Origin of the sequence: Asticcacaulis sp. AC466 (assembly GCF_000495815.1) — a bacterium.
GTDB lineage: Bacteria > Pseudomonadota > Alphaproteobacteria > Caulobacterales > Caulobacteraceae > Asticcacaulis.
The window spans coordinates 1-57671 of sequence record NZ_AWGE01000009.1; the positions used below are offsets into that span (position 1 = coordinate 1).

Below are 57671 nucleotides of genomic sequence, written 5' to 3' on the forward strand. Positions count from 1 at the left end.
TAGGCTGATTAGGTTTTAAGCCTAAAGCGCCGCCGACATCCGGAAGGATAAGTATGCCCCCGGCGTTGTCCGCATTGACGGATCCGCCGTAAAGAATACGGACGGCGTTCCCTTCTGTGCCCAAGTGCGTCACCAGTACCGTACGAATATGTATGTGCATTTCCATAATCTCATCGGAGGTCGCCGTATCCCCGGCGCCGATAGCCCAGGGTGGCTCGTAGGCGACGGCCATTGACGCGCCTGTAGTGCCGATGGGTACGCTGCCGATGATCTGATCGGCGCATACCGACATGGCACGACCCGACCGACGTTCCTCAATGGTTTCCCCGATGCAGGTGATAGCCATTAGCCGGCTGCGACGGGCGGCCATGGCTTTTTCATGTACAACGGTATTCGTCTCGCCGTGATGCTGACGGCGTTCGGAGTGGCCAATAATGACGGCGGTTGCGCCAGCATCCGTCAGCATCTCCGCGCTGATATCACCGGTGTAAGGGCCGGACACGGCACTATGGCAATCCTGACCGCCAATGGCAATCAGCTCGCCTGCCACCCGAACCGAGCGCTCGATTAGAGTGGCGGGCGGGCAAATGAGGATGTCCACCTTAGGTGAGTGCATTTTCACGTTCGCCGCGAGGTCCACAATTTCTGAAAGCTGCACGTTCAATCCGTGCATTTTCCAGTTGCCGGCGATCAAAAGCCGCATGACGTCCTCATTAGACAGGTCTGTCTGTAAGTGCCCTCAAAGCTAGCAGGGACATGCGTGTTGCACTTTAAGGTACGGTGCCTCATCGGCTAGGCTCGGAATATACTCATGCCTGGATTTGAACCAACCGTTCGAGGTTGTCGAGGTTGTCGAGGTTATCGAGGTTTGCGTAAAATTCGTTGAAAAAATGAAATAGGGTAGTAGTTATGTTGGTTGCGTCCCTCCCCGCAACCAAATTACACAAGGAAGACCATCAGTTAAAAGCCCGCGCAAGCGGGCTTTTCTGCGGTCCAACGCAAGGCCGTAAAGCCCAAGATAACCCCAAAACTCTCAAAATGCACAAGGACTAAAGCATGTGACCTGCCCCAAGGCCAGCGTCTCTGGCTTTAGAAATCCTGACAGCGCGAGGCGCCATTCATTTTTTGCCGGCCGTCGTGAGCAATGCATCGAGTATATCTGCATCCTTTATAGCGAGCGTCGTTCGATCAATCAGGCTGCCCGTGTCCCAAAGAAACGGCACCACGCCATTTGCCAATGCCTGTTGGGTGACATACTTGTTCCAGTAGGTTACTGAGGCATTGTGTTTTGGCAGGTCGAGCGGCGTGGTTTTGCGCCAAGCACCGTATTCCCCCATAATGACCGGTATGCCTTTGTCGATGAAATGTGTCTTCATCGCCTGCATCTGCTGATCTACATAGTCTTCCTCGCCCCAGGTCGCGTTGCGGTCTGGCTGGATAGTCGAGTGGTTGTCGCGGCCCCAGTAGTAGAACATCTTGCCCCAAGACTGGTCCTCGGTGATGATAGCGAACTGAGACGGCGCGTAATAGTGTATTTCAAACATCAGGCGGTCGGTCGCGGTATCCATTGGCATGTTCGTCCAGAGCGAAACGGCATATTCCGTGTTCGTGCTGGGTGATTGAACGACCACGGTCCGATAGGCATTCCGGCCTCCCGTGGCGCGGACCGCGTCGATACAGGCTTGGTGATATGCCATTAGCGCATCCATCTGGGCCGCCTTATCGGCGGCGGGTTCATTCGCGCTGGCAAAAATGAGGTGCTCGTCGAAGTCGCGCAGGTGAGTGGCAATTTGTTGCCAGAAGGCTTTTTGCTTGGCTGCGACGGCTACCTTGCTTGCCTCATCAATATGATTCTCCAGCCAACCACCGTCCCAGTGGATGTTCAGCACGATATAAAGATTGGCGTTTATACAGTATTGGACGACCGCCTTCACCCGGTCGAGCCAGGTGGAAGAAATCTTCGCCGTCGTTTTATCCGCATACTGATCCCATGAGCAGGGCAGGCGGATGGCGTCGAACCCGAGAGACTTATACCTATTCACCAGATCCTGCGTGATCAGCGGATTGCCCCAGGCGGTTTCCCCACCGCTGGCTTCCATCGTATTACCAATATTGATGGCCAGCTTGATTTTACTGGAAATCTGAGCCGCGGTGCTAGTCATTCCGGTGGAGTCCGCTGAGAGCGGGCTTGTATTGTAATTCGGGTAAAGACCAGCAGATGAAGAACTCGCAGAAGACGAAGATGACGATGAAGATGAAGATGAAGATGAAGATGACGAGGGACCACCGCCGGACGAACCGGACAATCCTGACCCGCCGCCGCACGCGCTGCAGGTACCTGCAATGGCCGCTGTCGACAACAGAAATACACGCCTGCCGAGTATCATGTTTTCCCTCAATATTTTTGTTATCCCCTAGTCGAGTTGGCTGAATAAGACTGCAACCAACGACCTTGATGCCAACCTAAGGCGGGGCATAATAATTTGCCAATAAAATAATTATTTGCAAATAAAATATTTGATCTCAGCTATTTCTTTTAAAGGCAATGTCGTTTTGCAATCCACCTTAAGTGGGCGGAAGGCGCCTCATTATTGGAGGAGGTCAACACCATACGGCCCCAGATGGACTTCCGTATCCCAGCTTGTATGTGTTATGAGCCCCGTTTTTCGACCGGAAATCGCCACTACCTTATTGGCTGCAGTGGTATTTACATAAAGGGTGCGGCCGTTGACGTCACGGGCATAGACCCCTTCCGGTGTTTTCGGACCGACGGCAATTTTCAGCTCGCCGTACAGGCTTTCGTACAATGGTGCCAAGACGGCCGCTTGAGCCGGCGTAGCCACATAGATCGCACGGCCCTTGCCATAGGTGTTCACGGTTATGGCTGGCGGCGATCCTTCGACGTTTGAAAACCTGGCCGTGACTTTTGCCGTCGAAGGTTCAAGCACTTCATAAAAATTGATTGTGGTGCTGAAATCGGTGCCGCCAATACGGCCGGTCAGCGGCATATCAGTGCGATAGAACGCGTTTGTTTTCAGGCCGAAAACATCCGATAATCTGCCCGGTAATGGCGTATCGTGCCATTGGCCGGTTCCATCGGCCTTATCGGACAAGGCCGTCATCACGACCGTGCCGCCATTGGCGACATAGGAACGGATCGCATCCGTCGCCTTTTTGTCCATTATGTATTCGCCCGCCACAACCACAAGCTTGTATCGGTTCAAATCCTCATGCGCGACGTTGATTACGGCTACATCGATGTTGTCGTTGTAGAGAGGCGCGAAAGCACTGTGCTTTTGCATTAGGTACGGCGTCGTATAGTAGGCGCGAACCGTGTTGCTGGGACCATTGGGATTGGAGGCGACGCGTGCATCAAACGAGTAGTCGACAGCGACCTCAGGCGAAACCGGCCGGGGAAAGCCTAGGGTCTGCATCTTACGGAATTCCTGGGCGATGACGCCAAATTCGTCCAGTTTCCAGGAGGGAGTGTCATCGTGATCGATCAGCCCAAACAGAGCCTGTTCTTCTCCACCGAGATGGCTGTTGAATGTCCAGGCGAGGACGGCCTGGCCGCCATTCAAAAGACCGAAATAGGCCCACATCCGTGATCGCCCCTTAGTGCCGTAAAAACCGCCGCCGCCGGCCTGAAATTCATTGAACCAGACGGGAGTCGTCAAGGCTCCCCGCATCATCGAGGTTTCAAACCCACCGCTGATGGGGTCGCCGTTATAATAGCCGTAGGCGCCGTAATTGACATATTGGCGGTAAGTCGAGAGATAGTCGAACCCCTTACGGTCGGAACTATCCCAGAGGTTTGAAATCGCTGGCTTGTTCGGGGCATTGCGCTTGCGAATGGCTTCTAAATCTTGGAGGGCGTCGATGGTTACGTCGGACCAGTAACGATGCAGGTCCAGATAGCGCTCCACCGGACCTGGACCGTCACCATAGGGCAACTGGACCTCATCCCATGAACCGATGCGTCTCGACCAGCGCTGGGTGGCCCAGGTCTTATTTAGACTGGCCAAGTCTCTGTAACGGGCTTTGAGCCAAACGATGAAGCGCTGTCGGTCCGCCTCCGAATACGACATGAAACCGTTGCCGATCTCGTTATCAAAACCGATGGCAATAACAGTGGGATCGGCACCGTATCTTTTCGTCAGCTTATCGGCGAAATCGACCACCAGGCGGCGGTAGTCTGGATCGCTGATATTATCCATGTAGCGTTCTGCCGGGTTCAGCCGCGTGCCGTTTTGCGCTGAGAGGTCGACACCCGGATATTTATGATGAAGCCACAACGGCGCGGGCAGGCCGGGGATGTCAAGGATAACGCGTATGCCATTGGCTTTCATCTCGGCCAGAACGGCATCAAACGCCTCGAAGGTGTAGACCCCTTCTTCGGGTTCAAAATAATCCCAGGACAGGTCGCCCATGCGCACAATATTGAATCCGGCCTTCTTCATGAGCGAAATATCACGGTGAATTTGCTCAGGCGTCCGGTCGACCGGCTGATAGCAAGTGCCGACAAATAACTGACCAGCGCCAGGCCAGCTGACATGCTCTGCCGACGCTTTTGCATGACCAGCGCCGGGAATGGCTGCGGCGATTAGCAAAGACGCTATCAGGCGGCTCATGAATTTCATTTTTCTTCCCGTTACCATCAATGATATATATCTCAGTCGCTGTATTGTATGTAAAATTTTTATTCAAATATAAATGAACTATTCCAAATTTCTTAACGGGCCGCTTGACCGCGCGGGTTGTGCCAGCGCCGTGTGAATCGCCAGGGTTCCGAAGGCAATGATAAATGTCGACACGCTTGCCAGTGCGACGGCAATCCAGCTCGGGTTTACGTGCAGGGCGAATGTGCGCAGCCAGGCGACGGCGATGAGCCAGGCGACCGGTGCCGCGATCAGGTTGGCTATCAGCAGTGGTCGTAGGTACGGTTTCAGCCGCAGCACTATCAGGTCGGCCTTGCTGGCGCCCAGCGCGTTGCGAATAGCGATTTCCTTGCGATCTGTCCGGTAAATGTGGATAGACAGACCGATCAGTCCAAAGATGGAAACGGCCACACCGATAACCGACAACAATCCGAAGACATACCATTGCTGATACATGTCGGCGTATTCGGCGTGGACATATTCCGAATAGAGCTGCCTTTTTAGAGGACCAGCTCTCGGATAAGCCTGTTTCCATATCTGGTCGATTTGGCGGAGCGTTTCTGCCTCCGAGCCGGGAGCTAGTTTCACGCTCAGGCGATTAAAGAAGGTGGATTGATTGTCAAAGATCATCGGCGGTGCGTCTTCGCGGATATCTGCCAAGCGGATGTTGTCGACCACACCGACGATGCGCGATACCGTATCCCCGTCGTCACGTGCCAGGCTTATGTTGCGGCCGATAGCGTCTTGTGGATGGCTAAAATTGAGTGCCAGCAGGGCGGCTTTATTAATCACCACATCGCGTGCAGGTGCCAAATCCGGATAGGTTGTTGAAAACGTGCGGCCTGCGAGACGTCGGACATCGTAAAAACCAAAGAAGTGTGCATCGACGGACTGACGCTGGGCCTGAATGATCCTTCCATCCGTTCTCCGGATCCAGTCCGGCCAGATATTGGTCTGTTCCGGAAGGCTGCGTGAGTAGGTGGCTTTTTCGACGCCCTTAAGCGCGGTTATCGGTTGCCTGAGACTCAGATCTGCCGGGATGTCTGACGAGGTATTTATCAGCAGGATGCGGCTGGCTTCGTGATTCAGCGTGTCGCTCGTTGCAAAACGCCACTGTTGATAAACTGTGCCGGAAGTGACTAACAATAAGATCAGCAGGGAAAATCGCGCCACCGTCCATAGTGAACGTGACAGAGAAGGGCCGCTTGACGACGGGGGACGGCTACGGCTGCGACGTGGGTGAGCGGAAGCCAGAGCCAGGGCGGGGTACAGGGCCCCCAGCATGGCGATTGTGAAGCCGAGTGACAAACTTCCCCAAAGAAACCAGACCTCTGACCAAGGAGACTTCCCGATTCGCATAATCGGATCGAGCACCGGCAGAAAACGCTCAACGGCGGCCGCGGCCAGGGTCAGCGAAAGGGAGATGAGGATGCCGGCCTCGATGAGGACCTGCAGACAGATTTCATATGTTTCTGCGCCGAGGGTCTTGCGGATAGCCATCTCGTGGTGTCGTTCATCGATCTGTATCGCCATTAATTCACTGAAGTTGACCACGGCCAGCACAACGATGAGAACGGCGACGGCAATCATGGCGGTGATCGTGTCGGGATGTCCGCGGGGCGCAATTGGAGCATCGGCCCTGGGTAGAAAGTGAACCTTGGGCAGCGCTACGATTTCAAATTTCATCGGATGTTCGCGTGATGAAATACCGTGATGGGCCGCCGTGGCTGTAAGAGACTCTATCGACACCGACGCGCCAGGCTTGAGTCGTACGAATGTGAGGCAAGACGTCCAGTTCCATTCCGGATGCGTGTCCAGAATGGAAAGCATACTGTACGCCGCTTCGCTGGATATAAATATCTGGCGTCCGAAGCTTGTATTGTCGGGGAAATCGGCAAGCACCGCCGTAACTGTGACGGTTAGCCAATTGCTTAATGTGACGGTCCGTCCGACGACATCCTCGCGTCCAAAAAAAAGACGCGCCATTCTCTGAGTCAGGACCATGCTGTCCGGCTTTTGCAGGGCGTGACGCAAATCTCCCGCCACAGCTTTGAGCGGAACGAGGTCAAAAAAATTTGAATCTGCCCAGTAGAATGGCTGGCGCGACGTATATCGTGGCGTTTGCATCGGCCATTCGGCCGGAACCAGTCGCGACGTGGCAGTTATGGATGCGTTGTCTTTTACCAACCATCGGGCCATGCCGGCGGGTGACTGGTCGCTGCTTACCCGCTCGGCACCATCGGGCGGGTAAAGCGTTCTGAGAAGATAAATGTTGTCCGCATCTGGCAGGAAGCGATCAAAGCCGAGTTCGCTTCTGACTTCCAGCGCGACGATGAATGCGGCGGCAAAGCCGATCGCCAGGCCCAAAACTTTTAGCAGGCTCATGCCCCAGTACCGGCTCAGAATGCGTCCCGGCTGCCCGAAACCATGCGCCAGGCGCATCATGATAGGCGCCGGCGTATGAACTGAATTTTACCGTCCAGCATTTCAACAATGCGTTCGGCGTGATCCGCCTGTGCCGGCGCATGTGTCACAATAACGAGTGCGCATCCTTCGGCGTTGACGGCTTTCAGGATATTGAAAATCTGCGCGGCATTTTCAGAATCCAGATTTCCGGTCGGTTCGTCGGCAAGGATAATGGATGGCCTGCCGACGATGGCGCGAGCAATGGCGCAGCGCTGCTGTTGCCCGCCGGAAAGCTGATTTGGCAGATGGCTGGCCCTGTGGGCGATGCCGACAAGGTCCATGACCTCCTGTACCCGTTCATCGATGTGGACGTCGGCACGGTGGCGATAAAGGAGGGCCAATTTGATATTTTCGTAAACACTGAGACTATCGATCAGGTTGAAACTCTGAAAAACGAAGCCGATGTCCACGGCGCGCAACCGGGCCAGTGCACCAGGGGCGGCGCCCGCGACGTTCTGGCCGTGGAATGACACGCTCCCTGTCTCCGGGCGATCCAGAGTGCCCATGATGTTCAAAAGGGTCGATTTACCGCAGCCGGACGGACCGCAAATGGAAACGAACTCACCGCGTTCGATATCGAGCGTAATATTACGTAGGGCTTCGACGCGCCGCCCAGCGGTTCGATAAGTAAAATTAACGCCCCGCAAACCTATTAGGGGGGCTGTCGAATGCGGTACTGAGTTTTGCGCTGGCAATTGAAAACCTTAGGATCGGCAAGGCGCGTCTGGTTAACGAGCTTAATACAGGTTTTGTGCGAAGTTAAGCCACCAACGCATGTGTAACCAAGGATGCACTCAAGCGATGCGCTGCCGCCGTGACCTGCGTCCGGCACTCTTCCAGAGAAGGCGCATTGCGGCGCCTGACGCAGGACGACACAAGCAGGGCGACTTGTTTGGGGCCGTGGAAGACAGGGGCATAGACATCTGTAACGTCAGGTAGGTTAGGGTTTGGCTGCTGGCCGGCCTGACATGACTGATCCGAGGCACCGTCTTCGTCTTCCCGAACCTGGTAAATCATCCCAATGGGCATATTGACGTAGAAAGCGGTCGACGGAATGCTTTGAAGCATAACGCGGAAGGTATTCTCCTGACATACCACAAGCTGACAGGACTGCCGCAAGGTCTCCGCAAGCTGATCCAGAACCGGTAAGGCATTTCCTGCCACGTCTTCGCAGGGGGCATTCAAAAAAAAGGCATTTCTTTGGACAATCGTCATGGATGCTTCTCCGCGCTGTACGTATCGTTGTTCTTTTTTACAGTTTAACGGATTTTGGAAAATAAGCTAAGGCGCCAATTTTATTTGACTTTTTTTGAATTTGAGTGAAGTTTGAGGCATTAAGTGTCCGAGCTGTCCGGAATCGTACATGTCCCAAACGCACAAAACCTTGCTGTTTATCGATGATGACGCCGACGTCCTCAAGACGGCCGAGCTCTTGCTCGGCAGGTCGGGTTATACCCTCCTTAAAGCCCTTTCGCCAGCGCAGGCTTATGCACTTTTATCCACCCAGACAGTTGATTTAATCCTGCTTGATCTCAATTTTTCCCATGCGCAGACCTCGGGTGAAGAAGGTCTGGCTTCCTTGCAGGAGTTGCGTCGGTCTGCACCAGGTGTGCCGGTGCTGGTGGTGACTGGTCATAGCGGCCTGACCGTTGCCATTCGCGCCTTGAGGGCCGGCGCCGCCAACTTCATTATGAAGCCCTGGAGCAACGATAAATTCATTGCGGCAATAGAAGAGGGAATTGACCAGGGACGTCGGAAGCCGAATGTGGATGACGGCCTTATATTGGAAGCACCTCAGAGTTCAGGTGCGGAATTCATTATCGGCCGCACTGAGGCCATGATGCGTATAAAGGCGCTGGTAGACCGCTATGCGCCTCTGACCGTTCCGGTTTTACTTTCGGGGCTGGCGGGAACGGGAAAATCGCATATCGCGCGCGCCTTGCATAACCGCTCGGGTCGGACACATCTCAAAGTCGTCGACGCGTCGTCGATATCCGCCGTTGATGCCGAAAAACTGCAGGACGCAACTCTGATTATCGAAGCGATCGAAAGGCTCGATACCGACTTTTACCAGGCGCTGCTGGATTGGCTGCCAGAGTTTGAGCGTCGTAACGTGCGTGTGGTGGTGACCTCAGTGCATGAGCGCGGCGAAATGCAGCTGCCGCGCGGTCTTGTTTACGCACTTAGTACTCTTGAGATCAATGTGCCTACGTTGGCGGAGCGTGTGGAGGATATCGGTATCCTGGCCCAACATTTTGCCAACCTGTGCGCATACAAGCAGAATCTGTCGCACCGCGACCTGATTCCGGAAACTATCGCGCATCTCAAGGCGGCTGTCTGGAACGACAATCTGCACGCGCTGCGCCAGGTCGTGGAGCGTGCGGTTATTGAGTCTGACGGGCCACTGCTGGCGCCCAACGACCTGCATATGCCCTCAATTCAGGATATCGACCCTCGCACCACCGCCTTAAGTCTGGAAAACACGGAAAAATTCGTCGTCGAGTCGGCCTTAAAGCGCAATAATTTTAATGTCTCCAAAGCCGCCGCCGAGCTGGGAGTAACACGGCAGACCCTCTACCGCCGAATGAGCCGCCATGGTCTTTAGGCGCGTGATTATCAGATTGCTGTGTGTGTCAGGCGTGGCGGTTACGGCGATTTTGGCATTCGCGTCAGCGCACGATCACATGTGGGCGAATTTGGCTTTGTGCCTGATCGGCCTGGCGGTGAGCGCAAGTGTGCTTTTGGTCGGTGAGAAGGATGGGCTTAAGGGGGGAAATGCTGTTGAGCCTCTCACCCGTTCTGAAACCCCACTGCAAACCCTTCCGGCCCTGCTGGACCAGGTTCCGGTGCCATTGTTGAAGTCTGTCGAGGGGGAAGGCTTCTACGCCCTAAACTTGGCAGCGCGGCGGCTTTTTCGAGTAGACGCCTTTATAAGTGATCCTCCGCCAGCGATGGTGGCCGCGGTGATGCGTGCAGAAAGAGGGGCGCGGGCCTCGATACGGCTTTTCGACAGCGTGTACGCCCTGGGGGTTAGCGAGCTGTCTTTTGAAGAACGTAAGGAGCGGTTTATCAGTCTGACGGATATTCAGGCCGAGATGCGCATCGCGGAGGCAACGGCCTTGGGGGATACCTTGAGGGTCATCAGTCACGAGATCATGAATTCGCTAACACCTGTCGCCTCTCTCGCCGAGACGGCGCAACACTACCTTGAAGGTGACGCGCCCGACGGTGTTCAGTATGCCAGGGAAGCGCTTGCCGTGCTGGAACGGCGCGCCAGGGGGCTTAAGCGGTTCGTTGAGGGATACCGCTCGCTGGCAAGATTGCCCCAGCCTGAGTTGCGTCGCGTTGATATCAAAAGTTTTGTCACCGATGTGGTACGTGTATTCCAGCAAAGCGCCGTGGCCGAGGGTGTAACCCTTGCCCTTGAGATGGAGGCAGGCGCGCTGTGGTTGGAAATGGATGAAGCCCTTATGGCACAGGCGCTGATAAACGTCTTGACCAATGCGGCCGAAGCGACGCGCGATAATACCGGGCCGCGCCATGTGAATTTAACGGTGCAGCGCCTGGACAAAGATATGGGTATGGAGATTGCGGACAATGGCGCCGGCATTGAGTTCACGATGCGGGACCGTATATTCCATGGCTTTATAACAACCAAGGCGGAAGGAGCGGGCATAGGCCTTTCACTCGCTCGACAGATCGCGCTGGCGCATGGTGGTGACCTGCGACTGCTTGACCAGACAGAGTCCTGGTCATCGGTGTTTCTGTTCAGGCTGCCTGGCGGGAAGGATATGCCAGAAAGCTAAAAGGCGTCGCGCGGCGCAGCGCCCAGCGCGTTTGACAGCGACGTGCAGGTGTCAACCAATGCGCTCGCGCAGGCTTCGACACTAATGCTCAGCTTGCTACGAATGTAGGGAATTGTGACGGCAGCAACCAAGCCACGGTCATTGAAAACCGGACAGGCGATATCGGTGATGCTTTCCGAATATGCGCTTTGTGCGATGAGAAAGCCGTTTTCCTTGGCGCGTATGGCTTGCTGCTCAAAACGCGTCCACTCACTTTCGGATACGGTGGGCTGCAGCGCTTTTCGCCAGGCCGCCTTGCTCGTCGGATTCTGGAAGGCGTACAATACGGTGCCTGCGGTCGCCTCGACAATTTCCTGACGATAGCCGACGCGGACATGAAAACTGGGGGCGGCCGGCGCATCCATCTGCCCGATGACCACGACCTGGTCATCGGAAGCGACGACGATGTGTGTCGCCTGTAGAATTTCATCACTGAGCGCGCGGATTGCGGGAATGGCGTAATCCAGGAGATTCTTGCTAATGCCACGGGACATGCCGAGCGAGAACAATTTGTTCGTTAATTCGTAACCGCTCTGGTTTTCGGCCATAGCAACGTAACCACGGTGTTCCAGCACCGCAATCATCCGGAACAACTCACTGACGGAGCGATTTAACTGCTCCGAAATTTGCTTGGGCGGCATAGGTTTGGGCGACGTCGCGAGAAGTTCGACGATATCCAGCCCTTTTTCGAGTGCTGGAGCGCGATATTTGAGTTCGCTATCATCCATGTCGTCCTGAACCGGTAAGTCTTGCTTCGCCATAATGTGCCTTAATGAGTCTGTGCGTTGTCGGCCATCCCATGAGATCAAGCACGCCGCTCTTCGCTATTGAAAGAGTCATATCAAATCGTCGTCACATATGAAAAGCAAAAATACGAAACGTCTTGTGTTTAAGCTTTAGGCGTTGTTTTAGACGTAAGTTGCTAACTTTATTCGAAAAAAAATCCGTATGATTGGTGACTAACATTCATTTCAATTACTCAACTTTTTTTGTTTATATTTGTATTTAAAATTATATTTTACCTTTGAAAAAGTTTATGACTGTGTCATTAGATTGCGGTCATAGGCAATAAAAAGATCGATTGCCAGCCTGAACCAGGAAAGGGAAGACTGTGCTGAAATTCATGACCGCCACTAACGCTCTGCTTTTTACTGCGTTTATTGCGGTGCAGCCTGCGGTGGCGAGGGGCGAGCATCTGAACCTGTCGCAGGGCTGGCGGGTCCATAAGGGCGAGGTCGTCGGCGCGGGTCAGGCCGGGTATGATGATCAGGACTGGGCGCAGGTCGTTGCGCCGCACGACACCTCGATCATGGATGGACCGGACGGGACGCCCTTCGATGCTCAAGCCGCAGCCGGGCAGGATTCCGGTTATCTGCCGGGCGGTGTGGTCTGGTATCGTAAGCATCTGAACCTGAGTGCCGCACAGGCTGGACAAGTCGCACGGCTCAACTTTGAAGCCGTTTACATGGATGCCGAAATCTGGGTCAACGGACAGTCGGTGGCCAGCCACCGCTATGGTTACACCGCCTTCTCCGTCGACTTGACGGGTAAGCTGCGCGCGGGTGCCAATTTGATTGCGGTGCGCGTCAATCATGAAGATCCGTCTTCGCGTTGGTACGCAGGAACGGGGCTTATCCGGCCGGTTTCGCTGGACCTGTCGAACTGTGTCCATATCGAACCGGACAATGTCGCGATCACAACTCCGGCAGCCACCGCGCAGAGTGGGGAGGTAGTGGTTGCGACGACGGTTACAAACTGTGCGGCAAGGCGGCAATCCGTGGAACTGGTCAGCGAAGTTGTGGCGGCGGATGGAAAGGTCATGGCACGTTCGGTCGTACCGCTCTCGGCCCCTGCAAAGGGCGGCGTCTCTCGAACGTATAGCCTGACCGTGCCGTCTCCTGCGCTGTGGTCGATAGAGTCGCCCAACCTTTACACCCTGGTCCAACAGGTGCGCGCCGACAACGCCGTCGTTGATGAACGCCGCACCCGCTTCGGTATCCGCACGATCAGCGTCGATGCGGTTCATGGCTTGCGCCTTAATGGCCAACCGGTCCTTTTGCGCGGCGGCAATATTCACCATGACAACTATATGCTGGGAGCAGCAGGTTTTCCCGACGCCGACAAGCGCAAGGTCGCGCTGATGAAAGCGGCAGGCTATAACGCCATACGCATCGCCCACAATCCCGCCAGCCAGGCCACACTCGACGCCGCCGACGAACTGGGTCTGCTGGTGATAGACGAGGCGTTTGACGCCTGGAACAGGGATAAACGGCCAAAGGATTACGCGCGCTTTTTCGCTGACAACTGGCGGCAGGACATTACCAGCCTGGTCGTCAGCGGCCGCAATCACCCGTGCGTGCTGTTCTGGAGCATTGGCAACGAAATCCCGGAAAGCGGCACGCCTTTGGGGGTTGATACCGGCCATAAACTGGCCAGCCTTGTTCGCAGCCTCGACCCGTCGCGACCTGTGACGCAAGGTGTGAACGCCGAACCGCCGCTGGACGATGCGCAGTTCGCCACCGGCGATGTGGCGGGCTATAATTACCACGTTCACCTCTTCGCCGGCGATCACGAAAAATTCCCGAACCGCGTCATGTTCACGTCGGAATCGACCTCGAAAGATGCGTTCGAATACTGGCATCCTGTGGAAACCATGCCGTGGGTGATTGGCGATTTTGTCTGGACGGCGGTCGACTATATCGGCGAAACAGGCATCGGCTGGATGGGCTATAGCCAAGACTGGCAAAAGTTGGGGCCTTATCCGTGGCACCTGGCCTATTGCGGCGAGATCGATGCCATCGGCCGCAAGCGTCCGGCGGCGTATTACCGCGAGGTGCTGTGGAAGACGGGCATAGATCCGATTTCCGCCTTTGTCCGCCAACCGGAAGGCACGGACGATCTCCCCGATCGCCGGCTTTTCCCGACCACGCCGCCACATCTCGATTGGTCGCTGGACGATGTCCACCCAAGCTGGACCTGGCCGGGCCAGGAGGGCAAGAGGCTGGAGGTCGATGTCTATTCCGAGTTTCCGCAGGTCGAGCTGTTCCACAACGGCAAGAGCCTTGGGCGGAAAAATGTTAGCGTCGACACCGAATATAAGGCGATCTATTCGGTCCCCTATGCACCGGGCAGGCTGACGGCGATCGGATACCGCGATGGGCGCGAAGCGGGCCGTTGGGAATTGCGGACCGCTGGCAATCCTGCAAGGGCGGAACTCAGCAGCGATAAGGCGCAGACTGTCGCCAATGGCGAGGATCTGGTCTACGTCACCCTCAAGCTGCTTGATGACAACGGGACGCCCATCTATGCGCGCAGCGGCGACCGGAAGGTGACGGTGCATGTCTCGGGTGCTGCCGCTTTGGCAGGGATGGGCAACGGCAATCCTATGGATGCCTCAAGCTTCCAGTCCGGCCAGCGCGCTACTTTTCACGGTCAGCTGGCCTTCGTTCTGCGCAGCCTGAACCAGGCGGGCGAGGTGCGTGTCGCGGTGGAGATTGAAGGTTTGGCGACGCAATATTTAACTTTGAACGCCGTCTCGGATAGGGTGGGACAAGGCGACGACTAGATGCATGTAAAAACCACAATGATCTTAGGGCTCGGCGTGGGCCTGCTACCCTTTTTCAGCCAAGCTCTGATAGTCACAAAATAGGGTGTGTCCGGGCGCGGCGGTCAACGCTGCGCCCGGTAGTTATTTACGCTTTCGGCGTCAAACGCACCAGCACGATGTCGTTGCTGTTCATAGCCAGCTCGACTCGCGCCTTGCCGTCGCGGCCCACCTTGAGACTGCGGCGCGATTCAGGGCGATCGAGCGTAAGGGCCTGAAAATCGCGGAGTTGGGCCGTGGTCAGGGCGGCGGGCGCGCCTATGGCAATATAGGCGCTGTAAGCGTCGTTACGGCGGTAGCCGGTACGTTGCACGCTCAGATCATAGACGCCGGGCTTCACGCCTTCGAACGCGAGACTAAGCGGCTGCGATGGCGTATTGGGCACGAGATGGCTGAAGAAGGTCCCGTTGCTGCGGCCTTGCTGGTCGGGTAACTGAAAATCCCAGGCGACGACAGAGACCGCGTTGCCATCACGCGCGGCCCAGACCTGGTTGTCCGTACAAGGGATTTCATTTCCTTGCAGGGCATGCAGATATTTGTAGGCGAACCATGACGGTTTGCGGACGCCGTCCTTTGTCATTAGACCGAAACCGCCCTCAAATGGCTTTGATGGCGGGCCGGGCTCTTCGAAGAGGTCAGAATAGACCCAGTAGCTCATGCCCTGGGCGATGCCTTGGACGGCCTTCAGCTTACTGAGGATATAGGGCGCGGCGATATAGGAATCGTGGCTGAGGTCGCGGGGGTTATAGCTGGTGCTCCATTCCGAGAAATAGAGTGGCAGGCCCGGAAAAGGGGAGGCGTCGATCTGCGCCCGGACCTTTTTGACGTCACCGATAATGGCGTCCGGTTTTTTGGACAGTTGCAGGTCCATCTTGCCTTCCTCGTCAAGATAGCCGTAATCCACGCCATAGGTGTGGGTCGTGATGAAATCGACGGGCGAATTTGTCGCCTTGGCGTAGGAGAGAAATTCCGGCACCCAGGCCGCACCGGCGGTGGCCGGGCCGCCGACGCGCAATTGCGGATCGATGGCCTTCAAGGTACGGGCCGTCAGGCCATAGAGGGCGAAATAGGCTTCCTGATCGGCATATTGCCAAAAACCGTCCAGATTTGGTTCGTTCCACACCTCGAAGAACCAGGAGCGTACTTCATCAAGGCCGTGGCGCTCGATCATATGCCGCGTGAAAGCCTCAATAAGTTGCTTCCACAGGTCGAGGCGAGGGTGGGAGGTATTTCCCTTCCAATAGAAGATCGTCTGGTCGGAGGTTTTGAGCGCACCAGGGGTGAAGCCGAGTTCGACGAACGGCTTGACGCCCAACTTCAGCATGGCGTCATAGAGGTAGTCAACGCGGGTCCAGTCATAGACCAGCTTGTCGTCCTGCCTTTTTACCGTCCCCAGATCGTCCGCGAAGATATTGTGGAAACGCATATAGCGGAAACCCAACTCATCCGAAGCGTCCTTCAGTTGCGCCAGATTGGCGTTGCGGATAGTCGTTCCGGGATAATCCGCGCCGACGGACAGGTCGAAGAAGCGGTCGAGCGGCTGGCTGGCCTGACGCAGATCGAGGACAGCGCGCCGCAATGTCGTTTGCGCAGCAAATGCGTGGCCCGATACGGCCGTTAGGATACTGGTCAAGGTGAGGCCGGAAAGCGCCGACCGGCGGTTCAGAGAGGGAAATGTCATGAAAACGCTCATTTTTAAGTCTTATAGTAGATAGGCCGATCAGAACGGTTAAGCCGCTCGCGGTCAAGAAAACTATAAGTGAATTTTAAATTTAAATCTAAAATATAAGTTTATTCGAGTTCAATATCGTAGCAGTGCCGGGAGCCAAATTGACATTAATGGCCCGGGCTTGCCTTTGTCGGGCCTCATGTGCCGGCTTTACGGCGCGGGGTCGCAACGCGCATGTCGCGGAAAAATTTGTCCATTTCCGTAATCGTCGTATAGAAGCACCAAGGTTTCGACGCCGGGACCAAAATTCGGCGCGTACAATTCACACATAAAAAGATATTTTATATTTGACGGTATTCGTGGGGTGAGATATGTAGCAAATATCCTTTTCGCGGGACTTCCCGGCCCTCCACGACATGTATGGGCTAGAATCGGCTTCGGTACATTGTTCTCCCTGGAATGGTACCACTTATGCACTGGCCTGCTCCCGCGTCGTGGCGCGGGGGACTTTTTGCCGCGGGCCTGAACAGATTTTTAGAACTGATAGTGATGTCCACTGTGGGAACCACACAATCGTCCAGGCACATGTGTTCAATAATCGGTTTCATCCGATTGGCGCGTTTTTTAGTGGTCTTAATGGCGGTCGCAGGCTGCCCCGCCTTTGCCTACGAGACGCGACAAACCCTGGAAATAGACGCTGACTGGACCTTTCAGCTTGGCAGTCGGTCGGCCGAAGTGTCGGCCATTGATCCAACGGGCTGGCGAAACGTCAATCTTCCCCACACCTATAACGCGGTCGATGGCGATGACGGCGGCAACTATCACCGCGGACCTGCATTTTATCGTAAAACCGTTTTCCAGCCTGCTCGTTCGGCGTTCACCCGTACCTTTATCGAATTCGACGGCGCGGCTGTAGTCACCGATCTTTGGGTCAATGGCACCTATGTTGGACAGCACAAGGGTGGATATGCGCGCTTTCGCTTCGATTTGACCCCCTATCTTAGACCCGGTGAGAACCAGTTGCTTGTGCGTACCGATAACAGCGCCTCGCTTCAGGTCGCGCCTCTTGGCGGCGACTTTACTGTGTACGGCGGAATCTATCGATCCGTCCGGCTTATCCGAACGCACGATGTCCATTTTGACATGCTGGACTACGGTTCTTCCGGTATCGAGATCCGCCAATCCGAAGTGACAGCAAAGCAAGCGAAACTGGCCTATCGGGTGAGAGTTGCCAACGATGGTCAGGTGGACCGTGCGGTCCGGGTGCGCGTGAATCTGAGGAATGGTAACGCGACGGTTCTCAGCCTGGAGACATCGCTGAGCGTGCAGGCCGGCGCCGTGGCGGTGGCCGATCTCGCGGGTGAACTTGCATCGCCGCATCTATGGAATGGTGTGGCTGATCCGCATCTTTACCAAAGCGAAATATCTGTGGAGAATTACGCACATGAGCGTCTGGATAGCGCCACCGTCGCCACCGGCCTCCGTTCAATTTTGATCCGCCCGGATCAGGGCGTTCTCCTGAATGGCCGGCCCTATAGCGTCCATGGCGTCAATATCCACCAGACCATGCTGCCGGAGCGGGGAACAGCTGTCACGGACGGCAATATAGACAGTGACTTTCGCCTGCTGAAGGATCTCGGTGTCACTGGATTGCGATTTGCGCACTATCAGCATCCGCAGCGGGGTTATGATCTGGCCGATGAAAGCGGCATCCTGGTATGGACGGAAGTCCCGTTTGTCGCCAAGGCGTCGCCGGATGAAGGTTTTGAGGCGAATCTACAGGATCAGTTGCGCGAACTCATACGGCAGAACAGAAACCACCCCAGCGTTTTTGTGTGGGGCCTCGGCAATGAAATCTATAGTGTCGATGCCGACAGCGCGCGCTTGCTCGATGGTCTTCAGGCGCTTGCGCATAAGGAAGATCCGGACCGGCCGACGACCTATGCCAATTGTTGCGCGCCCATCGACGGACCGCAGGCAAGCCACACGGATACGATTGGCTCCAATGTCTATTATGGCTGGTATGACGGGCAGTTTGATGATCTCGGCCCCTGGCTAGACGCCAACCATGTCAAGCGTCCCGCAACGCCCGAGGCCGTCAGTGAATATGGCGCCGGCGGCAGTCCCTACCACCAGGCAGACCCGCCGTCGCGGCCCCGACCGGGATCGCACTGGCATCCGGAGCAGTATCAGGCCCTTTACCACGAACGGGCGTGGTCTCAGATCGCACAAAGGCCGTGGTTATGGGCCAGCTTCATTTGGTGCGGCTTCGATTTCCCTTCGGATGGGCGTAACGAAGGCGACCGGTCGGGCATTAACGACAAGGGGCTGATTACCTATGACCGACGCATCCGAAAGGATGCCTACTTCTGGTATAAGGCGAACTGGACGTCCAGCCCGATGGTGTATATTACCTCTCGCCGTGCCGTGACGCGCCATACGGCGGATGTAGCGGTGAAGGTCTATGGCAATGTGAGCCAGGCTCGCTTGCGGCTGAACGGTCGGGATCTAGGCGCTCAGCCGTTTGAAAACCATATGGCGACCTGGAATGTCCGCCTGAGCCCTGGTAAAAACACTCTGACCGTCGAGGGCGGCTCGGCTGTGGATATTGTTACCTGGGTATTGACGGCCGAATAGGGGGGGGCAACCAGGAGTGTAGATGATCAGGCAAGCTTCAATTCGATAACCGTGACGGCCGGGCCCCGCGACATGGTGGGCACGGACAGGGCAAGGCGATCGGAAGTCATGGACCATTTTACCGTTTCGCCCGACAGATTGAGGACATCTACGATCGTGCCGGCCAGCGGCGGCAACACCAGTTGATCCTGCGGCCAGCCGACAATATGAATGAACACGCTTTTGCCGGCCATGGTAGCGCCATAGACACCATCCACAGGTTGGAAAGGTCCCGGTCGCGTACCGTAAACAGAACGGCCGTGCCGCTTCAACCACAGTCCCACACCGTTCAAGGTCTCAGCCTGTTTGGGCGGGATGAGGCCATCCCGGTCCGGTCCGAGGTTCGCGATCACATTGCCATTACGAACAACGGCATCGACGAGCAGTCGCACGAGCTGATCCGTGGTCATGACGCTGTCTTCGGGCGTATAGCCCCACGCCCCGTTATTTATGGAAAAGGCTTTCTCCCAAGGGCGGGCACGGATAGGGCCGGTGATTGGGCCGGGCCCTTCGGAGGTGTCGAAATCGCCCTGCCAGCCGGAACGTGGATTGATCACGATGTCCGGTTGGTATTTCCGGACCATGCGATTCAGCTTGTCCGGCTCCCAGAACCAGGCAGCGTCGGCATCGGTGCCGGTATGTGCCAGCCAGCCGCCGTCCCACCACAGGATGTCGATATGGCCGTAGTTGCGCATCAATTCTTCGACCTGGGCATAGGTCTGGTGTTTGAGCTGGGCGGCGTTTTCGGGCATGTCCTTCGGATGGAAATAGGCCGGGAAGCGCCAGTCGAGCGGTGAGTAATAGAGGCCGACACGCAGGTCATGCCGACGAACCGCCTTGACATAAGGCGCGATCAGGTCGCGGTGGGCGGCTGAGTGCATGGCGTCATAATGACCGTAACTGGCGGGGCTGTCCCACAACGCAAAACCGTCATGGTGGCGCGCCGTCATGACCATGTAACGGGCGCCGCCAGATTTCGCCAGTCGCGCCCAGCTATCTGGATCGTAGTGACGCGGATTAAATTCCTGCGCCAGTTTGGCGTAATCCTCGGGCGCAACCTTCTCATTGAACATGTACCATTCGCCGCGACCCGGAATGGCATAGAGTCCCCAATGGACGAAGACACCAAACTTGGCGTCGCGCCACCAGGCCATCTTGCGGCCAGGAAGCAACAGATCCGGCGCCAGGGTCGGATCGGCATTGGCCGTCTTCTGAGCGGACCGTTGCTCGTCGGTTAGGTTCTGGGCCTTTAGGGGGAAGGCGGCGAAAGGCATGGCCAGCGCCCCGGTGATCAGGCTGCGGCGGTCAAACATGGGCGTCTCGAGGTTCGGGGGGCAGATGGTTAAATGCTCAGTTTCAGAACGCTGCCATGACGTGTCGGCAGAGTCGCCGGCATGTCAACGACGAGAGCGTCGTCTGTTTGTCGGAAGCGCAAAGCTTTTGTTTGTCCGAGGAGTTCAACCTTGCGCACCGGTCGGCTCAGATGGCCTGCCTGGTGTCCGAGTGCTGCGATACGGCATGTCGCCCCCGGGTCGCCAAGCGTGATGGCATAAAGCGCATCGCCCTTCGTCGTGAAACGGATATCCTGGCCGGTATAAACGGTGTTCTCCATGAAAGCGCCATCGGCAGTTTCTGTCGGACCCTCGCCATAGATTATCCACGGGCGCGAGCCGTGGATCGCCTCGCTGTTGACCGACATCCAGGCTGCGAGCTCATCGAGCAGGCTTTGCGATTCGGGTGGCAGGCTGCCATCGGGGTAGAGCACGATATTGAGAAGCAGGTTGCCGTTCTTGCTGACAATGTCGGTCAGCATATGAATAATGTCAGGCGCCGTCTTGTAGGTATAGTTGTCGCTGTAGAACCAATCTCCATTGGATGAACAGGTTTGCCAGGGCAGCGGGTTAATGTCCTTGAGCACGCCGCGTTCCACATCCTGGACGCACATCTTACTGCTGTATTCGCCGGACCCGATCGCCTTGCAGTTATAGACCGCCTGCGTTCCGCGGCTTTTGTCCGCAGCGCCATTATAGAAATGCGACAACAGCGAACGCCCGACAATGCCGAAGGGCAGTCCACCGTCCGAATAGAGCAGGTCCGGCTGATAATTATCGATAAGGTCTCGGATGCGATCGAACCACATCTGATGAAAGGCGGGATCGCGCGTATACCAGGTAGATGTGCCGCGATAAGGTTCATTATTATTGCTGTGATAAAGATCAGCGAAACGCGCATCGGCGCCATCATAGCTCACGCCGAGCTTTGGCCAGAACTGATCGTACATATGGCTTGGGTAAAACCAGTTATGGCTGGCGCCGAGATGTTCGGACACGCCGAAGTGCAGGCCGCGTTTTTTTGCCGCCGTCTTCCAGGCACCGACGATATCGCGTTTCGGGCCCATCGCGGCCGCATTCCAGCGGTGAGTCTTCGAATTCCACAGGTCGAAATTGTCGTGGTGGACGCCCATGCTGACGAAATATTTGGCGCCGGCCGCCACGTATTTGTCCATCAAGGCCTCGGGCTCGAATTTTTCCGCCTTCCACAGCGGAATGATGTCCTTGTAACCGACCTCGGACGGGTGCCCATAATTCTTCAGGTGATGGTCGTAGTGAGGATGCCCGGGAATGTACATTTGCCGGGCGTACCAGTCGCCCGCGCGCGGCACGGCCTGCGGACCCCAATGCGCCCAGATGCCGAACTTTGCGTCGCGGAACCAGTCCGGGGCCTGGTACGTTTCCAGCGAGGGCATTTCCGGTGTAAACGGTCCTTTAGCGATTGGCAATTTGTAGTCGACCCGCTTTTCGGATGGCTTGCAATCGCTGCCTTCGTCGGCTTGTGCGGAGGCCTGACCGAAGGCCAGCGGCGCAGTTGCAAAACCGACAGTCGCCAGGAGGGGCGCGCTTAGAAAGCTGCGCTTGCTTATTCTCTTCATATTCCAACCCACATGATGAACAGCCAATCATTGTGACCACTGGCCTTACGAGAAACTTATTTGAGGCGTAAGGCATAGTCCATTAATAAAATAAAATTTCATAAGAAAATTTCATTTAACGTTTCAGCACGGGATGTCACAGGCTCAGAATGAGTAGGCCATGTGCGGTTCCTGAGCGACCGATACGGTTTAAACACCGCCGAGCGAACAGAGGAGGCATGTGGCGTGTGCGGTGGGGGTCTGAGCATCGCATTTGGCCGGAAATCCTGGCATCAGGGACCACCACTGGGTCATGTTTTACAGTAAGGCTCATTTTATATGTAATTTGTAAATTTTGGCGGAAGGTCGATCTTGCCGTAAATGTCCAATTTTTCTGGTCGCAGAAAGCGTGGCGTCCATAAAAAACCTTCAATAATTTATTTGCAAAATAGAAAATTATATTTGATGAAGGCGGTGCCTGGATGTATTGTCGTACAATAAGCTTTAAGGCCTGAGGTCCTGACAGGCCGCTGCGGCATGTTTCGAGCAAGCTTGTGCGTAGGGCGCAATCGTCCCAACGGATTGCGCTTCTTCCAACTCCCCTTGCTCCGCAGCGCAAGGGGGTCTTTTTCGCTCAGCGACGTACGGGCCGTTTGTGTCTTCAGCGCAACAAAAGGCGCAATTCTTAGGTAAAATGAATTTTTACCATTGAATCATATCGTCCGACTATTATCCTACAAATGGTACATTGGCTGCCGTCAATAATAATGAAGCGATGTCCATCGGAATCGCACAGAGGGAACACCATGAAGAGAATCACACGAAAGCTTGTGCTCGGCGCAAGTGTATCGGCTATCGTTTTGATTGCCACGACTGTCACCGCCGCAGCGCAGGATACCGCCGCACGCGCGGATGGCGCCGCACCCCGCGCGGACGATACGCTCGTTATTGTTACGGCGCGTCGGAAGGCTCTGAAGAGCGCCATTGAAATCAAAAGAAGCTCCGACACAATTGTCGACTCGATCGTCGCCGACGAAGCTGGCAAGTTGCCCGATAATTCCATCACTGAAGTTCTTCAACGCGTATCTGGCGTGTCGATATCCCGTTTCACTTCGACCAACGGAGGCAGCTCCGCGTTCCAGATCGAGGGGACGGGTGTCACCGTGCGCGGTCTTCCCTTCAATTCCAGCATGCTTAACGGCCAGCAGTTATTCAGCGCCAATGGCGCGAGCGCTATCAGCTGGAATGAAGTCACGCCCGAATTGATGGCCGGTGTCGATGTCTATAAGGCGTCCCGCGCTGACCTCATTGAAGGCGGGGCGTCCTTGATCAATCTTCGCACCCATCTGCCCTTCGATTTCAAGGAAACCCAGCGCAACATCACCGTTGGCGGGAGCTACGGCAGCCAGGTTGGCAAGGGTTCGCCCCGCGTTTCCGCCATGTTCTCAAAGCGTTTCGACACCAGCTTCGGTGAAGTTGGCGTGTTGTGGGATCTCGCCTACAGCGGTCTGCACCAGCAGAGCAGCGACCTACAGGTCGGTGCCATGTTCGGCGAATATGCGCCGACCTCCACGCGTGACGATCATTTGGCTTTTGTTCCCAGCTCCTTCACCTGGAGCAACAATATAGATAAGCGCGACCGGTACGGCGCCTACCAGGCCATCCAGTGGAAGCCGACGGATAACCTGACGCTGACCAACACGGTGTTCTACTCGCAATACGTCGACAATGGTTGGTCGAACAGCGGTTCCGTGGGGTCCAGTCCCTCCGCGGCATCCGCCGTTATGCCCAGGGTGGGCAGCCCGGTTGAGTACGATGCCAGTGGCGCCTTCGTGAAGGGCGGCCTCACGGTCGGGTCCACCGGCAATTCGGTGGAGTTCCAGAACACGACTATGAACACCGGCTGGTTGCCCAGCTGGTACCAACTCGATTGCGGCGCCACTTTTGGCGGTCCCGCATCGTCGATCCAGTGGGACTGGTCGGCTAATTCCGGTGTTGATCCGTCGAATCCCCCTGCAGGATGGGACGGTAGGCGCTTGGCGCAGTGTGGCCCCGCGGGCACGTTTAACCCGAGCGGCGGGGCGTCGGCGTCGCGCAGCAAAAGTTCGACACTGGATATTTCGCAGAGTTTCGTCTGGACGCCCAGTGAACGGACGACGGTGCGTGGCGGCGTGCAATATGTCAGTTCCCGCGCCACCGGGGAAAACATGTTTGTTGGCCTCGCTCAGACGAGCCCGCTGGTGACGTCGATTGATGCCGACCTGACGGGGGCGCTGCCGATGTTGTCCGGTCTTTCCACCGCTGGCCTACTCGATAAGAGTAAGGCGTATTTAGGCAATTTCGGCTATCATAAACCCAATAACAAGGGGAAGATGCTCGCTGCCCACTTCGATGTTGAATACCGGCCGAGCGATGATGGATTCCTGCGCTCCGTTACTTTTGGTGCTCGTATCGCCACCCGCACCGAAAACGACGACAACGTGGGGACCTATTGGGCGCCCTTGAGCCAGTCATGGCTGTCGAATCCGTGGGGGGCGCATCCCGGAGACCCGACCTATGGCGCGGGGAATATTCAATATCTGACGAATACAAACGTCCCGTCGGAGGATTATGAAGTCTCCACCTTCAAGAATTTCTTCGGCGGCAAGGCGGAGGTTCCGGCTCAGCTTCTCGTCCCCAGCCAATCGCTCGTGCAAAGTTATGACTGGTACCATTTGCTCCAGACGTATAACGGGCAGATCGCTAACGGGACAGCGGATGAATATTGGACGAGGTATATTGATCAGGGGCTGAACAAGACCGATAGCCGCATCGTCACTAAGGCTGTCTATATCCAGGCCAAGTTTGCGCACGATGCTATCGGATTCATTCCGGCGTTTTCGGGTAATATCGGCGTTCGCGCGTTCAACGAAACCCTGCATGCGAGCGGTCTGTTGAGCACTCCGAATGCTCAGAACCTTGCTCTAACCGAGAAGGACAGCACGGATTACTTCAACGCCCAGCAGGCGCTGGCAAATGATCCGAATTCATCGCCGACGTTCCCGACGCTCTATTCGTTTGTTCAAGGTTATAATACACAGGTCCGAGACTACAGCTACCATCGTATTCTGCCTTCGTTCAACATCAAGTTCGACGTAACCGACAAGTTCATCATTCGCGCTGCTGCGTCGAAGGCGTCTGCTCCGCCTAATCTCAATGACATCCGTGCGGGTGGCACGATTGGCGCCAGATCAATTTCTGCCTTAAACCCGCAGGCACCCTCTATTCTCACGGGTGTTTCCGTCAACGGTGGGGGCGCAGACCTGAAGCCGACCATGATCAACAGTCAGGATGTTACGTTCGAATTCTATCCGTCGTCGTCCAGTTTCTTGTACTTCGATCTGTTCGCCAAGCAGATCGAGGATCACCCGGTATTCCATTCATTCATCGCCAACAATCTTCCCATTCCGGCGAAGGCATACGCCAATGGTGACACCCCTCCGGTCAACGCAGGGGATCCGGATCCGGGGACATTGACAGAGCTCAATCTTCCGTGGCTCTATCTGCAGAACCAGACGTCGAAGCAGAAGGCCTATATCAAGGGCTTTGAGATCGGTGGCCGCACGTTCTTCGATCAGCTCCCAGGATGGCTTCGCGGGTTTGGCCTTGATGGCAACCTGACCTATATCGACAGCAGAAACCCTGCCCAGCAGGCCAACAGCGTGTTGACTCCCCCTCCGGCCGGCGGCTTCCTGCCGGGCCTCAATCCGGACGGCACAGTGCCGCAGACCTACCCCAAGCTCCCCTACGCCGGGTTGTCGAAGTGGGCCTACAATATCCAGTTGTTGTACAGCCGCGACAAGGTCAATTTCCGTCTGGCGTACAACTGGCGCGACAAGGCGTTGCTATCGACCAACGTCAATCCGCTGTCCTATGCGACAAGCGGCGGCAACCCCTACATCCTCAACACCAGCCCGACCAACTTTGACAGCGCCCATTCCTATCCCGTGTACAACATGGTCCCTGCCTACATGGCCGCGGCCGGTTATTTGGACCTGGGCTTTGACTACAGGGTGAACGAGAAGATTTCCGTTTCCTTCAACGCGAATAACCTTCTTAACACCAAGTCGAGAACGCTACAGGAGCCGGTGCCTGGCGTGTTCGAGCCGTACGACTATAACGTCAGCGATCAGCGCTACGAGGTTACCGTGCGGGCGCGCTACTAACGGTCTGAACGGAGAAGGGCGCTTCAACGGAATGCGCCCTTCCTTTTTTAAATGTAGTCTTGCGGCCGGACCATCCCGGTCGCTTATCACAGGCATGGGCACAGGCGTAGGCGGCTTGAACGCCTCCAATCCGCAAAGGCCTGAAGCCCCTTCGCCAGATTATGGTGTCGGGTGCGTTCATGGCGAGGTATGTTTATGAATAGCGTACAGCAACAGGAAATCGTCATACTGGGCGGCGGTGCGGCGGGGTGGATCGCGGCCGCGCTGCTGGCCAGGAAGACGGATCGCAGTCAAACCCGCGTCACTTTGGTTGAATCCGAGGAAATCGGCATCATCGGCGTCGGGGAGGCGACGGTCCCGGTGCTGGCGCACTGCAACGCTTTGCTCGGTATCGACGAATATGACTTTATTCGCAACACCCAGGGCACGTTCAAGCTGGGCATTGAATTTTGCGACTGGGGCGTTGCCGGAAACCGGCATTTCCACGCGTTCAGCGACTATGGTCACCAAGTTGACGGCGTATCGACCCACCACTACTGGCTGAGATTGCGGCAATCCGGTGATGCGCATCCGATCGATGACTATTCGTTCGCCTACGCGGTCGCGAAGAACAACAATTTTGCGCCTACCGATCCGCAGAATCCGCGCTATCACCATGCCTATCATTTTGATGCCGCATTATATGCCCGCTATCTACGGGACGTGGCGACCGGGCAGGGCGTGCAGCGTATCGAAGGCAAGATGACGCACTTCGATTTGGAGAGCGCCTCTGGCAATATTACCGCCATCCATCTTGCCAATGGCAGTAGGGTTCCCGGCGACCTATTCCTGGATTGCACGGGTTTTGCGTCCGAATTGCTGGGAAAGGCGTTGGAAACGCCGTTTGTTGACTGGTCGCGCTGGTTGCTTTGCAACAGCGCCATGGCGGTCCCGTCGAAACGTACCGGCGCGCCCATGCCGTTTACGCGATCCACCGCCCACGCCGGGGGCTGGCGCTGGACTATTCCACTGCAACATCGCTGTGGCCACGGCATGGTCTATAATTCTGATCTCTGGAGCGACGACGCAGCGCGCGACGCCCTGACAGGCAATGTCGATGGCGAACTTCTGGCCGAACCACGGGTCTTCCGCTTTACATCTGGGCACCGCAAGCAGTTCTGGAACCGCAATTGTGTGGGGATCGGTTTCGCCTCCAGCTTTCTCGAACCGCTGGAGTCAACCGGATTACAATTGATCGTCCAGGGAGTCTTGAAGTTGCTGCAATTCTTTCCCCAGAGGATCATAGACCCCGTTCTGCGCGACGAATATAATCGGATATCCACTCGCGAGATCGAGCGCATACGCGACTTCATCATTGCGCACTATTACCTCTCACGCCGGCCCGAGCCATTGTGGGCGGCGTGCCGTAACATCGAAGTGCCGGACAGCCTTCGGCACAAGCTCGAGGTCTGGAATGCCTCCGGGCAAATCGCGCTGGGTGATCTTGAATCCTATATGGAGCCGAGTTGGCTCGCGATCCTGCTGGGCAACGGTGTCGTTCCTGCGCGCTACGCCGTAGCGGCTGATCTCTATCCGTTGGAGCAGATTCGCAAGGGCATGAAATTGCGCCGCGAAGAGATCGTGCGTTCGGCGCAGGCGGTCACTTCGCATCAGGATTTCATCGACCAGTACTGCAAGGCTCCCTGAGCGGTGCGGTCTATCTGGGTATGCATGCAGAGTTCGGCCTCGGTTGTAGGCGCAATGCGCCTACATCTGCATAGGTGCAGGCGCAACATGCAGTGCTTTCGTAGGCCAAGCAGGTCAACGGCGCCATCAGTGGCGAGTCAGCCTGCGCGCCACTATGCCGTTCGACTACAAGGGCATGAAGGAAGCCGTTTCAGTTCAGGAAATTTGAGGAGTGTTCACTATGAGCCTGTCGCGCCGCGATCTTGTAAAATCTCCCCTCGCTCTGGCGGGCGCATCAGTAATCGGAATGGCGGCCACGGAAGTCCGGGCTCAAGCCCGCGCGGCTGCTACACAGGACATTATCGAATTGTGGCCGCATGCGCCGGAAGGGGCACTCCATCCCGGCATGACTGAAGTCATTGAGCAGACCTCGACAAGTCCAGGTTATAGCAGCCGGCGCACGAATGGTATTTCCAAGCCGTACATGATCTCATTGCCAGCCGCCCAGCCCAACGGCTCAGCCATGCTTATCATTCCGGGCGGCGGCTTCCAGTGGAACTACTTCGAGCACGAGGGCTATAAGGTTGCCGACATCCTCAATCGTGCCGGCATCTCGTGTTTCGTGTTGATCTACCGTCTGGCCCAAGACGGCTGGAAAGAACCGGCCAAGGTCGGGCCGGCCGACGCTCAGCGCGCCATGCGCGTCATCCGCGCTCAAGCGACCCGCTTTCACCTTGACCCGGCCCGGGTTGGCGTTCTCGGATTCAGTGCCGGCGGCTTCCTGACGACCACCCTTGCCACCCGATACGGGGCCTCCCTCTATTCGCCAGTTGACTCGACAGACCAACTCAGCGCGAGGCCGTTTCTGGCGGCACCGATCTACCCCGTGCAAAGCGTCGATCCGGCCTATGCCTATGGCGGCGTGGCGCCGTCGCTGTTTGGCGGCTCGCCGACGCCGGCGCAGATCCGCGAGTGGTCGCCGGACCGCAATGTTACGTCGGCGGCTGCGCCAACCTTCCTGGTCCACGCCGAGGATGACGGTACTGTACCCGTGGCCAATACGGTGCGGCTACGTGAAGCCATGGCCGCAGCCAAGATCACAGTCGAGACCCACCTGTTCGCCCATGGTGGTCACGGCTTTGGTGTGGGCGGTCAGCCAGGCAGTCCCGATGGCCTGTGGCTGCCGCTGTTCCTCAACTTCGCACGTCAGGAGAAGCTGTTTGCATAGTCGCAATTTAACTAGCGGCGCCGCCTTGAAAAGGTCTTGCGCCCAAGGAGTGTGGTCGATGAAATACACGGTTGCCAATGCGATAGTTGCCGCTACCATTGCGCTTGGCGGCGCCACGGCAGCGAATGCGCAGGATTCATTCGGTCTGGCCCCGGTCTTCACCGATCACGCCGTCCTGCAGCGCGACAAACCGGTAGCCGTCTGGGGGCAGGCGCTGGCGAGTGAAAACGTCAAGCTGACCTTGTCCGAAGGAGGCCGCGTTGTGACCAGTACCAGCGGCAAGGCGGACGCATCGGGTCGCTTTTCACTGTCCCTGCCGCAACAGCCCGCAGGTGGCCCCTATGTCCTGACGGTCTCGGATACGCGCGGGCATACGCAAACCCTGAGCGACATCCTGATCGGCGATGTCTGGCTGTGTTCGGGCCAGTCAAATATGGAGTTTCCGCTCAAGGCGGCCAACAATGGCGCCGGCGAGTCGGCCGGGGCATCGGACCCGCTGTTACGTATCTTCGACGTACCGAGAAATTCACAGGCAGCGCCCGTCACAGGTTTCGCAAAAGAGGCGAAATGGAAGGTATCATCGCCGGCCGCTGCCGCCGACACCTCGGCTGTGTGTTACTTCATGGCCCGACAACTCGCCGACACTCTGCACGTGCCCCAGGGCATGATTCATGCCTCCTGGGGTGGCACGGCGGCGCAGCTCTGGATCAGCCGCGAGAGCCTGTCAGCCTTTGACGAAATGCGAGAGGCGCTCAAGGTGGAAGATTTGTACCGCACCGATCCCGCAGCCGCTCAATCCTATTGGAAGACCTACACCCAGGCCTGGTGGCGTGACCACGATCCAGACTACCGTCTGGTCGGGCAATGGTCCGGGAAAGATTTGCCCGATACGAACTGGCCATCGCTCGTGCCGTCGGGCGTCTGGGAAAACAGCGGCGTCGCCGATCTGAAAAACTTTGACGGTATTGTCTGGTATCGCCAGACGGTCATCCTGACGGCTGATCAGGCCGCTCATGCCGTTACACTCGATCTGGGGCCGGTCGATGATTCCGACACAACTTGGGTAAACGGTGCATGGGTCGGATCAACCGACGGCTGGAATCTGCCGCGCCACTACGCCCTGCCGAAAGGTGTGCTCAAGGCGGGGATAAACGTTATCGCCGTTCGCGTGCTGGATTCGGGCGGCGGCGGCGGGCTTTACGGCATGCCGGATAAACGGACACTGACGCTGGACAGTGGCGCATCTATCGTCCTGCCGGCGGCGTGGCATTACCATATCGGCGCCGACATCAAGAAGACGGGCGCGCCGCCGACAGCGCCGTGGTCGGAAGCAGCAGCGCCTGCGGTGCTTTACAATGGGATGATTGCGCCCGTAGTCCCCTACACCCTGAAGGGCGTGGCCTGGTACCAGGGCGAGGCGAATGCGGGGGCTGGCGCCTTATATGCCAGACTCTTGCCCGCATTAGTGCAAGACTGGCGCGAACGGTTCAAGTCGCCTGAACTGCCGTTCCTCGTCGTGCAGTTGAGCGCTTTCGGCGCGCCACAGGATTTGCCGGTCCCTTCGGGCTGGGCAGAAATTCGCGATATCCAGCGTCAATTGGAGCAAAATGACCCGCACGTCGGCATGGCGGTCAGCTACGATGTCGGCGACCGTTTCGATATTCACCCGACGCAAAAGCGGCAAGTCGGCCTGAGGCTGGCGCTGGCGGCGCGCAAGGTGGCCTATGGCGAGGCATTGAAACTGGGGCCGCGTCCGGCGCGTGTCTATCGCCGCGGCGATGATATGGTTGTTGATTTTCAAGGCGTCAACGGGTCGCTTCGTGCCTATGGCGGTAAGGACGTGTTGGGCTTCGAGGTTTGCGCGGATGCCTGTCACTTCGCAAGTGCGCATATTGAAGGCAATTCGATCGTGCTGCCGGGTGAAGGCCGCGCCGAGGCCAGATCGGTGCGCTTCGGATGGGCCGACGTGCCGTATCTCAATCTCTATGACGGTGCGGACCTGCCCGCATCCCCTTTCGCCATGCAAATACACTGATAGCCAGGTTTAGCCTGGAATTCTGAGGTCATAATGAAGAAATGTAACCCCATCCTCTCCGCTGTCATCGCGCTCGCTATCCTACCCGGGATGGCGCAGGCGAACGCCGCCGAAGGTTTCGACTGGGCATCCAGCCCGCCGTTGATTGTGCCTCCGAAAGGCGACAGCGTAAACTATTACGGCGTCAAGGACCCATCGGTCGTCTTCTACGACGGCCAATACCATGTGTTTATGACCACGGCTGGTACGAACGGGTGGGGGCTGGCATATACCCATTTCCGCGACTGGTCGCAGGCGAAAACATCGCCGATTGTGCCGCTGGATAAGTCGCCAATGGGGCCGGGATATCGCGCCGCGCCGCAGGTCTTTTACTTCGCACCGCAGAAGCTCTGGTACATTGTCTACCAGGGCGGCGATCCGCTGTATTCGACGAGCCCGAATATCAGCGATCCGCGGTCGTGGAGCGCACCCAAGCCGTTCTTCGATGCCGTCCCGGACCTGGTCAAGAAACCGGACGGTAATCCGGCTTGGCTGGATTTCTGGATTATTTGCGATGAGGCGAAGTGCTATCTTTTCTTTACCAATGATAATGGTGATTTCTATCGGGCCGAGACCACGCTTAGTTCCTTTCCGGCGGGTTTCCACAACACGACCCGCGTCATGACCGGTCTCAAGGATGATATTTTTGAGGCCAGCAACACCTACAAGGTGGCGGGCTCGAAAAACTATATCACACTGGTCGAGGCGATTGGCCCGAAGGGACGGTATTTTCGGGTTTGGAAAAGTGACCGCTTGGATGGTGAGTGGAGTCCTATCGGCGACTCTAAAAATGTCTTCGCGGGTGCGGACAATGTCCGCTTTGACGGCAAAGTCTGGTCACAGGGCGTCTCCCATGGTGAAATGATCCGCCAAGGTTTTGATCAGACCCTGTCGATCGATCCGTGCCGCCCACTTCAGTTCCTTTATCAGGGACTGGAGCCCGACAGCAAGGAACCGGATTATCTTAAGCTGCCTTATCGACTGGGCCTGATTACTGCTGCCGGAGCCAATCCGGTCAGCGAGATGTGCCCCGTGAAGGCGCACTGAAGCCATGCCGTCTGAAACCTACGGAAGCCGGTAAAACGGGCATAACCTGAATTTTTGGGAAAGGCCCGGCGCTCAGGCCGGTTTGACGGACACTGAGACATGCTTGTCGACCCGGAGGAAGGCCGCGCAGTCAGGTGCGTCAAATTTGGCTAAACAGACAACTCGCCCTCATTGTTGCCGTCCCAATACTTCAAGGCATAGGCCTTGACTGCGATGAGTACGATGCCTGGCGTATCCAAACCGTCCTTGAACCACGCCTCAAGATCAGGCACCCAATGCTGCTCCATGACCGCACGATCGCGGATCCATTGTGCTCTGCCGGAAACCGATAGAAAAAACGGCTTGCTAAGCAGACCGGGCAGGCGGCTATACGCAAGGTTTACTTCCGGATCATTTTCGATTTCACGCACGGCGGATGCAGTATCGTTGGCGAAGAAATAGCTGTCGCCGTCATATTCAACATCCTTGTTGTTGCTCATCGGACGGGCTTCCAGTCCGCCGCCGGGTGTCTTGCTGGTCATCATGCAAATGTCGATATGCTTTACGTGGTCGGCGATATCTTTGAGGGTGAGCTGGCTCATAGGGCATTCCTTTTGCTGAATGGCAAGCTTCGCCTGGCTGGCGTAAGAATTCGAGGTGTCTCAGCACCGGTAGGTGTCAACGGTCCGATAGTTCGATCCATACCGGCGCGTGATCGCTTGCCTTTTCCCATCCCCGCACATGGCGGTCTACCTGCGCCTGACATAGACGCGGGGCAAGGGAGGAACTGAGCAGAAGGTGATCTATCCGCAAACCGGCATCGCGGCCGTAAGCGTCACGGAAATAGTCCCAGAACGTATAGATACGTTCATCCGGGTGCAGATGCCGCAGGGCATCTGTCCAGCCCTGGGTCATCAGTTGATGGAAGGCTTGGCGAACTTCCGGCCGAAAGAGCGCGTCCCCGACCCAGCGTTCGGGTTTATAGACGTCCAGATCCGTAGGCATGACATTGTAATCGCCCGCCAGGACCACTGGGGCGCCGGTTTCCAGCAAATAGGCGGCGTGACGCGAGAGCCTTTCGAACCATCTCAGCTTATACTCAAACTTCGGCCCAGGTGCCGGATTGCCGTTCGGCAGGTACAGGCATCCTATAAGTATGCCGTTGACCGCCGTTTCGATATAGCGGCTGTGGGGATCGTCCGGATCACCGTCCAGCCCTCGCCGGGTTTCCACCGGCATGTCGTTTCGCGCCAGAATGGCGACACCATTCCAGCTTTTTTGGCCATGCCAAACCGCGCCGTAGCCGGCGCTGTCTATTGCCGCCGCCGGAAATTTTTCATCTGGCGCCTTGAGTTCCTGAAGGCACACGACATCCGGTCGACTTTGCGCCAGCCAGCGTAATAATATGGGCAAACGACCATTGATGCCATTGACGTTAAAGGTGGCGATTTTCATCGATGGTTGCCGGGGCAAGAAGTGTGACAATGAAGGATTTGTGGTGCGCCTGTGTTCCTTCCACGACCTCCCAGATACCACCTTGCTGATGCGCCACACCTTTGGCTTCGGCCATTAACGCCTCGAAGGCTTCATAGGACTCGCCTTGGACGAGATGAAATTCGTATCGTCCAGGCGCGCCCTTGCGCAGCTTTTCCAATTTATCGGCGGTGCTGAGTGGCATGGTATAGGTCATGGCGTTTCTCCTGCTCGCAACTAAATCGTCCACGGCATAAGGAGGCAATGCGAACCCTCTACAGGTTCGAACCGGTTGAGTGCGGTTCGCTCAAGTCCAGTGCCTTGCCTACTAATATTATAGCGCCGATCTGACGACATCAGATCGGCGCTATAATTCGATGCTTTATCTGTTTTTTCCGGAAGCGCGCTTAGTAGTTGTCGCGTAGCCTGCCGCCTAGGGCCGCAGACACGCTGGCGATAAAGGCGCCGATCAAGAGCGACAGGAACAAGATAAAGTGGACACCAACAAGGGTTTTGCGTGCGGCTTCGGCGGCTTCGGCCGCCTTCTGCTTGGCTGCCTCGACCTCAGCCAATACAGAATTGACGCGCTTCTCCGCCTCGACCTGACTAAGGCCGGTACGGGCTGCGACCTGCGACGCGAGATAAGCACGATCGCCGCCTGTCACCGTGTCGCGCGATAAGATGCGGACGGTTTCCGCGCTGACATCCGCAGCCGTGGCCGTGGACGCCGCCGTGGTGGAGCGATACAGACTGTCAGCATAGTAGCCAGCGTCGTCCGCCGTTGCCGCCGCGGCGCCAGCAGCCACTGTGGCACCTGCATCAACGGCGGTCTTGGCGGTCATCGCGCCCGCCGAAGCGATCAGCGCGATTGTGAAGATGGTAGCTACGGACCAGGCGATAAAGCCGTGTGCTGTATCACGAAAGAAGACTTCGTCGCTGTGCGTATCGGCCCATTTGACCCTCAGGCGGCCGGCAATGTAGCCGCCGACGCCCGATGATATCCACTGGGTGACGACAAGCCATATGGCCCAGCCGGCGGAAAACGTAATCAGACTCGCCTTTGTCAGGTTGAAGACTGAAAACGAGGCGAAGCCCAGGGCAGCGCCTAATGGCAATAGAATAAGCGATATCGCGATGGCGACAGAGGCGCCGCCCAATATCGATGTCCAGTGAATACCGGAAGCCGACGATTCCAGATTAGGACCGTCGTTCGGTGCGGGATTTGGCAAGGCCATGCTTATCCCCTATCAGCGGAACAAAAGCGCAAGAATGATGATAACCGGGATCGGCACACCCAGCAGCCACAACAAAATACCTTTACCCATTGGAACCTCCCATAAAATTTTAAGGTGAAGTCAAGGGTAAGGATTTTTCTCGTTCTGTCGAAATGCCGGAATGGCTTGGAATACGTAATGAAGCGATAAGCCTGTTTTTGACCTGCCTTGCGATTGACCGGCGCTAACCACGTCCACATATAGGCTCTATGTCGAACTCCATTCCCGTCCACATCCCATCTTCGCCGCGTGGCCTTGCGCTTCTCTTCCACGGCGTCGGCGCCATTCCACAGAACATGGTCACGCTTGGCCGCGCCATTGCCGATGCGCATCCCGACTGGACGGTGATAAGCGTCGCTTCACCCGATCCGTCCGATCTTGGCCCCGGAGGGCAGGGCAGTGGCTATCAGTGGTTTTCGGTGCGCGATATAGATGAAGACAGCCGCCCGCAACGTATCGCCGCCGCTATGCCTCGCTTCACAGCCTGCGTTAAGGCCTGGCAGGCGCAAACGGGCACAGGCGCGGCGGATACCACCTTGCTGGGGTTCAGCCAGGGCGCCATCATGGCGTTGGAGGCAACCCAGGCGGAAGAAGGGTTGGCCGCGCGGATTATCGCGTTTTCCGGTCGTTTTGGTACGCCGCCGCGCCGCAAGCCGGATGCCGATATTCATCTCATCCACGGAGACGCCGATACGGTGGTCGCCAGCGCCTGGTCGATCAGGGCGCACGATCAACTGACGGCTTTAGGCGCGCCAAATACTCTGGATATCATTCCTGGCCTCACGCACGGCATCAATGCCGAAGCGACGCGCTGCGGTCTCAGCTATTTAGCGCAAGAATAACCGGCGTTACACCTTCGCCAATTCCCGATCGATGGCGGCCAAAAGTCGCGGATCGTCTGCGGTTACGTCCGGTGCAAAGCGTCCGACAACCTGTCCGTCCTTGCTGATCAGGAATTTTTCGAAATTCCACAGGACTTCGCCTTCGGGGCTGACGGGTATGCCGAACTTGACAAGCCGTTCGCGCATGGGGCCGGCGCTCACTGCGTCCGGCTGGGCCTGGGTAAAGATGTCATATAGCGGGTGCTTGTCGTCTCCGACCACGCTCACCTTGCTGAACATCGGAAAGGTCACATCGAATGTGGTTTGGCAAAAGTTGGCGATGTCTTCATCACCGCCCGGCTCCTGACCGAGGAAGTTGTTGGCCGGAAAACCGAGGATTTCCAGGCCCTGTCCTGACTTTTCGCGATAAAGCGCCTCAAGACCCTCATATTGCGGCGTAAGTCCGCATTTCGAGGCGACGTTGACTGCTAGCAGAACCTTGCCGCGATATGGGTTGAGCGTCGTCGCTTCACCGGTCAGGGTACGCAGGGGAATATCGTAAATGCCGCTCATCTTGGACTCCTTCTGGTCGTAAGTTAGAGCAAAATGCGCAAGGCCTTGCAATGGTGCGCCGCGCGGCGGATAGTCACCTTTATGGGAGGGCCTTTATATGCAGCTCATTGCCAATATCATCGTCGGCGTGATCGCCGGACTACACATCGGTTTTCTCATCCTTGAAATGTTTCTGTGGCAGACCCCGTTCGGCCGAAAGACCTTTGGATTGACCCCGGATTTTGCCGCACAATCGGCCAAGCTGGCGGCCAATCAGGGACTGTATAACGGGTTTCTGGCTGCCGGACTGATCTGGGGCTTGCTGACTCCCGACGGATTTTACATCAAGGTCTTCTTCCTGAGCTGCGTCATTGTCGCCGGATTATATGGCGGCCTGACCGTCAAGAAGTCGATTCTGATCATCCAGGCCGTGCCGGCCATCATTGCGTTGGTTCTCTTGCACCTCTGATCTTACGCTCCGTCCGGCGCAAACGCCGAATATTCTACCCTTCACGCATTGATTACGTGTCGGTCATGACGCTTTATAACCAAGCGGCATAACGTATGTATATCAAACCCTTATTGCATCCATCTCACACTTTCTGTAGGGCAGTGTGATGCCGCAAAGCGTTCCTGTTTTCGACAGGCCGACCATCATCTTTGTTGACGATCATATGCTGGTGGCCGAAAAGCCCGCCGGTCTGTTGAGCGTGCCCGGTCGCTTGCCGGAAAACAAGGATTGCCTGGTGACGCGCCTGCAGGGCCTTTATCCCGACGCCCTGACGGTGCATCGTCTCGATATGGCGACATCGGGCCTGATGGTCTTTGCACGTGGCGCCGATGCGCATCGTGCCCTGTCGCAGGCCTTTGCGGATCGTCAGGTCGCCAAGCGCTATGTCGCGGTCGTGGCAGGCCAATTGGCAGGTGAAGGCGAGGTCGACCTGCCGCTTATTACCGACTGGCCGAACCGTCCGCGCCAGATGGTGGACCACGCCATCGGAAAGCCGTCCCTGACCCGCTATCGTGCGGTGTCGCAAGGTGACGGCACCAGCCGGGTAGGCCTGGAGCCGGTCACTGGCCGGTCGCATCAGTTGCGCGTCCACATGATGGCCATCGGACATCCGATCATAGGCGACGTCTTTTACGCGCCGCCGGATGCGCAGGCGATGAGCGACCGCCTGTTGCTGCACGCGCAATCACTCGTCCTGCCTCATCCCCGAACGGGGGCGGCACTGGAATTTCAGTCGCAAGTGCCGTTTTAAAAAACTGATTATAAAGAGAAAATGGCGCGCAGTTTATGCGCCGATTGAACAGGAAATGCGCACGGCCGGGGTCAATGATTTGAAACGGTGATCGTCCCCAAGGGATAGCGGCCGGCTTCCGATACCAGCGGCAAAGGCATGGTTCGGTGGTCATCCGCAGTGGCCAAAACCGTAATCGACATGTGATACTGTCCCGCCGGCAGCTTCGGCGCGTCGAAACACAGTTTGGTGTTTTGGGGAGCATCCGGCTGAATGGGCGGCAGATCGCTTGTCGCCCGCCCATCCCATGTCGCCCCTGCGCCCGTGAGCCAAGCGTGAACGCGCCATGCTTCATAGGATGGCGCTACGCCGTTGTTACGCCAATCTATCCGCAGGGCCAGTCCGCAGCCTGCTTGCGCATCGGTGCGATAACTGACTGCTATAGGCGTGTACCTGTAACCGGCGCGGTTCCCGGACCGCAGCAGGGCCGCCTGTTTGTCGGCGGACAGGTCGTTCCAGTGCGTGACGTTGAAATTGCCGTTGCCGATAGCGCTAAGGTGATAATCTTCGACCTGTTTGACAATGCCGTCCAGTCCGGCTTCGAAGACCTTTTCCCAGCCGTAGGATTCGACGATGAACGGGGCCGTCCGCCAGCGATTCAGCACCAGTTGCGCGTCGGCGCCGGTCAGGTCCCCCAGGAGGCTGTCGCCGAACATCCGGGCGCCCCAGCTGTCACGACGCATGCCTATCCGCGCCGACCGCTTCAAGGCATGGACCAGAACCGGCTTGTCGTCAGTCATGGCCAGCAACTGCGTGTCAGGAAAGGCGTCTATGATGGCGTCGGCCATGGCCAAGCGCGTGTCCAGGGTGCCGCGTTCGGTGCCATTGCGGTTTACCGCTGGATCATCGTAGGGAAATTGCGTCCAGTGATAGGCATTGGCGCCCGCCAGATGGCCTTCGCCCCAATTGCCATAGCCGCGGATATCGACCCAAGCGATGCGGGGATCACCATTATAGCGTTTGCCAAGCGCCATGAAGAGTTTGCGATAGCGATCCAGGAAATACGGACTATTCCAATCGGGCACATAGACGTTTTCGACATGGCCGTCATTGCCGGGATCGGCCTTCATCCAGAAGGCTTTCGGCATGTGCGGCAGCAGATAGCCCGGCAGGTCAAGCCCGCGATGGGCGCTGCAGCAGGTATCGACTGACAGGATACCGAAGGCGAGACGTTGCCCCGGTTTCAGACCAGTCAGCATGCGATCTATCGGGCCGAAATCATAGACGTCCTCAAGGGGCTCAAGATCGGCCCAGGCAAAGCGTGTGTAGCCTTCGGTTGGCGTCTGGGGCAGGGGAATGATACCGCCGTGCCAGCCGTAAAAACCCCGCATGGGCCCGGTCAATATCATGGCGCGGCTGTCGCTCGATGGCGTGGGGAGGGGGCGCCAGTCTTCTGCCATGACAGACGATCCTATGGCAGCCGACAAGGCGACGCAGGCGGCGAGATGGGTAAGGTAACGCATCGGACTCCCTTTTTTCCATAGTGCCTGTAAAGCCAGCATGTATCAACCGGCCACCTGTCGCCGGGCTTACAGTTTCCTGATTTTTTGAAATGTCCTGCCGCATGGCGTGGCAACGGATGATGCGACTAGAAGAAGACCACACCAATGAGGATTTTTCCGATGTTCAAATTTTCCTGGCTGAAAAGCAATAGCCTGGCTCTTGCCCTGGCTCTGACGACCACAGCCGCCATTCCGGCCCTTGTGCCGCAAGTGGCTCAAGCCGCGACAAAGGCCGACATCAATAACGACGCGATGGCCGCGCTGAACAAACTTTATGCGGGTAATCCAACCGCCAAGTTGATAGGCGGCCGCGCGAAGGCCATCCTGATCTTCCCGAGCATTGTTAAAGCCGGCTTGGTCTTTGGTGGCTCATATGGCGAAGGCGAGCTGCTTCAGAATGGCGGCGTCGCGGATTATTACAATTCCTTCTCCGGATCCTGGGGCCTTCAGGCCGGCGCGCAGTCCTACGGATATGCCGTTTTCCTTATGTCCGATAGCGCGGTCAAATACCTGCATGATTCGTCGGGCCTTGAAATTGGCGTAGGCCCGACCGTGGTCGTGGTCGATGACGGTGTCGCGCGCAACCTGTCTACGTCCACCCTTAAAGATGACGCCTATGCCTTTATCTTCGACCAGAAAGGCCTGATGGCCGGAGTTTCGATTGAAGGCACCAAGATATCCAAGATCAAGCAATAGCTTCCCCCTAGGCCCCGCTTGATCTTGTTATGAGCCCTCCGGTTTCCCCCGGCCGGAGGGCTCTTTCTATATTTAGGCTTTGTAAAGCCGTTGCCTAAACCAACCTTCATTGAGTTGTCGCCTTTTCGGGGGTAAAATCGGGGTAGTTATACACCAACAGAGGGAGTTTATTGATGATCCGTACCGCACAGGCCCATTGGGCAGGCAATGGTCAACAAGGCGAAGGCACTTTGACCACCCAGAGCAAAGTTCTGAATAGCCAACCCTATAGCTTCAAGCTGCGTTTTGAAAATGCCGATGGTCAGGCCGGCACCAATCCGGAGGAACTGATCGCAGCCGCCCATTCCGGTTGTTTTTCCATGGCCCTGGCGTTTGCCCTGGCCGCCGCCGGTTTCACCGCCGACAGCATTGACACCGAGGCTGCCGTGAAGCTGGAACCGGCCGATGGCGGTTTTGCGATCTCGGGCATTACCTTGAAGCTGAACGCTAAAATTCCGGGCATTTCCAAGGACCAGTTCGACCAGATCGCCGCCGGCGCGAAGGCCAATTGTCCGATATCCAAGGCGCTATCGTCCGTGCCAATTACCCTGGACGCCACATTAGCTTAGTCTGGGGCTTAGTCAGTTTCACACTCAGATGATTTCAAAAGCCCGGTATGAAGTTGGAAATCCGACTTCCTGCCGGGCTTTTTCAATCTGGACACCGTGCCCAGGTCTTTCAGATCCGAAAAGCAGCGCGTGAGGTCCGGGGTATCGCCGGCGGCGGTGACGATCAGGGCGCGTCGCCGCGTCAGGTTGGCGGGGGCCGGCCATTGATAGCGATCACGCTCCGCCATGCCGATAACCGGGTGTTCAGGCAGATGATAGCTGAGTTCGCCTTGCGTATTGTAATCCGTCGTTGCGATCCATCCTGCACCGGTTTCAGCCTGCCGCGCCGCGACGGCGTTCGAGACCGTATCCCAGCCCTGGCTCAGGCCGGCCGCGCCTGGCAATTGAGGGCCAAGTGGTCCGAGGGCCAGATAGGCCAGCACGATGACGCTTATGCCTATGCCGAAGGGCGCGGCCCAAGCGCGTGCCTTGCGTAATTTTTCTGTACCGTCCGCCGCCGCTGCGGCCAGAAGGACCAGACCTGGATAGATAGGCGCCGGCCAATTGCCCTGGATACGGTCGTGGAACACGTGGATCAGCATGTAAGCCAACAGGGGCAGGGGTAGCGCGACCAGCAGGGCCAGCCGGGAATCGTTGCGCGTCCTGATCCAGGTCGCAACACCCAGTCCGACAAAGACGGCAATGAAGGGATTGAGCAGAAGCGGTTGCGAAACGAGAAATTCGATCAGGTATTTGACGGTGAAGTGACCGGCCTCTATGCGACCGAACTGTTTGGCAAAGGTTAGCCAGTCGTGCTGAGCATTCCATATCAGGTTCGGTGCCATGGCCGCACCGGCAATGACCGCGCCCAGCCATGGCCACGGCGTCAGCAGCCAGCGGCGCGCGGGCTTGTCCAGGGCAAACCAGGCCAGCACGCCCAGCCCCAGGAACAGGTTGGTATATTTGGCTTCGACGCCCAGGCCTGCGAACAGACCAAAGGCCAGCCACCAGATGCCCCGTCCCGACGTCTGAAGCCGAGCCAGGGCCCACAGGCCGCAAGCCCACATCAGAACAGACGGCGGATCGGGCGTGGCGATGACGCTGCCGACGCTGAGCAACAAACAGGCATTGAGCCATAACAGCGTCCGACGCGCGACGGCGTCATTGAACATAACGCGTGCCGCGTCGAACATCAGCCAGCTCAAGGCGGCGAAGCTCAACACGAAGGGCAGACGAACCAGTAGCGCGGCATCACTGATCGCCGTAAAGGCGGCGATCCACCACGCGACCATCGGAGGGTGGTCGTAATATCCGGCCGCCGGGTGTTGGGCCCACAGCCAGTAGTAGCTTTCGTCAGGCACCAGTCCGGCACGCGCCGCCGTGATCAGGCGCAGGACCATCAGGCCACCGATGATCAGGGCAAGCGGTGATTTCAGGCGGGCGATCAGATTCGACATGTCCCTAAATGACGGGTTTTCCCGCCCTAGACAAGGTGCATGACCGCCGGGCCGCCCAATGCTGGATCGCTTATCGGCGGCTTGCCATCATCTATGCGCCCGGCAAAACGGTGCGCGAACCCGTCGCCGGACAGTGTGACATCATACCAGCCGCGACTGCCCGACAGGTCGAACCTCACCGCATCCGCGGGCGCGGGCAAGCTCATAGTCTGGGGCGGCCGGCCATAGGCGTTGTCGGTGATTGTGACCGTGACAGGCTTGTCGCTAAACGTGCGCAACGTCAGGTCCCGCCCCGCGGCCAGCGTCACGGGCGCTTGGCCGTTCCCGGTGAAATGCCGCGCAAACCCATCGGCTGCCAGTATCAGGACATTCAGGCGATCGTTTTGCGCCAGCAAACTGACCGCTTGTCTGCCATTCGCCTTGACCGTATAGCGGCGCGGCGGCGTCTCCAGACTATTGAGATCGTAGAGGTGAAAGACAACCGCCACATTGGCGCTGTCATTGACCAGGTCCACGGACAGGCCCGCGCCAATCGGCGACGGCTGGGCTATAACCGAGAACCGGTAGGGCAGGGGACGTGCCGGGCGCGGGCCCTTTTCCTGGACCGGAATATTAACCTGGACGGGCGGCTTCGGTTTTGGCTGGCCAAGCAGTTTGCGCGCGCGATCCGCATCCGCACGGGTCTCTGGCAAGGTCTTGAAAAAATCCTCACGGTTCGGATGGGCAAAGTCGAAACAGCTTGTCAGGTCACCGCAAACGGCGCGCCGCCACGGGCTGATATTCGGTTCGTGAACGCCGAAACGGGTTTCGAGGAAGCGGATCACAGAGGTATGGTCGAAGACCTGAGAATTGACGAAGCCGCCCTTGCTCCACGGGGAGATGACATACATGGGCACGCGCGGCCCCAGCCCGTAGGGACGCCCCTGCCACTTGCCCTCGGCCTGATGATATTCGCCTGTCGTCTCGATCTGGCTGTCGCCAAAACCCGGAGCGGGCGGAGCCGGTGGCGGGACATGGTCGAAAAAGCCATCGTTTTCGTCGAAATTGACCAAAAAGACGGTCTTCGCCCAGACGTCCGGGTTGGCGGTCAGGGCGTCAAGCACCTGCGCCGTGTAGTCTGCGCCCTGGACCGGGCTTGATGGACCGGGATGCTCCGAGCCTTCGGCGGTCGCGATAATCCACGATACCTGCGGCAACCGGTCAGCCAGGACATCGGCTTTTAGTCCGTCGAGTGCGCGTGTCCTGAGTGACCGTCGCGCCAATTCGGCCAGAGGGCCGGATTTTGCCTTGTCGGCAAAGCGGTACAGCTTGAAACCGGCCAGGGGGTTGTCGGTGAAATTGTCGTCCATGTCCTGGTAAATCTGCCAACTGATCCCCGCGGCGGTCAGACGCTCGGGGTAAGTGACCCAGGTATAGCCGCCATGGTGGGCGGGATCGGATTTCAGGTTGTCGTAGCCGTTGTCTATGACGGGCCCGTGATGTTCGCCGGTTGGGTCGTTCGTGCCTGTCCATATGAACAGGCGGTTCGGATTAGTGCCGGCGTGCAGGGCGCAATGATAGGCGTCGCAGATCGTGAAGGCTTCGGCCAGGGCGAATTGGAACGGGATGTCCGCCCGCGTGAAATAGCCCAGGCTGTGATTGTGCTTGGCCTCGGGCCAGCGGCTCATGCGACCATTGTCCCAGGCGGTCTGTGCATCGGGAAAGGTGTGCGGCGTACCTTCCAGGCGCATGTTCTTGAAGGTCTGAGTCGTATTGAGCGGGAAAGGGGCGATCAGACGCGCCGCATCCGTTTCGTCCGGCTGGGACCAGACGGCGCCGTTGCGGGTGGGAATCGGGAAACGGTCGGAAAAACCGCGCACACCGGACAAGGTACCAAAATAATGATCGAAGGACCGGTTTTCCTGGGTCAGGATAACGACATGTTCGACATCCTGGATCGTGCCGGTGGTGGACCTGGCCGGGATATCGAGCGCGCGGGCGATCGAGGCGGGCAGGCTGCCCAGGGTCGCCGCCAGAACACCGGACAGCAGGAAACGGCGGCGGTCTATAGTCATGAATCTCCCCTTAAAGCGTCGCCATATCAGATGGACATGACGGTTTAATCAAGGCACCTGTCAATAAATCCTGAGCCACGCTGGCGGTAGACCGCGTGCGGCCCTACATTCTGTCCACAACGAAAGGACCTCCCCATGTCGGCTCTGTTTTCGCCTCTGGTCCTGCGCGGCCTGTCTCTGAAGAACCGCATCATCATATCGCCCATGTGCCAGTATTCGGCCGATAATGGCCGTGCCACGGATTGGCATATGATCCACCTGGGGCATCTCGCCCTGTCGGGCGCGGGCATGTTGATCCTTGAAGCCACAGCGGTCGAGCCTGATGGGCGTATCACGCCAGCTGACCTGGGGCTGTGGGATGACGCGACCGAGCAGGCGCTGGTTCCGGTGCTGGCGGCGATACGCCGCTATTCCGACATACCGGTCGTTGTGCAACTGGCTCACGCTGGCCGCAAGGCATCGAGTCGCGTGCCGTGGGAAGGCGGCGCCCAGATTGCGCCGGATCAGCCCGGTGGATGGCGGACCCATGCCCCGTCAGCCATCGCGTTTCACGACGGCGATGCGGCGCCGATTGCCTTGGACGATGCCGGCCTGGCGCGGATCAAGGCGGCGTTCGTTATGGCGGCGAAACGTGCGGCCAGGCTTGGTCTCGATGGGATTGAGGTGCACGGTGCGCATGGCTACCTTCTGCATGAATTTCTGTCGCCAATCAGCAATCGGCGGACTGATGCCTATGGCGGCTCTCTCGAAAACCGCCTGCGGTTTCCACTCGAAGTCTTCGAGGCCGTGCGCGCCGCCTTCCCGGCTGATAAGCCGGTCGGCTTCCGCGTTTCGGCCAGTGACTGGGTCGACGGCGGCTGGGACATCGAACAAACCGTTGTCCTGGCGCGCGAACTGAAGGTACGGGGCGTCGATTGGATTGATGCCTCTTCGGGCGGTCTGGCGGCGCAGCAGAAAATCCCACTTACGCCTGGCTATCAGGTCCCCTTCGCCGAAGCCATCAAGGCAACAGGCGTTACCACCTTCGCCGTCGGCCTGATCACCGAGCCTCGCCAGGCGGAAGATATTGTGGCCAATGGTCAGGCCGACTGCGTGGCCCTGGCGCGGGCCATCCTCTACGATCCGCGCTGGCCGTGGCACGCCGCGGCAGAGTTGGGAGGCCATGCCGACGCCCCGCCGCAATATTGGCGCTGCCAGCCGAGGGGGCTTAAGGATCTGTTCGCCAACGCGCCGAAAGCCTAAGGCTTTGCGCAACCTAGCTGAGCCCGGTCACGACCTTTGCAATCCGGCGCGTTCGGGTTTCGGCGGTTTTGGCGTCGTTTATGGCGCGGACATGTTCCTTGCGATGGGTGTAGGCCAGTGTGTCGAATGCCGCGCGCTTGCCGGCGTCATCGAGGGCCGTAGCCAGGTCGGTCGGCACATCAACCGTGCGCGGCTCGGTATCGAGGATGATGTCTATATCGACTTCGTCTCCCGCTTCGACTCCGGCGGGAATGCGATTTTCGACGCTTAGTGGCAACATGAAGCGGCCGGCCATGACGCCGACAGTTGTGCGGTACGTATAGCCGTTAATTGTAACCTTGACCGGCGGGCGTTTGCCCTGACCCAGATGCTCGATGATTTCCGGCGGCACGACAATGCCTGTCACCATGCGGTCTTCAGGCTTGTCGACGCGGGTACGAAAGGTAGCCATTGCTGAATTCCTTCTCCACACGGGGGCACCTCTAAATGGGGCCGTTCCGCATCGGTATTATATGACACAAAAACGCCGCCCTCGAAAGATCGAGGACGGCGCTTCATAAGGGGCAAGGTTTGTCTCTTACGCGGCGCGCAGGCGTCCGACAAAGGCCATGACTTCATGCTGAAGGTCTTCGGACCGGTGTTCCAGATCGGATGACAGGCCAAGCAGGGCCTGAGCGGCTTCACCCGTCTGGGCAGCGGCATCGCCCACACCGGCCATATGCCCCGTGACCTCGCGGGTGCCGTTGGCAGCGCGATTGGTATTGGAAGCGATTTCCTGGGTGGCGGCGCCTTGTTGTTCGACCGAGGCGGCGATGGCCGTGGTCAGGCCGCCAATCTGTTCGATCGTCTTGACGATGGTGTCGATGCTGTCGACCGTCGTATTGGTCGCCGACTGGATTTCGCCGATCTTGGAGCGGATTTCGTCGGTGGCCTGTGCTGTTTGCTGCGCCAGTTGCTTGACCTCCGAGGCGACGACGGCAAAGCCCTTACCGGCTTCACCGGCGCGAGCGGACTCGATCGTGGCATTGAGCGCCAGCAGATTGGTTTGGGCGGCGATCGCCTGGATCAGGTTGATTACCTCCCCGATCTGGGCGGCCGAGGCCGACAAGGTACGAATTGCCGCTTCTGTTTTGGCGGCTTCATCGACGGCCAGTTGCGTGACCTGGGAGGTACGGGCCACCTGTTCGTTGATTTCGTTGACGCTGGCCGACAGTTCTTCGGTGGCCGCGGCCACGTTCTGCACATTGTTGGCAGCATCGACGGCGGCGATATTGACGGAATGGACACGGGCCGACGCTTCGTCGGCGTTGTGGGTCAGGCTCTTGGCCGAGTCGGCGACGGTGCGCGACGAAACAGCGAAGCGTTGGGCCAGTTCGCCCATGCTGGTTTCGAATTCCGAGGCGATGCGGTTGCGTTCGTCGCGCATGTTCTCGGCAATGCGCATTTCTTCTTCCTGTTGGTGCGCCTTGAGCGTTTCACCTTCAAGCGCCCGGTCGCGCAGGGTACGGATTGACCGCCAGAGCGATGAGACCTCGTCCTTACCCTTGGCTTCGGGAACGGAGGTATCATAGGCGCCTTCCGAAATCCGCATGACACTTTGGGTTACGTGGTTAAGCGGGCGGGAAATCGACTTGACCGCGACCCAGAGCGATGCGGCTATGAGCAGAAGTGTACCGGCGGCGGCGATTGTGAGGAATTGCCAGACGCGCGTATGCATATACTTGGTCATGTCCGCCTGGCTGACTTCCAGGTTGGCATGAATATGCTTGACCATGGTATCAATCGAGGCTTGGAAGTCTTTACGGTTGGCACGGTTGGCTTCGTTATTGCCGAGTATGGCGGCCGCTTCCGGCGAGGTCTCCCGCCCCAGTTTGGCGAGCGCGCGGCGCAGGCTGATGAACTCGTTGGCCTTCTTTTCGACATCGGCGAATTCCGGCAGCTCGTTTGGCGCCAGATCCGCTTTCCAGTCTTTGATCAGGGTTTGCATCTCGTCGAGATTCTTGTCGACGCCGCCAGCGAATTTTGACGCCTCGGTTGTGTCCTTGGACATATAGACGCCGCGCGATTCACTAACGACCGCGGTCACCAGCCGATTCAGATGCTCGCCCAGATACGCGTTGTCCTGTGCCTTGTCGACGGACTGCAGCATGCCGTTGTAGTCATTGATGGTCAGCAGACCTAGTCCGGTAATGGCAGACGCCATAAGGGCAAAGCACGCCACCAAGGCCAGAATGCGGGATTTTATAGTCATGTTTACTCCCCAGGATACGCAAATTCACATCACACTGTTCTAGCTGTTTATTGTTAACGAAATCTGAGTGACGTTCGCGTAAAGGGCGAGTTTCTCATTGCGCCATTGCCTCTGTGCTCCGCTGGGGCAATCACGGACTTTTTTTTGGAAAATAGTCCGCAAGGCTTGAAATAGCCTTCGAAGCTTCGCACAAGTGGGCTGAAAATCTGAGGAGTATTGCATGAAAACCCGCGCCGCCGTCGCCTTCGCCGCTAATCAGCCGCTTGAAATTGTCGAGGTGGATCTGGAAGGCCCACGCTATGGTGAAGTTCTGGTCGAGATAAAGGCCACGGGCATTTGCCACACCGACGCCTACACGCTGGAAGGGTTCGACAGCGAAGGCATATTCCCGTCTATTCTGGGCCACGAAGGCGCAGGGGTAGTTCTGGAAGTCGGCGAGGGCGTTACTTCGCTGAAACCCGGCGATCACGTCATTCCGCTCTACACACCCGAATGCCGCCAGTGCAAGTCGTGCCTGTCGCGCAAGACCAACCTGTGCACCGCCATTCGCGGCACCCAGGGCAAGGGTGTAATGCCCGATGGCACGACGCGTTTTTCGTACAAGGGCCAGCCGATCTATCACTATATGGGATGCTCGACCTTCGCCAATCACACGGTTCTGCCCGAAATCGCCCTGGCCAAGATCCGCGATGATGCGCCCTTCGACAAGGCCTGTTATGTCGGCTGCGGCGTAACGACCGGCGTTGGCGCCGTGGTCAACACCGCCGCTGTGGAACCGGGCGCCAACGCCGTAGTGTTCGGCCTGGGCGGGATTGGCCTCAACGTGATTCAAGGGCTGAAAATGGTCGGCGCGGACAAGATTGTCGGCGTCGATGTCAATGACGCCAAGGAGGAATGGGGGCGTCGCTTTGGCATGACCCACTTCGTCAATCCGAAAAAGGTGTCCGGCGACCTGGTGGCGCATCTGGTTGAGCTGACCGGTGGCGGCGCCGACTACACCTTCGATTGCACCGGCAATGTCGAGGTCATGCGCACCGCGCTCGAAGCCTGTCACCGTGGCTGGGGTGAAAGCATCATCATCGGCGTCGCGCCTGCCGGGACCGAAATCAAGACACGCCCATTCCAACTGGTCACCGGCCGGGTATGGAAGGGTTCGGCCTTTGGCGGCGCGCGTGGCCGCACCGATGTGCCGAAAATCGTCGACTGGTACATGGACGGCAAGATCGAGATCGATCCTATGATCACGCATGTCCTGCCGCTTGAACGTATCAACGAAGCTTTCGACCTGATGCATAAGGGGGAAAGCATCCGCTCAGTCGTCGTTTTCTAGAGTGGGACAAAAAATGAGAGCCATGAGGCGGTTCAACTGAGCCGACGAAGGCTTTAGGCCGACCGTTTTTTATCGAAATTTACGTTTCCGTCCGCGTAAATCTTACAGAAAATTCCGGCCCGCCGCGTCACGGTGGGCCGTGTTATCTGAGGCTGTTTTTCATAACAGGGCGCAAGGCATGTATTCAGTGGAATTTCTATCCCAGCACCGTATTTACGACGGTATTCTCTATTTTATAAAGCATGACAGCGCCGCCACCGGTACGTCTATGTCGGCCAGCGTATTCGTGCCGGACGTTGCCGAACTGCGCACGGATGCGCCGTTTCCCACGCTCTACTGGCTATCCGGCCTGACATGCAGTGCCAATAATTTCACCGAAAAGGCCGGCGCCTATCGCAAGGCCTCCGAGGCAGGCCTGATCATTGTCGCGCCGGACACCAGCCCGCGCGGGGCTTCGGTCGCAGATGATGACGCCGCCGATCTGGGGCAGGGGGCGGGGTTTTATGTCAACGCCACCCAGGCGCCGTGGGCGCCACATTTCAGGATGGAATCTTACGTTACCGAGGATCTTATCGAAGCCGTCGAAGCCAACTTTCCCGCCGACCCGAAGCGGCGCGGTATTTTCGGTCACTCCATGGGTGGGCACGGCGCCCTGACATTGGCGATGAAGCATCCGCATCTCTACAAGTCGGTTTCGGCATTTTCTCCCATATCGTCGCCGAGCCGCTCCCCCTGGGGTCAGAAGGCCTTCGCCGCCTATATGGGTAATGATCATAGCGTCTGGGAGGGGCACGATGCCGCGCTGCTTCTAGCGAATGGTATGGGAAAGGCGTTTGACGACATCCTGGTCGATCAGGGACTCGCCGATCCGTTCCTTGAAAAGCAATTGATGCCCGACTTGTTAGAGCAGGCTGCGGCGACGGCCGGTCAGAAACTGACCCTGCGCTATCATGATGGATACGATCACAGCTACTACTTCATCCAGAGCTTCATCGACGACCACATCGCCTTTCACGCCGCGCGACTATAGGAGGTTTCCATGATGCGTGTCGGCCTTATACTCGCCATCACCGCCTTTGCGCCACTGGCTCATGCCGAGGACGCGACTAAGCCCGCAACATGTGCCGCGCCGTCCGACGATAACCTGCCAGCGAGCTGGGCGGCTTGGAAGGCGACGCAGAGCCTGGTGCCCGCCACCGACGCGGCGAAGTCGCCCGATGTCACCCCTGGACACGCCTATGCATTGACTCTGTCACCGGTTGCCCAGATCATTTATCCCGTGTCTGCGGATAAGCCGCTTGTTGCCAATACATTCGGCGGATTGCTGTCGCTCAAGCTCGCCGAGGGCGGAACCTACGGCATCGCCCTGGATGGCAAGGCGTGGATCGATGTCGTGAAGGACGGTGCCATTGTCAAATCCGTATCCCACGATCATGGGCCCGCCTGCACCACGGTTCGCAAGACCGTGGATTTCAAGCTGGATCCGGGGCTATATGCGATTCAGATCGCCAATGCGCCGGTGGCAAATCTGAAGCTGGCTATCATTTCCAAATAATCACGCAGATGTCAGATGTGCGGGAAGCCTTTACCCGTTAGGCTTAACGAGTAGCCGCATCAGGCTTCGCCGGATTTTCCCTTAATGTTACTCTTCGCCAGCGCCGTCGTGCTCCTCCTTGTGGTGCTGAACGGCCTTTTTTCCATGTCCGAATTGGCGGTTGTTTCCTCCCGCCGCGCCAAATTGCAAAGCCGCGCTGACAAGGGCGATCTGGGCGCCGCCGCGGCGCTAAAACTGTCGAGTGATCCCAACCGCTTCCTGTCCGCCGTCCAGATCGGCATTACCCTGATCGGCATCCTGGCCGGCGCCTATGGTCAGGCGACGATCGCAGCTGAACTCGACAAGACGTTGAATACCATTCCAGCGCTGGCAGCCTATTCCAATCCCATCGCCACGGCGGTGGTGGTGGTCCTGTTGACCTATCTGTCGCTGATCATCGGGGAACTGGTGCCAAAGCGCCTGGCCATGCTGTTTCCTGAGTCCATAGCCAGTATCGTGGCGCGGCCCTTGTCTTTCTTGGCCAGCGCCATGGGCCCGTTTGTCACGCTTCTGACCTTTTCGACCGGTCTGCTCTTGCGTCTGTTAGGCATCAAGGAGAGGTCCGGTGAGACGATTACCCAGGAAGAAGTTGAATCTGCCCTGGCGGAAGGTATGGGCGCGGGGCTGATTGAGCCGGCCGAACAGATAATGATCACCGAAGTGATGCGTCTGGGCGACCGGCCGGTCCGCGTGGCCATGACGCCCAGAACGGCAGTATATCGCGTCGCCATGGATGATGCTGCCGAAACGGTTGTCGAACGCATTCGCGCCTGTCCCTATTCGCGCTTTGTCGTCGTTGCCGGGGAAGACGTCGAAGAGCCCATCGGTGTTGCGCACAAGAGCGATGTCGCGGACGCGTTATTGAGTGGGCAGAGCCTCGACCTCGCCAGCCTTATCAAGGAACCCATCTTCATTCCCGTAACAACCTCGCTGTTGCAAGCGCTTGAACGCTTCAAGGAATCGAAGATGCACATGGCCTTTGTGGTCAATGAATACGGCGGGTTTGAAGGACTGCTGACCCCGACGGACCTGCTGGAAATGATCGCAGGCGATTTCAACGAGTCACACGACGAAGACCGCCTGATGATCGTTCGGCGCGAAGACGGTTCCTTCCTCGTCGACGGGCGCGCCGACCTGGTGGAACTGGGCGATGCGATAGGTGAGGATTTTGAAACAGGCGCCGGGTATCATACCGTTGCCGGCGCGGTCCTGCACAAGCTTGGCCGCTTTCCACGCGAAGGTGAGATTGTTGCCATTGGTGCGTACAAGGTCGAAATCATCGACATGGACGAACGCAGAATCGACAAACTTCTGTTCCACAAAAAGGACGCTTGACGTGCCTATATGGGGCACTTTTGTTAGGGACGTAGAGGCAATATGCCATCACGCTCAGACATAAGGCTGTATATTACCCTAATCCAGAACAAGTTCGCGTAGGGACTGTTCAGCTTTCAGCTTTTCCTTTGCGTGATGTTCGGCATCCACCGCGCGGTCCTTGAGAATACTTAGGGCCCGCCATACCTCGCCGATTTCACTGTCACCCCCTTGAGGGATGGGCGTATCGTAAGCGCCTTCGGAAATACGGATCATGGATTGACGGACACGCGTTAGCGGCCCGGCAATGGCGCCGATGGCGATCCACAGTGACCCAGTCAGCATCAGGAGGATGCCGGACCCGGCAATCAGCACGAACTGGTACTGACGAGTCTGCTTGAAATGGTCCAGTGCTCGCTGGCTGCGTATCTGTTCTACGGCCAGGCGCTCCACCATGCCGTCGATTTCCGCCTGCATTTTTTCGCGGAAGGTGACGTGATCGGCTGTGTTGCCGAACGCGTCGGCGGCTTTCAGGCCCTGGGTGCGGGTAACGTTGGCAACCTTGTGCCCTCCGTTGACGAGTTTCATCGCCTTGGTCTGAACGCTGTCAAATTCGGGAATTTCGCCAGGTTTCAGTGTTTTTCGCCAATCGGTCATAAAGCCTGCCAGCTGGTTTGCCGCGACGTCGACGCGATCCGCCGCCTGGCGGGCTTCATCTTCGCTTTTAGACATATAGATGCCGCGAAATTCCAACGCGACGCGAGTCAGATAGCGGTTCAGGCGTTCGCCCCGGAAGCTGTTGCTGGCCGTTCGATTATAGTCGGTGATAATCCGGTCGTAGTCCGACATGGTTTTCAACCCGAGTAACGTAATGCCCCCGGCCAAGAGGGTAAAAGCGGCGACCAGGGACAGGATTTTCGCTTTGATTGTCATGCGGATTTACCATCAAACACGGAATGCGTTCATGTGGATAACCCGGCGTGATTAATATTTAGTCGCCGAAAACGTTTTGACACCCGGTTCCTGTTCTGCTCTGGCAGGTCGCGATCAGCGTTGGCGAATCTGGGATACGAAGCGGGCGATTTGTTCCTGCATATGGCTGGATTGTTCCACCAGCCGGGATGCCGTGTCCAGGGCTACGGTCGAGGCGCGGCCGGTTTCCTGGGTCGCTTCCGCCATGGCGTAGACGTGGCTGGCGACTTCATCCGTGCCCTTGGCGGCTTCGTGCACATTTCGCGCGATGTCCGTCGTCGCCGCGCCCTGTTGTTCCATGTTGCCCGTAATGGCCTGGGCGATCTGGTTCATTTCATCGATAGTGGCTCGGATGGCGCTGATTGCGTCTATGGTGCCGGTGGTGGCTGACTGGATTGTACCTATATGCGAGCTGATATCCTCGGTTGCCTTGGCGGTCTGGGCCGCTAGCGTCTTCACCTCGGTCGCTACAACCGCAAAACCCTTGCCGGCGTCACCCGCGCGCGCGGCCTCGATCGTGGCATTGAGAGCCAACAGGTTAGTTTGTTGGGCGATCGCCTGAATCAGGCTGACGACTTCACCGACCTTGCCCGCCGCCGCTTCCAGGTCCTTGATGCGGGCGTCGGACAGGTTCGCCTGTTCGACCGCCTGCAAGGCGATGGTAGAGGACATTTGAGCCTTGGATGTGATTTCCTGGATGGAGCTCGACAATTCTTCTGATGCGGCGGCAACCGTGCGGACGTTTGCCGCCGCCTGCTCCGTAGCGGACGCAATGGAGGTGGTCTGGCCGGAGGTCCGCGAGGCGATGGAATTGAGCGCCTCGGCGGACGTTTTCATTTCACCGGAGGCGAGGGATACCTCGCTGACAATCGAACCTACCGCCCGTTCGAATTCGCTGGCCAGGCGGCTCATGGCGTCTTGGCGTTCGCGCTCGGAGAGCAGCTGGCGCTGTATCTCAGCTTCGGATTCCTCATGGGCGCGGTTACGCAGGCCTTCACGGAAGGCCATAACCGCTTTGCCGATCAAGCCGATTTCATCGATGCGCCGAGCTTCGGGCACATCGGCGTTGTGGTCGCCGCCAGCCATACGGTCGAAGCTGGATTTCAGGCTGTTCAGCGGCTTGCCGACGAGGGAGTAGAGCACAAAGAAGACGAGCGCCGCCGCTACCAGTATGCACAACAGGGAAATGCCCAGCATGAAGCGGTTGTTGTGATCGACCTGGGCCGTCAGCGTAGAAACGGGAACCTGAACCACCACGGCCCAGGTGTCCTGAGTGCCAGCCGCAGCGATAGGAGAGGCCAGGTATCGCCAAGGCTTGCCATCGGGGCCCTTGGCGTCGAATTTCACGACCTTATTAGTGGAAATCGCCTTCGCTGCCGCATCTGCCGCACCGGGGTCAACCTCCTTGAGGGGTTTGCCAACCGCCTTTGCATTGGGATAGCTGACGGCCAATCCGGTCTTGCTGACCAAGGCGACAAGTCCGGTATCGAACGGCTTAATGGCGCCAAGCTGTGCATTCAAGGTGCCGAGATCGACATCGACACCGGCAATGCCGACAAAGTGCCCATCAATGGTGAGAGGGCGCGTGAACGAGGTCATCAGCACGTCCTTGCCGCCGACCGGATACACATACGGCTCCATTGCGACCGCGCGTCCCTCGGTCTTGGGGCGGAGATAATAGTCGCCGGCGCCGGGCTTGTCATAGTCGATCAGGGCTTCGCGGACAACCTTACCTGCACCGCGGTTCCAGTACGGAACGTAGCGACCGCTTGCGTCGTGACCGGGCTTGCCGACAAAGGCGGCGTCCTTTCCATCGAGAGCGTTTGGTTCCCAGGCGGTATAGGTGCCCAGTATGTCGGGGTGCTTTTCCAGAATCCCCTTCAGCAGATTATCCTGCATCGCGCGTTCGTCGCTGCCAGCGCCTCGTACAGCCAGGGATGCGGCGGCGATATCATCGGCGACGGTCGCGGCCTGATCGAGGTGGTTGCGCACCGTATTGGCTTCCTTTTCGGCGACATCGGCCTGAAGGGCATCCGTCTGCCCGTTCAGGCTACGATTCGTCCCTTGCGACAGGATGAAGCTGCTTGCGCCAAAAACGAGCGCCAGCGATGCCGCGCTGATGATGGCGATCTTGACGGGAAGAGAGCGTGAAAACATGATTGGGACCTGTGGCAACGATATATGGTCCAGTTGTCACCTGAATCCCTTGCTCAATGATTAACTATATCCACAGGCGGCTTGACTATCTCTACTCGCTGACGAAGCCAACGCGGGCATGGCTGCCATCGCAGTACGGCTTGTTGGCGGAATGACCGCATCGGCATAGTTGCAAGGCTTGTGCCTTGCGGATCGTTCGGCCGGTGCCGCTTAAGACCTCCAGATTACCCGACAGTCGCAAGGGGCCGTTTTTCTGCGGCGCGATGTGAACCTCGCCGTCTCGCACCTCCAGGGCGGTGACGTCGCCGGTGTCGGGCTCTCCGGTGGCGTGGAACGGATCATCGCCTTCCTTATGCTGTCCGTCGCAGAAGGGCTTGTTCTTTGATCGCCCGCATCGGCATAAGGTGGCGCGATAGCCGATCGGTTCACCATCGAGTATCAGATTGCCCCGGAAGGCATTGGGCCCGTTTTCGCGCACCTGGATCAGATTGACCTGAGGCGGCATTTCCTGGGGACGGCCATCCTTTCGGCTGTACTGGATGGCGCCGGACGGGCAGTTCTGGGCAGTCGTCACCAGATTGTCAGCGCAGTCGGCGTCATCGGGAACAATCCACGGGCCGACGACATTGGCCTTGAAGACGCCGGGCTGCTGCAGGACGCAGAACCGGGCATGAATGCACCGTTTGGCTTCGAATTCGATAATGACATCCTTGCCCTCGGCCCGTTCGACAGCGGGCGCCTGGCCGTTTTCGTACCCCTTGGTTTCCGCTTTTCCGGGTTGAGGTTCGGCCATGACGGGAGACTCCTGTGGCGGGGATGGACGTATATGGCGTAATTTTTCGGCCAGGGTGGCCAGCCGGCTGGCCGTGCCGTCCGCCAGTGCGCCGGTCAGAACGCGCCTTGCACCGGTGGACAGTTCTTCAAGGCGTTCGGCGACGAACAGAAGGGCGGGCCTGCCGTCAGGCAGCGGGGTGACATCACGCAAGGTGGCGAAGGACATACCGGCAGTCACGTCCGGCACGGTCGTGGACGCCTTGAGCGTCGTGAGGTGCTCGGCCACCGGCGTCAAGGCATACATTCCGTCGATGGCCACGTCGATGAAGGCCTGCTTGCGTACCGGGTCAGGGTCGGCAAACCCCTGTGTCAGCGCCCGCAGCATAATATTGTAAATCGCGTTGACCAGATCCATGACACGCGCCGCTTCGGGTGCATCGACCCACACATTGCGGCTGGCCGGTCCTTTGCGCATGACGGGATTGGCGGCGACCGGGCGGGAGGGCGTAAAGCCCGCGTCTGCCGCTTCCATCTTGTGATAGGCGTCGCACATGGCCAGGAAGCGATTGTAATGGGAGCGGGCATTGTCGCCATTGGCGCCTTCCCCTTGGTCGACAATGGTGTCGCAAGCGGTCAGCGCGGTCTTCAGGCATTTGACAACGGTCAGGCCGGGCAGAGGTGTGAGATCCGGACCAACCTGCAAAGACATGTCGCCGATAAACAACTTGTCTTCGCCCAGTCGGGCGCTCAGGTCTTCCAGCGCCTGACGGATTCCCCGGTACAGGTGGCCGACCGTGGCGTAATCCTGGCCGTTGGGCATCAGCCGATCGCCGTCCATATTGCGATCATACTCAGCTTTCACCGCATCGAAACCGGCGCCGTCCGGCCGGTCGGCGCCTTCGGGGCGTTCCAGATAGATGAAGTGGTCGAGCGTCGATTTGTTGAACGGATGCAGTTCTACGACGACGCCTGACGGGTGATAACCGGCAGCGATTGGAAAATTCGGGCGGCCGAAATGAGGAGAGCCCCCAACCGCTATGGTGATGTTGGCGACCAGCGCCAGATGAGACATTTCTTCGACGGCGATGCCGATGATATCGCGCCGCCAGCCAGCGACCACCCGGGCCTGCTCTGGTGTAAGACCATCGGCTTCCGATTTTAAGGAAAACGCCGCGAAAAGATAGCAGCACATCAGATTGTGCTCGATTTCCGCCGCTTCAGCGAGCAGGAAGACCAGTTCTTCCCGGCTGCGGACGCGGATGGGGGTTTCGGCTGCCATACCTTGTCCTTCCAAACGATGCCTAGCCAAACGATGCCTAGTCAGGCCAGATTTCGTCATGATCCTGCCAGCCAGTTAAAGCCAGTCGCCCGGAGGGCGCAAGGGCGGATTTGCGTGATTTTTGCCTTATGGCGCTTGACTTCCGCCCTCCAATCCGACATAAGGCGCCACTTCAAGTCCCGGCCCCAGGCCAGGGGCTTATTACGGGTTGATCCTGAGCCGCCGTTGCAATCGCCTGTCGCAAGTCCGCGATAGGCCGGTCGGGGTTAGATATCGAAGGTACGATATGTCGAAGCGCCATAGCGCCAAGTACAAGCTCGACCGCGTCATGGGTGAAAACCTGTGGGGCCGTCCCAAGTCCCCCGTCAACAAGCGCTCCTATGGCCCTGGCCAGCACGGTCAGCGCCGTAAGTCGAAGATCTCCGATTTCGGCGTCCAGCTGCGCGCCAAGCAGAAGCTGAAGGGTTACTACGGTAACATCACCGAAAAGCAGTTCCTGCGCACCTATGAAGAGGCGGATCGCCGCAAGGGTAACACCTCGGAAAACCTGATCGCCCTGCTGGAAACTCGCCTGGATGCCCTGGTTTACCGCGCCAAGTTCGTGCCGACCGTCTGGGCGGCCCGTCAGTTCGTCAACCATGGTCACGTCCTGGTCAATGGCAAGCGCGTCAACATCGCGTCTTACCGTGTCAAGCCGGAAGACGTCGTCGAAGTCCGTGAGCGTTCGCGCAACATGGCTCTGGTCCTCGAAGCCCTGCAATCGCCTGAGCGTGACGTGCCGGACTATATCGAACTGGACGCCAAGGCCATGAAGGCCCGTCTGGTCCGCCTGCCGGAATTGGCCGAAGTGCCGTATCCGGTGAAGATGGAACCGAACCTGATCGTCGAATATTATTCGTCCTAAGCTTCGGAATACCGAATTGGAAAACCCCGGAAGAGCGATCTTCCGGGGTTTTTCTTATTTCGCAGGTGTGTCGGGTTTTGCGGGGGTGGCGTCTCCACCTGGCGTCTCGTCGT

44 protein-coding genes (1 of these 44 running past the window's edge) are annotated in these 57671 nt (G+C 57.8%); 20 read left to right on the forward strand and 24 right to left on the reverse strand.

Annotated features, from left to right (window positions below; all coding sequences use genetic code 11):
• The 6 genes from tpiA to AEAC466_RS33355 all read right to left on the reverse strand — a co-directional run.
• On the reverse strand, window positions 1-703 hold a 703-nt coding region (gene tpiA, locus AEAC466_RS33330; protein WP_023458175.1), incomplete at its 3' end, for a triose-phosphate isomerase.
• Between the two features lie 415 nt (window positions 704-1118).
• Window positions 1119-2162 carry a glycoside hydrolase family 5 protein gene (locus AEAC466_RS33335; RefSeq protein ID WP_023458176.1) on the reverse strand — a complete coding sequence of 348 codons (1044 nt, stop codon included), beginning with the start codon at window positions 2160-2162 and terminating at the stop codon, window positions 1119-1121.
• 426 nt (window positions 2163-2588) lie between these two features.
• The gene (locus tag AEAC466_RS33340; RefSeq protein WP_235074260.1) at window positions 2589-4631 is read right to left on the reverse strand and encodes a beta-galactosidase; all 2043 of its coding nucleotides are present in this window, start codon (window positions 4629-4631) and stop codon (window positions 2589-2591) included.
• Between the two features lie 87 nt (window positions 4632-4718).
• Window positions 4719-7103: an ABC transporter permease gene (locus tag AEAC466_RS33345; protein ID WP_023458179.1), complete on the reverse strand. Its 2385-nt coding sequence runs from the start codon at window positions 7101-7103 to the stop codon at window positions 4719-4721.
• Window positions 7100-7819: an ABC transporter ATP-binding protein gene (locus AEAC466_RS33350; RefSeq protein WP_052025114.1), complete on the reverse strand. Its 720-nt coding sequence runs from the start codon at window positions 7817-7819 to the stop codon at window positions 7100-7102. Before AEAC466_RS33350 ends, AEAC466_RS33345 begins: the two co-directional genes overlap by 4 nt.
• A gap of 64 nt (window positions 7820-7883) precedes the next feature.
• A complete protein-coding gene (locus AEAC466_RS33355) occupies window positions 7884-8339 on the reverse strand; it encodes a hypothetical protein (protein ID WP_023458181.1) in 456 nt (151 codons plus the stop codon).
• Between the two features lie 148 nt (window positions 8340-8487).
• On the opposite strand from AEAC466_RS33355, the gene AEAC466_RS33360 reads away from it, so the two are divergent.
• Window positions 8488-9729, forward strand: a complete 1242-nt coding sequence (locus tag AEAC466_RS33360; RefSeq protein WP_023458182.1) for a sigma-54-dependent transcriptional regulator — start codon at window positions 8488-8490, stop codon at window positions 9727-9729.
• Window positions 9719-10930: a sensor histidine kinase gene (locus tag AEAC466_RS33365; protein WP_023458183.1), complete on the forward strand. Its 1212-nt coding sequence runs from the start codon at window positions 9719-9721 to the stop codon at window positions 10928-10930. The genes AEAC466_RS33360 and AEAC466_RS33365 overlap by 11 nt, the downstream gene beginning before the upstream one ends.
• On the opposite strand, the gene AEAC466_RS33370 is transcribed toward AEAC466_RS33365, so the two are convergent.
• Window positions 10927-11730, reverse strand: a complete 804-nt coding sequence (locus tag AEAC466_RS33370; RefSeq protein WP_023458184.1) for an IclR family transcriptional regulator — start codon at window positions 11728-11730, stop codon at window positions 10927-10929. The genes AEAC466_RS33365 and AEAC466_RS33370 overlap by 4 nt on opposite strands.
• A 362-nt stretch (window positions 11731-12092) precedes the next feature.
• Here AEAC466_RS33370 and AEAC466_RS33375 point away from each other — a divergent pair, with 362 nt between their 5' ends.
• On the forward strand, window positions 12093-14534 hold the full coding sequence (locus AEAC466_RS33375; RefSeq protein ID WP_155913612.1) for a glycoside hydrolase family 2 TIM barrel-domain containing protein: 2442 nt from the start codon (window positions 12093-12095) through the stop codon (window positions 14532-14534).
• A 127-nt stretch (window positions 14535-14661) separates the two neighbouring features.
• Here AEAC466_RS33375 and AEAC466_RS33380 read toward each other — a convergent pair whose 3' ends face one another.
• A complete protein-coding gene (locus tag AEAC466_RS33380; protein ID WP_081714620.1) occupies window positions 14662-16254 on the reverse strand; it encodes a GH39 family glycosyl hydrolase in 1593 nt (530 codons plus the stop codon).
• Window positions 16255-16878: 624 nt separating this feature from the next.
• Here AEAC466_RS33380 and AEAC466_RS33385 point away from each other — a divergent pair.
• Window positions 16879-18879, forward strand: a complete 2001-nt coding sequence (locus AEAC466_RS33385) for a glycoside hydrolase family 2 protein (RefSeq protein ID WP_023458187.1) — start codon at window positions 16879-16881, stop codon at window positions 18877-18879.
• Window positions 18880-18905: 26 nt separating this feature from the next.
• On the opposite strand, the gene AEAC466_RS33390 is transcribed toward AEAC466_RS33385, so the two are convergent.
• Together AEAC466_RS33390 and AEAC466_RS33395 are read right to left on the reverse strand one after the other, a co-directional pair.
• Window positions 18906-20231, reverse strand: coding sequence for an alpha-L-fucosidase (locus AEAC466_RS33390; RefSeq protein ID WP_023458188.1), 1326 nt, complete (start codon window positions 20229-20231; stop codon window positions 18906-18908).
• A gap of 29 nt (window positions 20232-20260) precedes the next feature.
• Window positions 20261-21847: an alpha-L-fucosidase gene (locus AEAC466_RS33395; RefSeq protein ID WP_031238742.1), complete on the reverse strand. Its 1587-nt coding sequence runs from the start codon at window positions 21845-21847 to the stop codon at window positions 20261-20263.
• Window positions 21848-22632: 785 nt separating this feature from the next.
• Between AEAC466_RS33395 and AEAC466_RS33400 the strand changes: the two genes are divergently transcribed.
• The 5 genes from AEAC466_RS33400 (at window position 22633) to AEAC466_RS33420 (ending at window position 32045) form a co-directional block, all read left to right on the forward strand.
• A complete protein-coding gene (locus AEAC466_RS33400) occupies window positions 22633-26031 on the forward strand; it encodes a TonB-dependent receptor (protein ID WP_031238743.1) in 3399 nt (1132 codons plus the stop codon).
• A 195-nt stretch (window positions 26032-26226) separates the two neighbouring features.
• Window positions 26227-27717, forward strand: coding sequence for a tryptophan halogenase family protein (locus AEAC466_RS33405; protein ID WP_031238745.1), 1491 nt, complete (start codon window positions 26227-26229; stop codon window positions 27715-27717).
• A gap of 220 nt (window positions 27718-27937) precedes the next feature.
• Window positions 27938-28924 (forward strand): alpha/beta hydrolase, encoded by a 987-nt coding sequence (locus AEAC466_RS33410; RefSeq protein WP_023458192.1) that lies wholly within the window; start codon window positions 27938-27940, stop codon window positions 28922-28924.
• A gap of 58 nt (window positions 28925-28982) precedes the next feature.
• A complete protein-coding gene (locus tag AEAC466_RS33415; protein ID WP_023458193.1) occupies window positions 28983-30959 on the forward strand; it encodes a sialate O-acetylesterase in 1977 nt (658 codons plus the stop codon).
• Window positions 30960-30992: 33 nt separating this feature from the next.
• Window positions 30993-32045 carry a non-reducing end alpha-L-arabinofuranosidase family hydrolase gene (locus AEAC466_RS33420; RefSeq protein ID WP_023458194.1) on the forward strand — a complete coding sequence of 351 codons (1053 nt, stop codon included), beginning with the start codon at window positions 30993-30995 and terminating at the stop codon, window positions 32043-32045.
• A 149-nt stretch (window positions 32046-32194) separates the two neighbouring features.
• Here the strand turns inward: AEAC466_RS33420 and AEAC466_RS33425 are convergent, their stop codons facing one another.
• The 4 genes from AEAC466_RS33425 to AEAC466_RS33440 form a co-directional block, all read right to left on the reverse strand.
• A complete protein-coding gene (locus AEAC466_RS33425; protein WP_023458195.1) occupies window positions 32195-32626 on the reverse strand; it encodes a pyridoxamine 5'-phosphate oxidase family protein in 432 nt (143 codons plus the stop codon).
• Window positions 32627-32702: 76 nt separating this feature from the next.
• Window positions 32703-33479 carry an exodeoxyribonuclease III gene (gene xth, locus AEAC466_RS33430; protein WP_023458196.1) on the reverse strand — a complete coding sequence of 259 codons (777 nt, stop codon included), beginning with the start codon at window positions 33477-33479 and terminating at the stop codon, window positions 32703-32705.
• Window positions 33460-33714, reverse strand: a complete 255-nt coding sequence (locus AEAC466_RS33435; RefSeq protein WP_023458197.1) for a hypothetical protein — start codon at window positions 33712-33714, stop codon at window positions 33460-33462. The genes xth and AEAC466_RS33435 overlap by 20 nt, the downstream gene beginning before the upstream one ends.
• Window positions 33715-33904: 190 nt before the next feature.
• On the reverse strand, window positions 33905-34732 hold the full coding sequence (locus AEAC466_RS33440) for a hypothetical protein (protein WP_023458198.1): 828 nt from the start codon (window positions 34730-34732) through the stop codon (window positions 33905-33907).
• A 248-nt stretch (window positions 34733-34980) separates the two neighbouring features.
• On the opposite strand from AEAC466_RS33440, the gene ypfH reads away from it, so the two are divergent.
• Window positions 34981-35613, forward strand: coding sequence for an esterase (ypfH, locus tag AEAC466_RS33445; RefSeq protein ID WP_023458199.1), 633 nt, complete (start codon window positions 34981-34983; stop codon window positions 35611-35613).
• 6 nt (window positions 35614-35619) lie between these two features.
• On the opposite strand, the gene AEAC466_RS33450 is transcribed toward ypfH, so the two are convergent.
• Window positions 35620-36165, reverse strand: a complete 546-nt coding sequence (locus tag AEAC466_RS33450) for a glutathione peroxidase (protein WP_023458200.1) — start codon at window positions 36163-36165, stop codon at window positions 35620-35622.
• Between the two features lie 97 nt (window positions 36166-36262).
• Here AEAC466_RS33450 and AEAC466_RS33455 point away from each other — a divergent pair, with 97 nt between their 5' ends.
• Together AEAC466_RS33455 and AEAC466_RS33460 are read left to right on the forward strand one after the other, a co-directional pair.
• Window positions 36263-36613 (forward strand): DUF1304 domain-containing protein, encoded by a 351-nt coding sequence (locus tag AEAC466_RS33455; protein WP_023458201.1) that lies wholly within the window; start codon window positions 36263-36265, stop codon window positions 36611-36613.
• 148 nt (window positions 36614-36761) lie between these two features.
• Window positions 36762-37406, forward strand: coding sequence for a pseudouridine synthase (locus AEAC466_RS33460; protein WP_023458202.1), 645 nt, complete (start codon window positions 36762-36764; stop codon window positions 37404-37406).
• 71 nt (window positions 37407-37477) lie between these two features.
• On the opposite strand, the gene AEAC466_RS33465 is transcribed toward AEAC466_RS33460, so the two are convergent.
• Window positions 37478-38908, reverse strand: coding sequence for a DUF4832 domain-containing protein (locus AEAC466_RS33465; RefSeq protein ID WP_023458203.1), 1431 nt, complete (start codon window positions 38906-38908; stop codon window positions 37478-37480).
• A gap of 159 nt (window positions 38909-39067) precedes the next feature.
• Between AEAC466_RS33465 and AEAC466_RS33470 the strand changes: the two genes are divergently transcribed.
• Window positions 39068-39643, forward strand: a complete 576-nt coding sequence (locus AEAC466_RS33470) for a lipid-binding SYLF domain-containing protein (RefSeq protein ID WP_023458204.1) — start codon at window positions 39068-39070, stop codon at window positions 39641-39643.
• Window positions 39644-39816: 173 nt separating this feature from the next.
• A complete protein-coding gene (locus AEAC466_RS33475) occupies window positions 39817-40251 on the forward strand; it encodes an OsmC family protein (RefSeq protein ID WP_023458205.1) in 435 nt (144 codons plus the stop codon).
• 8 nt (window positions 40252-40259) lie between these two features.
• On the opposite strand, the gene AEAC466_RS33480 is transcribed toward AEAC466_RS33475, so the two are convergent.
• On the reverse strand, window positions 40260-41687 hold the full coding sequence (locus AEAC466_RS33480) for an ArnT family glycosyltransferase (RefSeq protein ID WP_023458206.1): 1428 nt from the start codon (window positions 41685-41687) through the stop codon (window positions 40260-40262).
• Window positions 41688-41713: 26 nt separating this feature from the next.
• Window positions 41714-43741: a phosphocholine-specific phospholipase C gene (locus AEAC466_RS33485; RefSeq protein ID WP_023458207.1), complete on the reverse strand. Its 2028-nt coding sequence runs from the start codon at window positions 43739-43741 to the stop codon at window positions 41714-41716.
• A gap of 135 nt (window positions 43742-43876) precedes the next feature.
• Here AEAC466_RS33485 and AEAC466_RS33490 point away from each other — a divergent pair, with 135 nt between their 5' ends.
• Window positions 43877-44983, forward strand: a complete 1107-nt coding sequence (locus tag AEAC466_RS33490) for an NADH:flavin oxidoreductase/NADH oxidase (RefSeq protein WP_023458208.1) — start codon at window positions 43877-43879, stop codon at window positions 44981-44983.
• 13 nt (window positions 44984-44996) lie between these two features.
• Here the strand turns inward: AEAC466_RS33490 and AEAC466_RS33495 are convergent, their stop codons facing one another.
• Together AEAC466_RS33495 and AEAC466_RS33500 are read right to left on the reverse strand one after the other, a co-directional pair.
• Window positions 44997-45434, reverse strand: coding sequence for a YdeI/OmpD-associated family protein (locus tag AEAC466_RS33495; protein ID WP_023458209.1), 438 nt, complete (start codon window positions 45432-45434; stop codon window positions 44997-44999).
• Window positions 45435-45560: 126 nt separating this feature from the next.
• Entirely contained in the window at window positions 45561-47234 is a 1674-nt protein-coding gene (locus AEAC466_RS33500; RefSeq protein WP_023458210.1) for a methyl-accepting chemotaxis protein, read from the reverse strand.
• 220 nt (window positions 47235-47454) lie between these two features.
• Here AEAC466_RS33500 and AEAC466_RS33505 point away from each other — a divergent pair, with 220 nt between their 5' ends.
• The 4 genes from AEAC466_RS33505 to AEAC466_RS33520 all read left to right on the forward strand — a co-directional run bounded on the left by AEAC466_RS33505 (window position 47455) and on the right by AEAC466_RS33520 (window position 51493).
• Window positions 47455-48564, forward strand: a complete 1110-nt coding sequence (locus tag AEAC466_RS33505; RefSeq protein WP_023458211.1) for an S-(hydroxymethyl)glutathione dehydrogenase/class III alcohol dehydrogenase — start codon at window positions 47455-47457, stop codon at window positions 48562-48564.
• A 178-nt stretch (window positions 48565-48742) separates the two neighbouring features.
• Window positions 48743-49594, forward strand: coding sequence for an S-formylglutathione hydrolase (gene fghA, locus AEAC466_RS33510; RefSeq protein WP_023458212.1), 852 nt, complete (start codon window positions 48743-48745; stop codon window positions 49592-49594).
• A 9-nt stretch (window positions 49595-49603) separates the two neighbouring features.
• Window positions 49604-50119, forward strand: coding sequence for a hypothetical protein (locus AEAC466_RS33515; RefSeq protein ID WP_052025115.1), 516 nt, complete (start codon window positions 49604-49606; stop codon window positions 50117-50119).
• A gap of 84 nt (window positions 50120-50203) precedes the next feature.
• Window positions 50204-51493 (forward strand): hemolysin family protein, encoded by a 1290-nt coding sequence (locus tag AEAC466_RS33520; protein ID WP_023458214.1) that lies wholly within the window; start codon window positions 50204-50206, stop codon window positions 51491-51493.
• A 78-nt stretch (window positions 51494-51571) separates the two neighbouring features.
• On the opposite strand, the gene AEAC466_RS33525 is transcribed toward AEAC466_RS33520, so the two are convergent.
• The 3 genes from AEAC466_RS33525 to AEAC466_RS45020 form a co-directional block, all read right to left on the reverse strand.
• Window positions 51572-52405, reverse strand: coding sequence for a HAMP domain-containing protein (locus AEAC466_RS33525; RefSeq protein ID WP_023458215.1), 834 nt, complete (start codon window positions 52403-52405; stop codon window positions 51572-51574).
• 114 nt (window positions 52406-52519) lie between these two features.
• Window positions 52520-54601, reverse strand: a complete 2082-nt coding sequence (locus AEAC466_RS33530) for a methyl-accepting chemotaxis protein (protein ID WP_023458216.1) — start codon at window positions 54599-54601, stop codon at window positions 52520-52522.
• 91 nt (window positions 54602-54692) lie between these two features.
• Entirely contained in the window at window positions 54693-56654 is a 1962-nt protein-coding gene (locus AEAC466_RS45020) for a ferritin-like domain-containing protein (protein WP_023458217.1), read from the reverse strand.
• 286 nt (window positions 56655-56940) lie between these two features.
• Between AEAC466_RS45020 and rpsD the strand changes: the two genes are divergently transcribed.
• Window positions 56941-57558 carry a 30S ribosomal protein S4 gene (gene rpsD / locus AEAC466_RS33535; protein WP_023458218.1) on the forward strand — a complete coding sequence of 206 codons (618 nt, stop codon included), beginning with the start codon at window positions 56941-56943 and terminating at the stop codon, window positions 57556-57558.
• 54 nt (window positions 57559-57612) lie between these two features.
• On the opposite strand, the gene AEAC466_RS33540 is transcribed toward rpsD, so the two are convergent.
• Window positions 57613-57671, reverse strand: partial view of a hypothetical protein gene (locus AEAC466_RS33540; protein ID WP_023458219.1) — the final stretch only. It continues 1576 nt past the right edge of the window; the window shows 59 of its 1635 coding nt (coding positions 1577-1635); its start codon lies beyond the right edge, outside the window; it ends in the stop codon at window positions 57613-57615.

What these genes read in the sequence shown, in the direction of transcription:
- AEAC466_RS33500 (WP_023458210.1), bottom strand. Translation starts at nt 47,234, where the DNA reads ATGACTATAAAATCCCGCATTCTGGCCTTGGTGGCGTGCTTTGCCCTT.
- ypfH (WP_023458199.1), top strand. Translation starts at nt 34,981, where the DNA reads ATGTCGAACTCCATTCCCGTCCACATCCCATCTTCGCCGCGTGGCCTT.
- AEAC466_RS33425 (WP_023458195.1), bottom strand. Translation starts at nt 32,626, where the DNA reads ATGAGCCAGCTCACCCTCAAAGATATCGCCGACCACGTAAAGCATATC.
- AEAC466_RS33335 (WP_023458176.1), bottom strand. Translation starts at nt 2,162, where the DNA reads ATGACTAGCACCGCGGCTCAGATTTCCAGTAAAATCAAGCTGGCCATC.
- fghA (WP_023458212.1), top strand. Translation starts at nt 48,743, where the DNA reads ATGTATTCAGTGGAATTTCTATCCCAGCACCGTATTTACGACGGTATT.
- AEAC466_RS33345 (WP_023458179.1), bottom strand. Translation starts at nt 7,103, where the DNA reads ATGATGCGCCTGGCGCATGGTTTCGGGCAGCCGGGACGCATTCTGAGC.
- AEAC466_RS33410 (WP_023458192.1), top strand. Translation starts at nt 27,938, where the DNA reads ATGAGCCTGTCGCGCCGCGATCTTGTAAAATCTCCCCTCGCTCTGGCG.
- AEAC466_RS33475 (WP_023458205.1), top strand. Translation starts at nt 39,817, where the DNA reads ATGATCCGTACCGCACAGGCCCATTGGGCAGGCAATGGTCAACAAGGC.
- AEAC466_RS33470 (WP_023458204.1), top strand. Translation starts at nt 39,068, where the DNA reads ATGTTCAAATTTTCCTGGCTGAAAAGCAATAGCCTGGCTCTTGCCCTG.
- AEAC466_RS33375 (WP_155913612.1), top strand. Translation starts at nt 12,093, where the DNA reads ATGACCGCCACTAACGCTCTGCTTTTTACTGCGTTTATTGCGGTGCAG.
- AEAC466_RS33480 (WP_023458206.1), bottom strand. Translation starts at nt 41,687, where the DNA reads ATGTCGAATCTGATCGCCCGCCTGAAATCACCGCTTGCCCTGATCATC.
- AEAC466_RS33405 (WP_031238745.1), top strand. Translation starts at nt 26,227, where the DNA reads ATGAATAGCGTACAGCAACAGGAAATCGTCATACTGGGCGGCGGTGCG.
- AEAC466_RS33370 (WP_023458184.1), bottom strand. Translation starts at nt 11,730, where the DNA reads ATGGCGAAGCAAGACTTACCGGTTCAGGACGACATGGATGATAGCGAA.
- AEAC466_RS33420 (WP_023458194.1), top strand. Translation starts at nt 30,993, where the DNA reads ATGAAGAAATGTAACCCCATCCTCTCCGCTGTCATCGCGCTCGCTATC.
- rpsD (WP_023458218.1), top strand. Translation starts at nt 56,941, where the DNA reads ATGTCGAAGCGCCATAGCGCCAAGTACAAGCTCGACCGCGTCATGGGT.
- AEAC466_RS33340 (WP_235074260.1), bottom strand. Translation starts at nt 4,631, where the DNA reads ATGAGCCGCCTGATAGCGTCTTTGCTAATCGCCGCAGCCATTCCCGGC.
- AEAC466_RS33450 (WP_023458200.1), bottom strand. Translation starts at nt 36,165, where the DNA reads ATGAGCGGCATTTACGATATTCCCCTGCGTACCCTGACCGGTGAAGCG.
- xth (WP_023458196.1), bottom strand. Translation starts at nt 33,479, where the DNA reads ATGAAAATCGCCACCTTTAACGTCAATGGCATCAATGGTCGTTTGCCC.
- AEAC466_RS33400 (WP_031238743.1), top strand. Translation starts at nt 22,633, where the DNA reads ATGAAGAGAATCACACGAAAGCTTGTGCTCGGCGCAAGTGTATCGGCT.
- AEAC466_RS33440 (WP_023458198.1), bottom strand. Translation starts at nt 34,732, where the DNA reads ATGGCCTTGCCAAATCCCGCACCGAACGACGGTCCTAATCTGGAATCG.
- AEAC466_RS33525 (WP_023458215.1), bottom strand. Translation starts at nt 52,405, where the DNA reads ATGACAATCAAAGCGAAAATCCTGTCCCTGGTCGCCGCTTTTACCCTC.
- AEAC466_RS33435 (WP_023458197.1), bottom strand. Translation starts at nt 33,714, where the DNA reads ATGACCTATACCATGCCACTCAGCACCGCCGATAAATTGGAAAAGCTG.
- AEAC466_RS33520 (WP_023458214.1), top strand. Translation starts at nt 50,204, where the DNA reads ATGTTACTCTTCGCCAGCGCCGTCGTGCTCCTCCTTGTGGTGCTGAAC.
- AEAC466_RS33460 (WP_023458202.1), top strand. Translation starts at nt 36,762, where the DNA reads ATGCCGCAAAGCGTTCCTGTTTTCGACAGGCCGACCATCATCTTTGTT.
- AEAC466_RS33415 (WP_023458193.1), top strand. Translation starts at nt 28,983, where the DNA reads ATGAAATACACGGTTGCCAATGCGATAGTTGCCGCTACCATTGCGCTT.
- AEAC466_RS33355 (WP_023458181.1), bottom strand. Translation starts at nt 8,339, where the DNA reads ATGACGATTGTCCAAAGAAATGCCTTTTTTTTGAATGCCCCCTGCGAA.
- AEAC466_RS33465 (WP_023458203.1), bottom strand. Translation starts at nt 38,908, where the DNA reads ATGCGTTACCTTACCCATCTCGCCGCCTGCGTCGCCTTGTCGGCTGCC.
- AEAC466_RS33455 (WP_023458201.1), top strand. Translation starts at nt 36,263, where the DNA reads ATGCAGCTCATTGCCAATATCATCGTCGGCGTGATCGCCGGACTACAC.
- AEAC466_RS33385 (WP_023458187.1), top strand. Translation starts at nt 16,879, where the DNA reads ATGGCGGTCGCAGGCTGCCCCGCCTTTGCCTACGAGACGCGACAAACC.
- AEAC466_RS33490 (WP_023458208.1), top strand. Translation starts at nt 43,877, where the DNA reads ATGTCGGCTCTGTTTTCGCCTCTGGTCCTGCGCGGCCTGTCTCTGAAG.
- AEAC466_RS33365 (WP_023458183.1), top strand. Translation starts at nt 9,719, where the DNA reads ATGGTCTTTAGGCGCGTGATTATCAGATTGCTGTGTGTGTCAGGCGTG.
- AEAC466_RS33495 (WP_023458209.1), bottom strand. Translation starts at nt 45,434, where the DNA reads ATGGCTACCTTTCGTACCCGCGTCGACAAGCCTGAAGACCGCATGGTG.
- AEAC466_RS33505 (WP_023458211.1), top strand. Translation starts at nt 47,455, where the DNA reads ATGAAAACCCGCGCCGCCGTCGCCTTCGCCGCTAATCAGCCGCTTGAA.
- AEAC466_RS33395 (WP_031238742.1), bottom strand. Translation starts at nt 21,847, where the DNA reads ATGAAGAGAATAAGCAAGCGCAGCTTTCTAAGCGCGCCCCTCCTGGCG.
- AEAC466_RS33380 (WP_081714620.1), bottom strand. Translation starts at nt 16,254, where the DNA reads ATGACATTTCCCTCTCTGAACCGCCGGTCGGCGCTTTCCGGCCTCACC.
- AEAC466_RS33485 (WP_023458207.1), bottom strand. Translation starts at nt 43,741, where the DNA reads ATGACTATAGACCGCCGCCGTTTCCTGCTGTCCGGTGTTCTGGCGGCG.
- AEAC466_RS33360 (WP_023458182.1), top strand. Translation starts at nt 8,488, where the DNA reads ATGTCCCAAACGCACAAAACCTTGCTGTTTATCGATGATGACGCCGAC.
- AEAC466_RS45020 (WP_023458217.1), bottom strand. Translation starts at nt 56,654, where the DNA reads ATGGCAGCCGAAACCCCCATCCGCGTCCGCAGCCGGGAAGAACTGGTC.
- AEAC466_RS33390 (WP_023458188.1), bottom strand. Translation starts at nt 20,231, where the DNA reads ATGTTTGACCGCCGCAGCCTGATCACCGGGGCGCTGGCCATGCCTTTC.
- AEAC466_RS33530 (WP_023458216.1), bottom strand. Translation starts at nt 54,601, where the DNA reads ATGTTTTCACGCTCTCTTCCCGTCAAGATCGCCATCATCAGCGCGGCA.
- AEAC466_RS33515 (WP_052025115.1), top strand. Translation starts at nt 49,604, where the DNA reads ATGATGCGTGTCGGCCTTATACTCGCCATCACCGCCTTTGCGCCACTG.